The following is a 50696-nucleotide window of genomic DNA, read 5'->3' on the forward strand; positions in this document are numbered from 1 at the left end:
ACCGTATCGCTCCGGGAGCTTATCAGGCTGCGAAGAAAGCCGGACGTGAAAAAGAAATGATTTTTGTTGGCATTGATGCACTGCCCGGCAAAGGAAATGGGCTTGAATTGGTGCTTGACAATGTGCTGGATGCAACTTTTATTTATCCGACTAATGGGGACAAAGTGATGCAACTGGCTATGAATATTCTTGAGAAGAAGCCTTATCCTCGCGAAACGGTCATGAATACTGCCGTTGTAGACCGCACGAACGCGCACGTTATGCAACTTCAGACTACCCATATCTCGGAACTGGATCAGAAGATTGAAACATTGAACGGACGTATCGGTGGGTATCTGTCGCGTGTAGCTACGCAGCAGGTCGTGATGTATGGCGGCTTGGTTATTCTTTTATTAGTAGCGGGATTGTTATTGGTAGTTTATAAATCCCTCCGTTCCAAGAATCGCCTGAATAAAGAGTTGTCCGAACAGAAGAAACAAGTAGAGCAACAACGCGATAAACTCGAAGAGCAACGGGATATTCTTGAAGAACAGCGGGACAAACTTGAGGAACAGCGGGATCAGCTTATCCAGCTTTCTCACCAACTGGAAGAAGCGACTCATGCCAAGCTGGTTTTCTTCACAAATATATCTCACGATTTTCGTACTCCACTGACATTAGTTGCCGACCCGGTAGAGCATTTACTGACTGATTCGTCTTTGAATGAAGACCAGCGACGAATGTTATTGTTAGTTCAGCGAAACGTGAATATCCTCTTGCGTCTTGTCAATCAGATTCTGGATTTTCGTAAGTATGAGAATGGAAAAATGGAATATACTCCTATTTCGTTAGACATTCTTTCTTCTTTTGAGGGATGGAACGAATCTTTCATGGCTGCAGCCCGGAAGAAACATATTCATTTCTCATTCGATTATATGCCGGATACGGATTACCGCACGTTGGCAGATGCAGAGAAGTTGGAACGCATCTATTTCAACCTCCTTTCCAACGCTTTCAAATTTACTCCGGAAAACGGAAAAGTAACTGTACGCTTATCTTCCCTGACTAAAGACGATCATTGCTGGATTCGCTTTACCGTTGCCAATACCGGTTCAATGATTTCTGCGGAGCATATCCGGAATATTTTCGACCGTTTTTATAAGATAGATATGCACCATGCAGGTTCGGGTATTGGACTGGCATTGGTAAAGGCTTTTGTGGAATTGCATAAAGGTACCATCACGGTGGAAAGTGATGAAAAGCAAGGAACTATCTTTACCGTTGATTTGCCTGTACAGACTTGCGAGACTGTTATTTCTGAAAACTTTCCGGCATTCTCTGTGCCTGCTACTTCTGTAACCTCCACCGATGCTGCAACCTCTGTCGTTGCTGGGGCTCCCGTAACTCCTGCAACTTCCGGTTATTCCGGTTCTTCGAGCTTGAATGATGCTTTAACTTACGAAGAAGAGGAATTGGAAAAAAGCTACGACTCTTCCAAACCTTGCGTTCTGATTATTGATGATAACGCTGATATTCGCTTATATGTGTACGGATTGCTCCATACCGATTATACTGTTATAGAAGCTGCAGACGGCTCGGAAGGTATTCGTAAAGCTATGAAATATGTCCCGGACTTGATTATCTCCGACGTAATGATGCCCGGAATAGATGGAATTGAATGTTGTCGTCGCTTGAAAAGCGAATTGCAAACGTGTCATATCCCTGTCATTCTGTTGACAGCCTGTTCTCTGGACGAACAACGGATTCAAGGATATGATGGTGGAGCAGACTCCTATATATCCAAACCTTTCAGTTCGCAATTACTGGTGGCACGTGTCCGCAACCTGATAGACTCACATCGTCGTCTGAAACAATTCTTTGGTGACGGGCAGACATTGGCCAAAGAAGATGTCTGCGATATGGACAAAGACTTTGTGGAGAAATTCAAGGCTTTGATTGAGGCTAAGATGGGAGACTCTAATCTGAATGTGGAAGACTTGGGCAAAGATATGGGATTAAGCCGTGTGCAACTCTATCGCAAAATCAAATCCCTGACTAATTATTCTCCGAATGAATTGCTTCGCATCGCCCGTTTGAAAAAAGCAGCTTCTTTGCTTGCTTCCTCGGATATGACAGTGGCGGAGATTGGTTATGAGGTTGGTTTCAGTTCTCCCTCTTATTTTACCAAATGTTATCGGGAACAGTTTGGAGAAAGCCCGACGGATCTGTTGAAGCGGAAAGGATAGCATTTATTTCTTTGATTGAGGTATAGTAAAAGTGTATGTACTATGTTTTAGGCGTGAATTGCGCAAACCTGACGTACATACATATAGAAGAAACGGCTAAGGTTGGGGTGTTTATGACTGTAGAGGCGATATTATTTGCAGATTCTTTTCTTTTTTATTTAGTTTTGGGAGTGAATAAGTAAAGTTCAGGTGATGAAAGATTATAAAGTAGACAAGGCGAGCCTTTCCGCATCCTTTTGTCGAGAGGTGTATCAGGTTGTCCGGGAAATTCCGGTAGGTAAGGTTTCTACCTATGGAGGAATCGCAGCATTATTGGGAATGCCTCAATGTTCCCGTATGGTGGGGCGTGCTTTGAAGCAGATTCCGGATGATTTATCTGCACCCTGTCACCGGGTTGTCAATGTGTCGGGACGCCTTGTACCCGGTTGGACAGAGCAAAAGCGGCTCTTGCTGGAAGAGGGGATTTCTTTCAAGCAAAATGGATGTGTAGACCTGAAAAAGCATCTTTGGAATTACTCCACTTCTGAATAAAATTTGCATGTTTAATCTATTTTCCTTACCTTTGTGCCAACAATATGCAAGAACAGACTGTTATTTATTTATGAAAATACTGTTTTTTACTGTTCATTGAGAGGATAATCTTATCAAATTCTATTCCTTTTAAACTACTCAGTCTGTTTTTTTATCATTAAGAAACTCATCGGATTGTCATGTTGCCATGTGACAGGATTGAACCATGCGGATATTCAACTTGTTTATCGTAAGTGAGAATAATGGACGCAGCAGTTGAGAACAAAACAAATATTATAATCTAAACCAATATATTATATGAGTAAAATAGAAATAAAGGATTTGTACCTTATCTTTGGTCACGAGAAGCAGAAAGCACTCAAGATGCTGAAAAAAGATAAGAGTAAGGCGGAAATACTGAAAGATACCGGTTGTACGGTAGGAGTGAAAGACGCCAATCTTTCAATAAATGAAGGAGAGTTTTTTGTGATAATGGGGCTCTCGGGAAGTGGAAAATCGACATTACTGCGTTGTATCAATCGTCTGATACGTCCTACAGCCGGACAAGTGCTTGTAAATGGAGTAGATATATCTAAAATATCCGAAAAGGAATTGTTGCAGGTTCGCCGGAAAGAGCTGGCGATGGTTTTCCAGAATTTCGGTTTGTTGCCTCACCGTTCTGTATTGAGTAATATTGCGTTCGGCCTTGAACTTCAGGGAGTGAAGAAAGAAGAGCGTGAAAAGAAAGCCATGGAAAGTATGAAGCTAGTCGGGCTGAAAGGATATGAGAATCAGATGGTAGGTGAACTTTCCGGTGGTATGCAACAGCGTGTCGGACTGGCACGTGCCCTGGCCAATAATCCCGAAGTACTTTTAATGGATGAGGCTTTCTCTGCGCTCGATCCTCTGATTCGCGTGCAGATGCAGGATGAACTACTGGCCTTGCAGTCAAAGATGAAAAAGACGATTGTCTTTATTACCCACGACTTGAGTGAAGCGATTAAACTAGGTGACCGTATTGCAATTATGAAAGACGGAGAAGTGGTGCAGGTAGGTACTTCGGAGGAAATCCTGACTGAACCGGCTAACGATTATGTAGCCCGTTTTGTTGAAAACGTGGACAGGAGCAAAATTATTACCGCCTCTTCTTTAATGATTGACAAACCGTTGGTAGCCCGTCTGAAGAAAGAAGGTCCCGAAGTTTTGATTCGTAAGATGCGTGCGAAGAATATAACTGTATTACCAGTAATAGATGCCGACGATAAACTGGTCGGAGAAGTACATTTGAACGATTTGCTTAAGCTGCGTAGCAAACAGGAAAAATCCATTGAAGCGGTTGTGCGTAAAGAAGTACATTCAGTGTTGTGTGATACAGTGCTCGAGGATATACTTCCTCTAATGACAAAGAGCAATTCACCGGTATGGGTGATAGATGAAACACACGAGTTTTTGGGAACAATCCCACTTTCATCCTTAATCATAGAAGTGACAGGGAAAGATAAAGAAGAAATAAATGAAATAATTCAAAACGCAATAGACTTATGATAAATATAGGACAATATATAGAAATTGCCATCAATTGGATGATGGTACATTTTTCCACATTCTTTGATGCCGTGAATACAGGCATCGGTAGTTTCATTACAGGTTTCCAACACATTCTTTTCGGAATTCCATTTTATCTGACGATTTTGGTACTTGCCGCAATTGCATGGGTAAAGGCAGGACGGGGTATTTCCATTTTTACCGTATTAGGATTATTATTGATTTATGGAATGGGGTTTTGGGAGGCAACCATGCAAACTCTGGCTCTCGTTTTATCATCTACCTGCCTGGCTCTGATTTTTGGAGTACCTTTAGGAATATGGACAGCAAACAGTCCGCGTGCGGATAAAATACTTCGCCCTATTCTCGATTTGATGCAGACAATGCCTGCCTTTGTCTATCTGATTCCTGCTGTTTTGTTCTTCGGATTGGGAACAGTGCCCGGAGTTTTTGCGACAATCATATTTGCCATGCCTCCTGTGGTCCGTCTTACCGGGTTGGGAATCCGGCAGGTTCCTAAAAATGTAGTGGAAGCTTCCCGTTCGTTCGGAGCTACCCGTTGGCAGCTGTTATATAAAGTACAGCTTCCTTTGGCGCTGCCCACCATCCTGACTGGTGTAAACCAGACAATAATGATGTCACTTTCTATGGTCGTAATCGCTGCAATGATTGCTGCCGGTGGTTTAGGAGAAATCGTATTGAAAGGTATTACCCAAATGAAAATCGGACTTGGGTTTGAAGGTGGTATAGCAGTTGTTATTTTGGCTATCATTCTGGACCGTATCACACAAGGAATGGCAGGAAGAAAAAATAAACAGGATTAAAATGGAAAGAACTAAACCCAAAAGGACTAAAAACAGAAAGGAAGAAAAATGAGAATATATAAATTAGTAGGAATAGTACTGTCCGCGCTGCTTTTGCTAGCTTCCTGCACGAATTCCGACCCAAATAAGAAAAAAGTAAAAATAGCTTATGCCAATTGGCTGGAAGGCATTGCCATGAGTCATTTGGCTAAGGTGGTATTGGAGGAACATGGATATGAGGTTGAACTGCAAAATGCGGATCTTGCCCCTGTTTTTGTATCCATGTCTCGGAAAAAGTCAGATGTCTTTCTGGATGCCTGGCTACCGATAACGATGAAAGATTATATGGACCAATATGGTGATAGCATCGAATTCTTGGGTGAGGTATATGAAGAAGCTCGCATCGGGCTGGTTGTACCTGAATATGTCACGATTCAATCTATTAGTGAACTGGCAGATTATAAAGACCGTTTCTCTTCTGAAATAGTGGGAATTGATGCCGGGGCAGGAATTATGAAGACTACGGATAAGGCCATTGCTGCTTATGGACTTGACGGATATGCTCTTATGACTTCAAGTAGTTCAACCATGTTGGCATCTTTGAAAAAAGCGATGGATAAGGGAGAATGGATTGTCATTACAGGTTGGACACCACATTGGATGTTCGATCAGTTTGACTTGAAATTCCTGGATGATCCGAAGAAAGTATATGGAGATTTGGAAGAAATACATGCCATTGCCTGGAAAGGTTTCAGTGAAAAAGACCCGTTTGCCGCTGAATTTTTCGGTAATATCAAATTAACGACAGAAGAACTTAGCTCTTTTATGACAGCTATGAAGGATGCCCGGATGGATGAAGAAGAAATAGCCCGTAAATGGAGGGATGAACACCGGGAACTGGTTGATAGCTGGATACCGAAATCAAAGGAATAAATAGATGAATAGACTGATTAAATAATGCGAATCTGTAGTTGAATAAGAGTAAAAACGGTCTAAAATTGATTCAAAACCGGCCTAGATATGAAATTGGCTTAGACATAAAAAAGGGAGTCTGCTCAATGCATGACTCCCTTTTTATATTTATCTGAGTGTGATTAATTATTCAGCACCCCAGTTTTCTCTAGCCAAACGTTTGTAACTGTTATAACGCCATTTTGCGTTTTCTTCAGCAGCCTTGAACAGTTCTTCAGCTTCAGTAGGATATTGTTTCATTACAGAAGCGTAACGAACTTCACCCTTCAAGAAACCTTGGAATTCTTCCCAGTTCGGTTCTTTGCTATCCAACTGGAATGGGTTCTTGCCTTCTTCTTCCAAAGCAGGGTTGTAACGCCACAAGTGCCAGTAACCGCACTTAACGGCCTTTTCTTCTTCTTCCTGACTCTTACCCATACCTGCTTTCAGACCGTGGTTGATACACGGAGCGTAAGCGATAATCAAAGATGGTCCAGGATATGCTTCAGCTTCACGGATAGCTTTCAGAGTTTGAGCTTGGTCAGCACCCATAGCGATCTGTGCAACATATACATAACCATAAGTAGTAGCCATCAGACCGAGGTCTTTCTTACGTACGCGCTTACCAGCAGCAGCGAACTTAGCGATAGCACCTACCGGAGTAGCCTTAGAAGACTGACCACCTGTGTTAGAGTAAACTTCAGTATCCAGAACGAGGATGTTAACGTCCTTACCGGAAGCGATTACATGGTCAAGACCACCGTAGCCGATATCATAAGAAGCACCGTCACCACCAATGATCCACTGGCTGCGTTTAACAAGATATTGTTGCAGTTCAGCGATTTGTTTGCAGTGGTTGCATTTATCTTTGTTAGCTTCAACAATAGGAATGATCTTAGCAGCCAATTCCTTAGTCTTGTCTGCATCCAGCATATTGTTGATCCATTCAGCGAATAGTTCTTTCACTTCAGCAGGAGTACAGTCAGCAGCAATAGCTTCGTTCATCACTTTCACGATACGGGCACGCATCTTTTCGTTAGCCAATTCCATACCCAGACCGAATTCACAGAAGTCTTCGAACAGTGAGTTAGCCCAAGCAGGACCGTGTCCGTTTTCGTTTGTAGTATACGGAGTAGAAGGAACTGAACCAGAGTAGATAGAAGAACATCCGGTAGCGTTAGCAACCATTTCACGGTCACCGAACAATTGAGAAATCAATTTCACGTACGGGGTTTCACCACAACCAGAGCAAGCACCAGAGAACTCGAACAACGGAGTAGCGAACTGTGAGTTCTTCACGTTAGACTTGATATCAACAAGATGTTGTTTAGTCTTCACGTTTTCAGCACAGTAAGTCCAGTTGTCAGCTTCAGCCAATTGGCTTTCGAGGTGTTTCATTGTCAATGCTTTGCCACCTTTCTTCGGATTACCCGGACAGATGTCAGCACAGTTACCACAACCCAGACAGTCGAGAACGTCAACCTGAATACGGAATGTCATACCATCGAATACTTTACCTACCGCTTTCAGTTGTTCGAACTTGGCACCCTTCTGCTCTTCAGCATCGAGTACGAACGGACGGATAGAAGCGTGAGGACAAACGTATGCACACTTGTTACATTGGATACAGTTTTCAGGATTCCATTCGGGAACGAATGCGGCTACACCACGTTTTTCGTATTTAGAAGTACCTTGATACCAAGTACCGTCTTCGATACCCTTGAATGCAGATACTGGCAACAAGTCACCGTCTTGTGCATTGATCGGACGAACTACTTCGTTGATGAATGCAGGATCATTGTTTTCAGCTTTAGCGTCATCCGGCAGGTTAGCCCAAGCAGGATCAACAGCCAAAGTCTTGTATTCACCACCACGGTCAACGGCAGCATAGTTCTTGTTGACAACGTCTTCACCCTTCTTACCGTAAGACTTAACGATGAATTTCTTCATCTGCTCAACAGCTTGTTCTACAGGAATAACGCCTGTGATACGGAAGAAGGCAGATTGAAGGATAGTATTGGTACGGTTACCCAAACCAATTTCCAGTGCAATCTGTGTTGCGTTGATATAGTATACAGAAATGTTGTTCTGTGCGAAATATTTCTTAACCTTGTTAGGCAGGTTCTTAGCCAGTTCTTCACCTTCCCAGATTGTGTTCAGCAAGAAAGAACCGTTCTTACGCAAACCACGAGTTACATCGTACATGTGCAGGTAAGCCTGAACGTGGCAAGCTACGAAGTTTGGAGTATTAACCAAATAAGTGGAACGGATCGGAGTGTCACCGAAACGCAGGTGAGAACAAGTGAAACCACCAGATTTCTTAGAGTCGTAAGAGAAGTAAGCCTGGCAGTGTTTGTCGGTGTTGTCACCGATAATCTTCACAGAGTTCTTGTTAGCACCTACTGTACCGTCAGCACCCAAACCGTAGAATTTAGCTTCGAACATACCTTCGCCGCCTAAAGCGATTTCTTCTTTTTGAGGAAGAGAAGTGAAAGTAACGTCGTCTACGATACCGATAGTGAAGTGGTTCTTTGGCATTGGCATAGCCAAGTTTTCGAATACTGAAAGGATTTGAGCAGGAGTAGTATCTTTTGAACCCAAACCGTAGCGACCGCCAACGATAACCGGAGCATTTTCTGCACCGTAGAAGCAGTCTTTAACGTCAAGATAAAGAGGCTCACCGTTAGCACCCGGTTCTTTAGTACGGTCAAGAACTGCGATAGTTTTGGCAGTCTTAGGTACAGCGGCCAGGAAGTGCTTAGCAGAGAACGGACGATACAAGTGTACGGCAACCATACCCACTTTTTCGCCGTTTGCTACCAAGTGGTCGATAGCTTCGCGGGCAGCTTCTGTTACAGAACCCATAGCGATAATTACGCGTTCTGCATCTTCTGCACCATAGTAATCGAACAAACCGTATTTACGACCTGTAATCTTAGAAATTTCATTCATGTATTCTTCTACGATAGCAGGAACTGCTTCATAGTAGTTGTTGCATGATTCACGATGTTGGAAGAAATGGTCAGGATTTTCAGCCATACCACGAGCTACCGGTTTCATCGGATTCAGTGCGCGGGCACGGAATTCTGCCAAAGCTTCCTGGTCGATCAGCGGAGCAAGATCATCATTTTCCAACATTTCAATCTTTTGGATTTCGTGAGATGTACGGAAACCATCGAAGAAGTTCATAAACGGAACGCGGGATTTGATGGTAGCCAAGTGAGCAACACCAGCCAAATCCATAACTTCCTGTACAGAGCCTTCAGCCAACATCGCAAAGCCAGTCTGACGAGCTGACATTACGTCTTGGTGGTCACCGAAGATACACAATGCGTGAGAAGCCAATGTACGAGCAGATACATGGAATACGCAAGGCAAGAACTCACCGGCAATTTTGTACATGTTAGGGATCATCAGGAGAAGACCCTGAGAAGCAGTGTAAGTAGTAGTCAACGCACCAGCCTGAAGAGAACCGTGAACTGCACCGGCAGCACCACCTTCAGATTGCATTTCCTGTACCAATACTGTTTCGCCGAAGATGTTCTTACGTCCTGCGGCAGCCCATTCGTCTACGTACTCAGCCATAGTCGAAGAAGGAGTGATGGGGTAGATAGCCGCTACTTCAGAGAACATATACGAGATATGTGCTGCAGCCTGGTTACCATCACAAGTGATGAATTTCTTCTGTTTAGTCATAACTAAATTAAATATTTAAGTAAATAAATCTTTTAATATAAAAAGCCGAACATCCAGAGAGGTATCTGGTTGCCCCGACCTATTTCAGCCTTATGCAACGCGTACGTCACATTCGGATTGTTCTTGATCTTTGCGCCTTCCTGGCAAATTTTGAACGGCATTACTTCGTCCACCATAAAAGAGACGTTTTTATCTCCTTTATGTACCTTATGGTCTTTCCATAAAGAATTTGCAAAGAATGTGTCGAGCACATCCTGCTCCTCCACTTTCACCGGATAGATGGAGTACATCAGGTTGGAGTTGTGCATCATTATCTTCGACGGTTTTTTAGGGAATTCTTCCCCTTTCGGATAAACCAGATTAATGAGTCGCGCATCTGCCAGATACTTGATATAGTTCATCACCGTGGCGCGAGATGTCTGTATGTCGCTTGCCAGTTGGCTCACATTCGGAGCCTTCGGTCCGTCGACAGCGAGCAAATATAGCAATTTTTTTATCTTTGAAAGATATTTCAGTTCAATTTGTTTGATGAGCAGGATATCTACTTCTACCATCATGTTCATTGTTTTCAGCAGATTCTCCGAAAAGTTACGCTTTTCGAGGAAGAATGGATAGAACCCATGATGCAGGTAATCCTGGAAGTAATCCAGCGGACGAACTTTGGAGAGTACTCCTTTGGCAATCTGTTCGTGAGTGCTAAGAATTTCTTCGAGGCTGTATGCCCTGAATTTCATGCCTGTCTGCAAGTTCAGGAATTCACGGAAAGAGAATCCGCGCAGGTTATAGCTCTTTGCAATATCACGCAGTTCAAGATTTTCCTCTTTCAGTCGCATTACGGATGAGCCGGTAAAGACAATCTTCAAATTAGGAAAACGGTCGTAACACATGCGCAACTCTCTGCTCCATTCCGGGTGTTTGAACACTTGGTCGATCAACAATACTTTTCCACCACGTTTCTGGAATTCGTTAGCAAAATCTACAATGCTGTGGCCAGAGAAGTAGAAGTTGTTCATGTTGATGAACAGGCAGGAGCGGTCGTTCCCGAATTTTTCTTTGGCGTATTGGAGAAGGAAAGTGGTTTTTCCTACGCCACGTGTCCCTTTGATACCAATCAGGCGGTCGCTCCAGTCGATCTCGTCCATAAGATCGCGGCGAACGGGGGCATTGGTGTGCTCAACGAGGTAGGCGTGTGTGCGATAGAATGATTCCATTTCAGTTCTTTGTTTTTCGGGTGGCAAATATACTGCTTTTTTTAGGATTTGCAAAGTAGAGATGGCAAAATTGTGCTTTTAATTCCAACTTTCTGTTTATTGTAGCTATTCCTGATTATTTCCTGTATATATTTGCAGAATAAAGTTTTGAATTCGTTTAAAATGACAAAAAAGGCTCTTTATATATTCAATCCGGAACATGATTTGGCGTTAGCCAGCGGTGAAACAAACTATATGGCACCGGCTTCCGCCCGGCAAATGGCATCTGAATTGGCTTTGTTGCCGATGTGGTATGCGGAAGAGGGAAGTGTTGTTTTGGCTCCTTCCGCTTATAATCTCGACTATGTGAAGAAGATACAGGAATTATTAGGACTTTCGGTTGATTTGATGACAGAACCTGAACTTGCTTCCGAGCGGAATTTGGATATTCATCCTTGGGGCTGGGATATAGCAGTAAGAAAACGACTGTTGGATTTAGGAGTGGAAGAAAGCGAACTTCCTTCTATTGAGCAATTGGATAAACTGCGTTCTTGTTCCCATCGTTCCTGCGCTGTGGAACTATTACCACAGTTACAACTGGGAGCTTGTTTTTGTGGAGAGTCTTTTTACCTGACGATTCCCGAAGAATGGAAGTCATTTGTAGAATCACATGATACTTGTTTACTGAAAGCTCCTTTATCCGGTAGTGGAAAAGGATTGAACTGGTGCAAAGGTGTATATACTCCTTCCATTTCCGGTTGGTGCTCACGCATTGGCAATCAGCAAGGAGGTGTTATTGGTGAACCTTTATATAATAAGATGGAAGATTTCGCTATGGAATTTCGTTCTTCGGGTAACGGTAGATTTGACTTTGCCGGATATTCTCAATTCCGTACGGGTGGGAGTGGGGCATATGAGGGTAATTTGCTGATTTCGGATGCTGCCATCGAACGGAACCTTTCGGAATATATCCCTGTTGAAGAAATTTATAAGCTGCGTAACCGTCTTGAACAAGAGTTGCTTCTTCGCTTCGGAACTATTTATAATGGTTATTTGGGAGTGGATATGATGATCTGCCGTTTCCCGGATTCCCCTGTTTATCGTATTCATCCCTGCGTGGAAATCAACTTGCGGATGAATATGGGAGTGGTGGCGCGTCATATATATGACCGTTATATATATCCTGTTTCGACAGGAGCTTTTCAGATAAGCTATTACCCTTCGGAAGGAGCAGCCTGGAGCGCACATAAAGAAATGGAGGAGACTTATCCTTTGGAGATAGAACAAGGAAGAATAAAATCAGGCTATTTGCCATTGGTGCCGGTTCATAAAAAAAGTAGTTATCGGGCGTGGGTTCTTATCTCAAAAAGCGTACATTTATAACTTTATGCATGGCATACATACATGCATCCATCCAGTGGTATAAAGTCTGATTATTCTACTTCTTTCACCAGCCATTTTTCTATATTCCGGGTCTTTGAGCTGAAATTAACCCCAACCTTTACAATCTTACGATTATCTTTTGCAAAGGGTAGTATATATCTTTTTTCTTCAATTTGCTGAAGAGCTTCTTCCGCACTTCCGTCAAATTTGAATTCCATTACATAAATGTATTTATCAGTTTGTACAGTAAGATCAATGCGTCCGTCAGAGGTGTGATACTCTGCCTGTACATAGAACCCCAGTAATTTGCTGACGATAAATAATACATTCTGATAATGTAATTCCAAATCGCGTATCAGTTCGTAAGGAGTGTCGGCAAAGAGACTCTGCAAACGTATGAAGAAGTCCTCATAATTACCTTCTTCTACATCATGGACGAATTCTGTAATGTAGAAAGCGGTCTTTCCTTCGTCGATTGAAGTATAAAAAGGGACTAGGTATTTAATGAATCCCTCTTCTACTTCCCGGTTGGGGAATCCTAAATAGTAGATACCGAAACGTTTATCATAATCTTTGATGGTAAGATAACCACCCTGATAAATTACGGGCACAGGATTCTTGGAAGAAGAATCAATACTATTCAGCGTATCGGAAGTCGCTTTATCATTGGCCAATTGGTGTAAGTCATAATTATCCCGTTTCAGAAGTTTGACGAGATAGGAAGGAGTACCGGTTTCAAACCAGTAATTACCGAATGACATAGAGTCGAATGTATTCAGTAAACTGAAAGGGTTATATATACCTGCCGAATCGAAAGTAAAGTGGTATCCGTCATAGCACTCTTTCAATTCTTGGCACGTCTCTTCATAGCTCATGCCTTGCGTATCTGCAAGGATATGTAAATCCGTCTCTAAATAATGGTGGATTTCTTCGTTTGTGATACCGCAAAGTTCGGTATACCGTTTATCCATAGAAATATCTTTAAGATTATTCAAATCGCTGAATACACTCACTTTCCCGAACTTTGTCACTCCTGTGAGAAAAGCGAATTGAATATACTTATCCATCGTTTTGAGTACTGAATAGAACGCTTTTAAAGTATCACGATAACTATCCTGCAATTCTTCATTCCCAATGGCCTGCAACATCGGCTTGTCATATTCATCAATGAGAATCACTACCCGCCGACCACTCTGTTCAGCGGCACGGCGAACAATGCCGAGAAAACGGAGAGGTGCACCTATTTCCACCGGATTGGATCCATATAGCGATTCCCATTCATCCAGCTTCATGTTAAGTATATTATCCAAACTTTCGGGGCTGTCATACTTCTGCGTATTTAAGTCGAGATGCAGAATGGGGTATTGAATCCAGTCTTTCTCCATTTTTTCAACAGCAAGACCTTGAAATAGCTCCTTTTTGCCTTGGAAGTAAGCTTCGAAAGTGGATAGAAGAAGGCTTTTCCCAAAACGCCGGGGACGGCTAAGAAAGTAGTAGGAACCGGATTTTACCAGTTCATACACGAATGAAGTTTTGTCTATATAAAGATAATTTTCTTTACGCAATTTTTCAAAACTCTGTATTCCGATGGGATAAAGCTTCTTCATAATATTCTTGCTTTTGTTTATTCAAGTAACAAAGATAATAATTCTTCTGTTTATCTATGCCGCTAATGATCATTTTATATGTTTCATTGGTTATCATTCTTTCTGTCAACTTCCGCTTCCCTGCAAAAGATTTTTCATTTTCATTTCTCATATTCTCATAATGTTCGCATAAAGCAGAGATTATCAGATAGATAGTCTATGAGAAATGATTTCTAAATAGGCATTTCTCATACTACTATGGCAAAATATCGCAGGATTCAGGTCATTTCTCATACTCGTTAGAGGTATTTCTCATCGTATTCTGTCGCATTTCTCATTCACAGAAGGGATGGCTTTCTCTGTGTACTGTTCTCTTATTCCTACGCAATAGCATCTTGCAAACAGTTCATTGTTTATTTGTATGAAATGTACTATTTAATCATTTGTGAATCACTAAGTTATACTGTTTTTTATAAGGAGGATCTCATTCGTTCCACTCTAGTGAACAGATCGTTGCACTCCAGTGGAAAGAACCGTTCACTCCAGTGCAAAGATCTATTCACTGGAGTGGAACGAACCGGATAGCGGTAAGATAAAACGGTAATGGTGAAGGAAAAACAGATAAGTATACGGTGAATGATACACAGAAAAGCAATAAACAATAGAGAGTTGCTAAGGAAACTGAAGAAGGAAAGGAGTATGAAAATAAGATGAGAAATGACTCGGAACCTATGAGAAATGCACCGTTTTTAGCTAAAAATAGTGAAAATACTATGAGAAATGCCATTTTACGTTTTATTTCTCATAGTGTCATATAAGTGATTTACAGTAGATTAGCTTTGTTTTATGAGAATATGAGAAATGAAAATGAAAAATCTTTTGCAGGAGAAGTGAAAGTCGATAAAGAATCAGGGCAAACGCTCAATAATTTATACAGACCTCTTGTAGAGGGCGTAGAGTGTGTTTCTACATTATTGTATCATGATATTGCGAAAATGCATGGTATATGTCTCTACTGTATGGCCTTGAGAGGCTTATAAGGGCGTCAATATTATTGAGCGTTCGCCCTGATAAAGAATCGGTCTTTGTATATCATATCTGCGTCGCTGCACTTTCATTTCCGTAACGGTCTACGGCTGTAACGGCAAAATGTTTCTTACTATTCCAAGGGAGGATGGGAGCATAGATATAACTTGTATCCCGAATACCCTGTGCAACAATATTTTCCGGTCGGCTGATGTCTACCGGATATTCATTTGATGCGTAAATAACATACATCGGCTGATTACGCGAATCATTGTCAGTAGCAGCCTGCCACTTTAATTCCGTATATCCATTGTCGATATTCGTTGTTTTCAGTTCGGATGGAGCCGTAGGCGGAACATTGTCCAGCCACGGCATAGGTGGCTGTAAAGCTGGATATGCATAGAAGTTCTCGGCCAATTCGTCATAAATACCTTGTGTGTTTTCCATTAGATATTTCACTCGGTAGTGTGCTTCACCCGCCAGTTTATGAGTGCGAATGAAATTCATCTGACGGTCAATCTCGTCACGCGTCCATTTTCCTTCGTCGGGATGAAGGAAGTAGATGCCGAGTCCCGGAATGACCTGCCGTCCGTTACTCTGCTCCTGCCAGTCGAGGGCAAAAGGATAGAAACTGTTTCCTTGAAAATACATCATTGGATATATTTGATCCATGATACCTTCGCCAAGCCATCCTTGCGGGTCTTGATAAACGGTAAAGAAGGCATTCCATCCACGGGAAGGGTAACGCGAAGTGTCCTTGTATTTTCCTACCGGACTGGCACTTAGTTTCACCCATGGCTTCATGGCCTTTACACCTTTATGTATATAGCGTACGATTTCCGAAATATTATCCCGCCGCCACTGTTCCACTGTGCGGCCTTTGCCATATCGGCGGAAGTCGTACTTGTCGGGGAAGAAAGGAGCATTCTCCGGATAGCGCAGATAATCGAAATGCACTCCGTCGATGTCATAGCGACTGACGACTTCCCGCACCAGCTTCATCAGATATTCTTTAGTCCCCGGGTGTCCCGGATTCAGGAAATATTCATTTTTATACGGTACGCAAATATCTTTCATTCGTTTGGTAACAGACCGGCTACCGAGAGAAGCAACATGCTTTCTGTTTCCCAACGGGATAGTCACCATCCAGGCATGACACTCCATGCCTCGCTTATGACACTCTTCAATGGCAAAAGCGAGCGGGTCATAACCGGGATTCCCATCGGATTTCCCTGTCAGGATAGAATTGAAAGGTTCGATGGACGAAGGATATAATACATCCCCGCGTGTACGCGTCTGAAACAGGACAGTGTTGAAGTTGGCAGCTTTCAGTTTATCGAGAATATCTACCAGTTCTTCCTTCTGCTTACGGATACTTTGCGGACTTACAGCACGTGTACGAGGCCAGTCGAGACCATACAAAGCCGTAAGCCAGGCCGCACGGACTTCATACTTGGGCTGCGCAGCCATCGGGAGTAAAGGAAACAAAAGTGAAAGAATGAAAATAGTCAGGCGCATATTCTTTATTTTTTGTTTTAAATCCCTGCAAAGTTAGTAAAAGTGTCGGTATTGTTGGGCTGTTTCGTGAGATTATGTTACATTTGCCAAGCTAAAAAACGACACACTATGATTACATTTACTCTATGCCTGCTTGCGTTGATAGTAGGCTATTTTACGTATGGACGCCTGATGGAGCGCGTCTTTGGTCCTGATGATCGTAAAACGCCGGCACTGACCAAGGCTGATGGAGTGGACTATATCCCTTTGCCAACCTGGAAGATTTTCATGATTCAGTTCCTTAATATTGCGGGATTAGGTCCGATTTTCGGGGCGATTATGGGAGCGAAGTTCGGTACTTCTTCTTATTTATGGATTGTACTGGGAAGTATTTTTGCAGGTGCGGTGCACGATTATTTTGCCGGGATGCTTTCTTTACGTAATGGTGGTGAAAGTTTGCCCGAAATTATCGGTCGCTATTTGGGACTTACGACGAAGCAGATAATGAGAGGATTTACCGTTATCTTGATGATTCTGGTAGGTTCTGTATTTGTTGCCGGTCCTGCCGGACTGCTGGCGAAGCTCACACCGGAAAACTTGGATGCTACGTTTTGGATTGTCGTTGTGTTTGCTTATTATATTTTGGCAACTTTATTGCCTGTAGATAAAATTATTGGTAAAATCTATCCGCTGTTTGCGGTGGCGCTGCTGTTTATGGCAGTAGGTATCCTGGTGATGCTTTACGTCAATCATCCTGCCTTGCCGGAACTGTGGGATGGTTTGCAGAATACGAATCCCGAAGCGAGCGAGCTTCCTATTTTCCCGATTATGTTTGTGAGTATTGCTTGCGGGGCAATTTCCGGTTTCCATGCTACGCAAAGCCCTTTGATGGCACGTTGTATGACTTCAGAGCGTCACGGACGTCCGGTGTTCTACGGTGCGATGATTACCGAAGGTATTGTTGCCCTTATTTGGGCTGCCGCCGCTACTTACTTCTTCCATGAGAACGGAATGGGAGAGAGTAATGCTTCCGTTATAGTAGATGCCATCACAAAAGAATGGCTGGGGGCAATCGGCGGAGTGCTCGCTATTTTGGGAGTGATTGCAGCCCCGATAACTTCGGGAGATACGGCTTTCCGTTCCGCCCGTCTGATTGTAGCGGACTTTCTGGGACTGGAACAAAGAAGTATGCGTCGCCGTTTATACATTTGTATTCCGATGTTTGTGGTAGCTATCGGTCTGCTTTTGTACAGTCTGCGCGATGCAAATGGATTTAATATGATATGGCGTTATTTTGCTTGGGCTAATCAGACATTGGCGGTGTTTACCTTATGGGCCATAACAGTATTTCTGGCAGTATCCAAGAAACCTTATATCATTACTTTGATACCGGCACTGTTCATGACGAGTGTGTGCTCTACTTATATATGTATTGCCCCCGAAGGATTGGGACTTTCGCACGTGATTTCTTACAGCGTTGGTATAGCGTGTGTAGTGATCGCTGCTGTCTGGTTCTACGTTTGGCTGGGCAAGCAGAAAACAAGAAAATTATCAGAATGAAGAAAATAAAAAAATCAACAGGAGTGGCAATTGCATTCCTTATTTATGTATCCGTAACAGCGGCTTATTTGTTGCCTCGTAATACGGAAGTCAGCTTAACGGAGAAAATAATTACGGTGGCAGTTTCTTATGTCATCGTCTTTCTTCTTTGGCTAGTGCTTCGGAAAAAGGAGCAAATGCGTGAACGCCGCAAAAAAGACGAACAATCTATTCACTTAAAAAAGTAAGTTTATGAAAAAATTAGCTTTGGCACTTTGCTTATTGGCAGTCTCTTTCACTGCACAGGCGCAATTTGAGAAAGGAACTACGATTATTAATCCTTCATTATCGGGATTGGACTTTTCGTATAGTAAAAATGATAAAGCAAAGTTTGGTGTTGGTGCACAAGTCGGTACATTCTTTGCCGAGGGTATTGCCTTGATGGTAAATGCCGGAGCCGATTGGTCGAAACCGATAGACGAGTATACATTAGGTACGGGAGTACGTTTCTATTTCAATAAAACCGGTATCTATTTAGGTGGAGGACTCGACTGGAATCGTTTCCGCTGGAGTGGTGGCAAGCATCAGACTGACTGGGGACTGGGTATCGAAGGCGGATATGCTTTCTTCCTTTCGCGCACGGTAACGATTGAGCCTGCTGTTTATTATAAATGGCGTTTCAATGATGGCGATATGTCACGTTTCGGTGTCAAGATAGGATTCGGTTTCTACTTATAATAGTTGGATTTAATATATTATCCCTCTTGGTAAGCGAAAATTTGCCAAGAGGGATTGATGTATCTTAATCTTATAAGTTTATTCTTTTTGTTTTAAGATGTAGAAGCAACTTGTGCTAGCGAAATTCCTCAGGTAAGGTATTTCGGAAATCATTTTATTCAATTTATGTGGGGATAGCCCGAATTTTATTTTATAATGCGGGTTGATGAACCATAGTTGCCTGTTTAGTATTTTTAGATTTTTCTTTTTAATTAATCTTTCGAATAATTCTACCGTTACACCTGTCTTTTTAATGGAAAGTAATTCATTTATACAGTCAGCATCCGCTCTAAAAGCTTTCAGAAGTAATCGGTATATGGAAGTGGGGAATAAATGAATAAAAGGCAAACAGGACAAAATTTGGTTTCTACATATTTGTTGATGACCTCCGAACGGCATTTGCCATGCAGGAAATGCCATAAAGACAATACCTTGTGGTTTCAGGTATTTGCTCAAATTAGATAAGAATAGTTCTTTTTCTGTGATGTGTTCAAATACATCATGGCAGATAATAATATCAAAATTCTGCTCCAATTCCTTTAGCTTAAATATATCTGCTGCTATAAATTCACCTTCTGCATGAGATTCATTAAAAAAAGTTTTTGCATCTTTAATACGACTTTGGGCTATGTCAACTCCAACGGTATTACATCCAATTTCCGAAAAAGGAAGTAAGTTACCTCCATCACCACAACCAATTTCTAATACATTCATTTTTGCTTCTATTGTATGCCAATACTGGATATATGGGATAAAATAGTTCCTACTTGTTATAGACAGTTCTTTGAAATAGATATTTCTGTTTTGATGACGCTCTTGCATAATAATAGTTCATGTGTAATGATTGATACAATTAGAATAACTTTCTATAATCATGATAAATTATTCCTTGAAAGACTGCATGATGATCGTTCTTTTTTTACCAGGATAGGCGAATACCTATAGGTAATGTCACATCGAATGGCTTTGTAGTCCTAATTGTATTTAGTGTACTTCCATTATTAAAGTAGTAGCGTAAATTAGGTTCTGCATAGATTCCGATAGAAGATGTTATATGATACTGGATTCCTATACCCAAATCTGCCGACCACTGTAAACGTGGATATAGATTACTCATCTTTTGATATATAATTTGCCCATTATCTGATGTGAGTTCTTCTAATGTTGCTCTTACAGGTATATCCAAAGTTATTCCTGCGGAAGTATATATGGAGAATCTTTTTTGTTTCCATATATTGAAAGAACCTTTGAATGGGATTCCTATATAACTGATTTTCTGTACTTTTTCTAAATAGGAATCGTTGATGATAGTGAAATCAGAACGTAAGTATGTATACCGTACTCCGGTTTCTATGCCCCAATGTTCATTTATATTCTTACGCACCGAAAGTGATAGCGTAATGGGAATATGATGATATGATTTTTCTACTACCTCTTTGGAATCTCCGGATGAAATATCACCGGGGATTCTTGAGCGTTGAGTGTTGGTTTGTTTTTCTCCTCCTGAATAAGATAAAGCTAATGACCAATTCTTTTTATCGTTGGAAAGTTGTTTGATTGTATAAGCGGAATAATGTTCTTGCTGCTTTGGGGTATCTTGCTTTTCTGTTATTTGATGATAAAAAGAGTTTATGCTGTCTTTCTCTTCTGTAGCACTGTCTTGCAAAATAACCTTTTGTGTGGATAAATTTCTTATAGGTTCGGAATGTACATACTTGGGAGGAGCAGACACATAATCTTGGCTCAAAACAGTTTTTATGGAATCTTTTAATAATATATTTGCAATTTCGTGTTCTTTCTCTTTCTGTGTAATTGCTATATTTTGTTTTGTAATGATAGTATTCTTAGATATATATAGCCATATTTGTATAGAAATAATAGATGATAATATAAATAATCCTATGACAATGCGGTATTGGGAGATGAGCTTGCGTAGCATATCCTTTGCTCTTGACAATTGCGATGAGGAAGAATGAGGGGCTATGTTTAATAATAAACTAATCTCTTTGTGAGACAATCCTTCTAATATGGCTAATTTGAAAACTGTGCTATATCCCTCCGGGAGTGATTCTATCATTCTGAGCATCGTTTTGTAAGGTGGAAAATCATTGGATGGGAATGTATCCACAGGGTCTTCTTCCTCACTTATTTCTTCTAAAGAGATTGTAGTCATCGAATTGCGCTGTTTTAAATATCTTAAAGATATATTTTTCATTATCGTCCCCATCCAATGCTCTAATTTTTCAGGAGAATGTAAGGAATCTATAGATGTGTAGATGATAATAAAACCGTCATGTAAGAGGTCTTGTGCTATTTGTTTGTCAGAGACATAATGAAAGCAAATTTTTATCATCTTATCGGCATAGGTTTGGTAAAGCCAGCTTAAAGTTCGCTCATCTCCTTTTTTACACAATTCTACAAGTTCCTTTTTGTTCATATGTTTTATTATCTGTACAACACTCTATAATAAATATGATACACAAAAATTAAAAAGACTGCATGTCTTTTGCTATTTTAACATTTATATTCTTTGCTTTTAGTGGTGAGGGGAAGATGCAGTACGTCAGGATATGGACGGTCTGAGAATTGTTTATAGCCTTGCTTACCTGAGTGTTGATAGACTTGTTTGTGTTAAGAAGTAAAGATGCAATTGGGGTAAAAAATGAGAGCAAGATTTTGTACATATCTACCAAAAGTAGATAGTACAAAGATCTTGTATATGTAGGGAGAAATACAACGAAATAATAATGCTTATCCCAGTTTTTCTTTCAGGAACTGTCCTGTATAGCTTGCTCCGCAAGCGGCAACTTCTTCCGGAGTGCCCACTGCTACAATGTTTCCGCCCTTATCTCCACCTTCCGGTCCGAGATCGATTACATAATCGGCACATTTGATGACATCCATATTATGTTCGATGATAACGATGCTGTGTCCCCGGCGAATCAGTGCGTCGAAAGCATCCAGAAGTTTGCGAATATCATGGAAGTGTAGTCCTGTAGTCGGCTCGTCAAAGATAAACATCGTGGGGTCGGCTTTCTCCTGGCTCAAATAGAATGCCAGTTTGACACGTTGGTTCTCACCACCGGAAAGAGTCGAAGATGACTGCCCTAATTTAATATATCCCAATCCTACATCCTGCAAAGGAAGCAGCTTCTTTACGATTTTCTTTTGTCCATGTTCATTGAAGAATTCAATGGCTTGATTCACGGTCATTTCCAATACATCATAGATGCTTTTATCGTGGAATTTCACTTCCAGCGTATCAGACTTGAACCGTTTTCCATGACAAGATTCACACTCCAGTACCAAGTCTGCCATAAATTGCATCTCTACAGTAATGGTTCCTTCCCCTTTACACTCTTCGCAACGCCCGCCTTCACTGTTGAAGCTGAAGAATCCGGGAGTATACCCCATTTGTTTAGCTAGTGGTTGTTCAGACCATAGTTTACGGATTTCGTCGTAAGCCTTGATGTAGGTCACCGGATTAGAACGTGATGATTTACCAATAGGATTCTGGTCTACAAATTCTACATTTCGCAGGTCGCGCAAACTTCCTCCGATTGAAGAGAATTCTCCCGGTCGGTCACTGCATTCATCCAATTCGCGTTTCAATGCCCGGAAGAAAATGTCTCTCACCAATGTACTCTTTCCGGAACCGGAAACACCGGTAACGACTGTCATTACATTAAGTGGGATGCGTACGTTTACTCCTTTCAGGTTATTCTCACGTGCACCTTTCAATTCTATATAATTATTCCACGGCCGGCGATGCTCCGGAACGGGAATTTCGTCTTCTCCCAAAAGATAACGTACCGTATAGCTGTTGCTTCCCTTCTTCAAATCCTTCATATCGCCTTGGTAAACAACCTCTCCACCCAGACGTCCTGCATTAGGACCTATATCAATAATGTAATCTGCGGCACGGATAATCTCTTCATCGTGCTCTACCACCACTACTGTATTGCCTAATTGTTGTAGTTGACGCAACACATGGAGCAGACGGTCCGTATCACGGCTATGCAGTCCGATACTTGGCTCGTCGAGAATATAAAGGCTACCAACAAGGCTACTTCCCAGTGAAGTTGCCAGATTGATACGCTGACTTTCTCCACCCGATAAAGAATTACTAAGCCGGTTCAAAGTCAGATAGCCCAAACCTACATCAATTAGAAAACGAATCCGGCTATTTATTTCAACCAGGATACGTCGGGATACATTGCTGTCGTGCTCGTCCAATTCCAGATGATCGAAAAATTGCTTCAGCTCTGTGATAGGCAAATCCACCAGTTCGGAAATGTTTTTTCCACCTACTCGAACATATCCGGCTTCCGGTTTCAGGCGAGTGCCGTGGCATTTCGGGCAAAGTGTCTTTCCGCGGTAACGTGCCAGCATTACCCGATATTGTATCTTATATTGATTCTCTTCCAGCATCTTGAAGAAATCATTGATGCCATGGAAATATTGATTGCCTTCCCAAAGCAAACGGCGTTGCGCATCTGTCAACTCATAATAAGGAGTGAAAATAGGGAAGTCGAATTTATCCGCATTGTGAATCAGTTCTTCTTTCCATTCACCCATCTTTTCACCTCGCCAGCACACGATAGCACCTTCATATACGGATAAGGAACGATCCGGAACAACTAAATGCTCATCAATACCGATCACTTTACCGAATCCTTCACATACGGGACAAGCACCGATAGGAGAGTTGAATGAAAACATCTGGTCATTAGGCTCTTCAAAGGTGATACCGTCTGCTTCGAATTTAGTGCTGAAAGTATGTAACTTCGTAGTTCCGTCTGATAGATAAAAACGCAGCATACAGGTTCCGTCACCTTCATACATGGCTGTTTCGGCAGAATCGGTCAGTCGACTGATGGCGTCCTTGCTGTTGGCAACAGCCATACGGTCTACCAGTAGATATACTTCATCACCTGTCACAGGCGTATATTCATCGATACGCTTCATCTCCCCGTTCACTTCGATACGGTTGAACCCTTGTTTCAGGTCTATCTCCAGTTGCTGTTGCAAGGTGCGGTCTTCACGCAGGCGGATAGGTGTCAGTACCGTATATCTTGTACCTTCCGGGTATGAGAGCATGCAGTTGACAATGTCTTCTGTAGAGTGTTTCTTCACTTCTTGTCCGCTGATGGGACTATATGTTTTCCCTACCCGTGAATATAACAGGCGTAGATATTCGTAAATTTCAGTCGAGGTGCCCACGGTAGAACGGGGATTACGGCTGTTCACTTTCTGTTCGATAGCAATGGCGGGAGGAATTCCTTTGATAAAGTCACATTCCGGCTTGCTCATTCGCCCCAGGAACTGACGCGCATAACTGCTTAGACTCTCCACGTAGCGGCGTTGTCCTTCTGCATAGAGAGTATCAAAAGCGAGAGATGATTTTCCCGAACCCGATAATCCGGTGATGACAACAAGCTTGTTGCGGGGAATATCTACATCGATGTTTTTTAGGTTGTTGACGCGTGCGCCTTTGATCGAAATATAGTTGTTTTCTGACATAAAATACTCCTTTTTTATGGTAGTCGGCAAAGTTAGCGAATTTATCGGGAGTTTGTATTATCTTTGCGTCACATTATTACGATTTAAGAATATTATGAAGCTGAAAAACTATCTTTTACTTTTAGCTCTTCTTCTGGTGGTAGGAGTGAGGGCGCAGGTGCCGTCAGGCAATAAATATCCTAAACGTGAATTCCGTGGAGCATGGATACAAGCTGTTAACGGTCAGTTTCGTGGCATTCCCACAGAGAGATTGAAACAAATATTGATTAGTCAATTGAACTCTCTTCAGGAAGCCGGCATTAACGCAATCATCTTTCAGGTACGCCCTGAAGCAGATGCATTATACGCTTCCCAGCATGAGCCGTGGAGCCGTTTCCTGACAGGAACGCAAGGTCAGACACCTTCCCCTATGTGGGATCCGATGCAGTTTATGATTGAAGAATGTCAGAAACGGAATATGGAATTTCATGCCTGGATCAATCCTTACCGCGTGAAGACCTCATTAAAGAACAAGTTGGCACCGGAACATATTTATCACCAGCATCCGGAATGGTTTGTTACTTATGGCGATCAGCTATATTTCGATCCGGCACTTCCCGAAAGTCGTGAACATATCTGCAAAATTGTGACCGATATTGTGTCTCGTTATGATGTAGATGCTATTCACATGGATGATTATTTCTATCCTTATCCGGTTAATGGGTTGGATTTTCCGGATGATGCAAGTTTCGCCCGTTACGGTGGAGGTTTCACCAATAAGGCAGATTGGCGTCGTAGTAATGTGAATGTGTTGATAAAGAAGCTTCATGAAACGATTCGTGGCATCAAGCCATGGGTGAAGTTCGGTATTAGTCCGTTCGGTATTTATCGTAATCAGAAAAGCGATCCGTTGGGAAGTAACACCAATGGTTTGCAGAACTATGATGATCTTTATGCCGATGTGCTTCTTTGGGCACGTGAAGGATGGATTGATTATAATATTCCGCAAATTTATTGGGAGATTGGTCACAAGGCTGCCGACTATGAGACATTGGTGAAATGGTGGGCTACTCATTCGGAAAACCGGCCGTTATTTATCGGCCAGTCAGTGCCAAAGACTGTTCAGTTTGCCGATCCGCAGAATCCTTCTATCAATCAGCTTCCCCGTAAGATGGCTTTGCAACGTGCTTACCAAACAATCGGAGGAAGCTGTCAATGGTATGCAGCAGCTGTTGTTGAGAATCAGGGTAGATATCGTGATGCTTTAATCAGTGAATATCATAAATATCCTGCTTTGATTCCAGTCTTTGATTTTATGGATGATAAAGCTCCGGGCAAGGTACGTAAGATGAAAAAAGTATGGACAGAAGATGGTTATATCCTTTTCTGGACAGCTCCGAAAGCTGATACAGAGATGGATAAGGCAGTTCAATATGTAGTCTATCGTTTTGACAGTAAAGAAAAGGTGAATTTGGACGATCCTTCCCATATTGTAGCTATCACGCGTAATCCATTCTACAAACTTCCTTATGAAACAGGAAAAACGAAATGCCGTTATGTAGTGACAGCTTTAGACCGCTTGCATAATGAATCCAAATCTGTAAGTAAGAAGTTGAAACTTTGATTATTTGATAGTTGATAGTTGATAATTGAAAGTGACTATGCAGCATAGCGCAGCTAACTATCAATTATCACCTATCAACTAATAAAGTAGTAGCCCTGCAATGCCGCAGCCGATAATCATTAATATCGGATTGGCTTTGTATTTTCTTGTTCCGATGAAAGCGATCAGGAATATAATGATACTGATGACGAACGAATAAGTATCTTTCGTAGGCGAACCGAAATTCTCCACATTCATTAATACTAGCGCAGCGGAAGCGAGTAGTCCTACTACTGCCGGGCGCAGCCCGTCGAAGATAGATTCCACCACAGGATGTTTCTGATACCTTAAAAAGAACTTGCTAATGGTCAGCATCAAGATAAAAGAGGGGAGGACCACTGCAAAAGTTGCAATGATGGAACCCCAAACACTTCCGGTAGAAGTAAACCCTACATAGGTCGCTGCATTAATGCCGATAGGTCCCGGAGTCATCTGACTGATTGCTACAATATCAGTAAACTCCTGTGAACTCACCCATCCGTAACGGGTAACCACTTCACCTTGAATCATGGAAAGCATGGCGTACCCACCTCCGAAACCAAAGAGGCCAATTTTGAAAAATGTATAGAATAACTGTAGGTAAATCATGTGATTAATAATTTATTATATAATAATTTTAGGCACGGATTACACGGATTTCGCGGTTTTTGGAATTATGAATCTGTAAAATAACAGCGTTAATCCGTGTAATCCGTGCCTTCTCAACTCTCCTTTCTTAGCTCTTGACTTTTCTAAGTTTTCCCCACAGGAACCCTCCTACACCGGCAGCAATGATAATCCAGATAGGGGAGAAGCCCAACAGCCAGATTAATAATGCCGAGACAACAGGAATCCACAGATTGTAGCGGTTGATTTTAGCGGATCGTCCCATGGTAAATGTCGGTGCCGCGATGAGTGCCACCACTGCCGGGCGGATTCCTTTAAAAATACGTTCCACTATCGGATTGTCTTGGAAACTATGAAAGAACAGGGCGATAGCTAATATAATAATGAAAGACGGCAAAATAGTACCCAATGCTGTGATAATACTTCCCCGGATGCCACGCAGCTTATATCCTATGAAGATAGAAATATTGACTGCCAGAATTCCCGGAGCGGATTGGGAGATAGCCAACAGGTCTATAAAATCTTCCTGCGCAATCCATTTTCGCTTGGTGACAATTTCATTTTCAATCAGTGGCACCATTGCATACCCTCCTCCAATGGTAAAGGCGCCTATTTTAAAAAAGATTCCAAATGCTTCGAGATAAATGTTCATTCTTTCTTTTCTCCTCCTTCCTTACTAGCTGTTTTTTTCTCTTTGCCATACTGGCTGGGACTTACATTAAAATGCTTCTTAAATACTTCGCGGAAGTACTTGGCATCACTGAATCCCGTCATTTCTGCAATTTCTGTTATGCTATGTGTGTCTTCTTTTAGTAATTGTACGGCACGTTTCAGACGAATCAATCGGATATAATCTCCCGGTGCCTGATCGGTTAGCGCCCTTAATTTGTTGTAGAAGCTTGTGCGACTCATTCCCATCAGGCTGCATAACACATCTACTGTGAGAGCCGGATTGTCGATGTTGTCTTCCACATTCTTTTTAACGTTTGCAATAAACTTCCAGTCAATATCCTGTGAACAGTTGATGCAGTCTTCGTCATTTTCCTCATCATTCAGATCCAGATTTGCGTATTTGCTGCGCAAGAGTGCACGATTAGCCAATAGATTGGCCACATTTGCTTTCAGTATACCAATGTTGAATGGCTTCACAACGTATTCATCCGCACCAATTTGAAGTCCCGAGAGAATATCTTTTTCATTATTCAAAGCAGTCAGCAGGATAACGGGGATGTGGGAAGTCTCGATATTGTTCTTGATAGCCTGGCATAATTCATCACCCCGCATTTCCGGCATCATAATGTCTGAAATAACCAGCTCCGGCTTGTACTCGGGAATAATCGTCAGTGCTTCTTTTCCATTGGAACAAACCTGTACGACATATTCTTCGGATAACGTTTGCGACAGATAGTTGCGCAACTCATCATTATCTTCCACAATTAAGATACGACGATGATTTATGTTCTCTTTCTTCTGTGCGTTTTCGTAGATTTCAGGCGATGAAGACGGAACGTTTTCGATTTCTATACGCTGTTTGCTCGGAGTTGCCAGATGTGCTTTCCGGAAACGCTTGCTGTCTTTGGGGAACGTTATTTTGATAACTGATCCCTGGTTTTCGATACTTGACAGATTAATCTTTCCTTTGTGCAAACGGACTAACTTCCATACAAGCATCAGACCGATACCACTTCCTGTTACTTTGGAGTTAATGGCATTGCTGCCGCGGAAATGGAGCTTGAACAGCTTCTTTTGTTCGTTAGCCGGAATTCCGATTCCTGTGTCTCTGACTTCCACACTCCATGAATCTGTTGTTTCAGAAACGAAAACCTGTACATTTCCATTTTCGGGAGTATATTTCAATGCATTCGAAATGATGTTCTTAAAAATAGACTCCATTTTCTCTTTATCAAACCATACATTCATATACCTGAAATTACTTTCATAAGTGAAGTTGATATGTTTGATGTTGGCGTACTGCTGAAATGCATTGAATATTTCATTCATAAACGTGTTTAGTTCATGCTCTGAAATATATAGCTCGGAAGAATATACGTCCGCTCTCTCAAAGTTGATAAGATTGGTCGTCAGGCGTAGCAGGGCATTTACGTTTCGTAATGCCGTATTCATGTTCGAAATCCCTTCTTTGCTCAACTCCTCTTTCTCGCGTAGCTCTTCCAAAGGTGCTTTGATAAGGGTCAATGGGGTACGGATATCATGCGCTGTATTGATAAAGAAATGTATTTTCTCATCGGAGACTTTGCGTTGCTTCCTCAAAATCAGTATACGCAATAGGACGATGGCAATGAGACAAAGGATAGCTGTATAAACCAGCATGGCCCAGAATGTCAGCCAGAAAGGTTGGGCTATGATAATATCCATACTTCTTTCTTCAAGCATGATGCGTTTGTCTTCATTGGAGATGGCACGTACCCTTAGCGTATATTTGCCCGGGGCAAGATTGGTGTAACGAATCGTGTTCTCTGTTCCGGGTTTGCTCCATTTATCATAGAAACCTTCTAGCCTCCAAGAGTAAAGAATATTGGAAGGATAGTCATAGTTGATGGAAGAAACCTGCAAAGAGAATATGTTTTGATTGTATTTTAACTTTAGTACCTTTGTATCATTGATGCTTGCTTTCAACGGAGAATCCTCATCACCCGGATAGATTGTTTGATAAAAAAGCTTGAAATCGCTGAAAATCATTTTAGAAGAATAACTTCTGGGCAATTTCATATCCTTGTCAAATTCCACTGCTCCGTCAGAACTGCCTAAAATGAATTTATTGTTTTTCCGTAACGTACCTGATAGCGCATTGAAATGGGTGGTCATCAATCCCATATCTTTGGTCCAGTTATAGAATTTTTTCTCATTGGGATAAAAACTTGTCAATCCGCTTTCTGTACTCATGATTATATCTTTGTCCGCATCCGATAATATGGTATAGATATTATTGGATATCAAAGCACAGTTTTCCGTGTGGTAATGAGTGAACAGTTTTTTATTAATATCGTAAATCAATAGTCCCGACCCGCTGGTACCTATATACAATGAACCGTTTTTTGCTTGGTACAGGGAATAGATATAGCTCGACTCTACCGGAAGTTTTATGCGCTCGAATTTTCCGGATTCTTTATCTAAAAGACATAGGCCGGTGGCACTACCGATCCACATACTTTTTTCATCTTTCTCAACGATGGCGGTAATGGAATTTAATCCATCATAAAACCGTACTTCCTGCGTCTTCAGATTAATACGCTTGAGGTTGTAGAATCCTCCCGACCAGATATAACCCTGCATATCTGTACGAATATCACGTATATATTTATCCGGTCGCTTGTTTGTATGAGTGTACAAAGGCGGCATGAAATAGCTGACACTGAACGTTTTCTTATCTATCTGGTAAGCACCGGAAGAGTACCCGCCTGCCCAGATAATTCCGGGAGCCACTTCGCATATAGTAAGAAAGATATGGCTTTTATTACCTTGCGACTCTTCAAAAGCACTAAGCACCGATCGCCATTGTCCGGTCTTTGAATTAAAAAAACTGATGCCATTGTTCGTTGCAAACCATAAATCTCCCTCTCTGTCTTCAATAATGGCATTTACTTGATCGTTGATTAAAGACTGTTTGTTACCGATGGAGTGCTTAATCCATTTGTAGCTCGTATAACGGTTGTTTTGTATCGTGATTCCGATGGGATAATTAGCCAGCCATATCCGTTCTTCATCATCCACAAAAATGTCATTGATACTGTTACCGTTCATGCCACAATTACTGTTATAATCAGCCACAATTTCGGGTACTATTTGATAAGTATCCATATTTATTTTGTGTACTCCTCCGCCATCGGTAGCTATTAATAACTCTTTGTCATTTAGCGGCTTGAACCGTGTGATACTGATATCTTTCAGGTTATAATCCGGTCGTATGACGGATTTGGTATTCATATCATAAACCATAATTCCCCGCAAGAAAGTGCCGATGAATAGTTTCCGAATCTTTTTGTCGAAGTGTAAATCGCTTACTTGGGCTTTCACGCTCTCCAACTTATCGCAATTGATAAGTTTCAATGCGTTGTTTTCTAATTGGGCATAATGAATCCCCATTTCCGTACCGATGAAGAAATGCGATTCGTCTATTTGTTCAATATCAGTGATTTCTTCACTTATATCATTCTTTATATGGGTGACTTGTTTGGTGTCCGTATTATAGAGAAAGATAGTATCTTTATTGCATAGCCAGATGTGTTTGTTCTGGTCGAGCCAGGCATAAGTGACCGGGTCCGGCTGTTCGCTGAAACTTTCCATCGGTAATTTATATACAAGACTGAAGCAGTCGTGAATCTGGTCATACCGGAATACTTTTCCTTTTTTCCCGATTTCCCATAAGACTCCTTCCTGATCAATATAAAGCCAGTTTAGATTTAACAGAGAGTTCACTTCTGCGTCACCATCCATTAACTTATATCGTTTAAACTCTTTTCCATTGTATCGATCAATACCTTCGTGCGTGAGGAACCACATGTATCCGGTTTTATCTTTTTGAATGCAGTAAACCCGCCGGTTACTTAACCCATCCTCCACTCCGAGATATCGATACGTCTGCGCGACACAAATTAGAGGAAACAATAAGATTAGAAAAAGCCATTTTTTCATACAAATAGGACTTTTAAGGGTTATTGAATCTTTTATGAGGGGGAAAGTTTGACAAAATTAAGAAGATTTTTTGATATTACAAAATTTTGATGAAAGATAACAGCGCTCCAAAAATGAAGAAAATAGACTATTTTATAACTATTTGTATATACTGTTTGTTTTCGGTATTTTGGTATCTATCAGAAGTCTTCCGGTAGAATGGAAAGTTCCGTAAAATAAGAGGCTGGCACTATTTAAAGTACCAGCCTCTGTAAAATATGGAAATGATTTATTTCATTTTCGCTTCCACCCACTTGCGGGCATTGACAAACGCTTCTATCCATGGAGTAACCTGATCGCTGTTCTTGCGGTCGGCCGGATAGCAACCGTTCTGCCATGGGAAGATGGAACGTTCCAAGTGAGGCATGATAGCCAAGTGGCGTCCGTCTGCGCTGGCCAGTGCTGCGATAGAATAATCGGAACCGTTCGGATTGCCCGGATATTCATCATAGCTATACTTCGCTACTACATTATATTTATCTTCGTCATATGGCAAAGAGAATTTTCCTTCTCCGTGAGCTACCCAGATACCCAGTTTGCTTCCACTTAAAGAGCCGAACATCACACTGCGGTTAGTCGGGATAGTAAGACCAAGGAAGCGTGATTCGAATTTGTGTGAATTGTTATGTAGCATTTTTCCTTTCTTCTTCAGTTCCGGGTTGATAAGATTGAGTTCCATCATCAGCTGGCAACCGTTGCAGACACCCAATGACAATGTATCTTCGCGTGCATAAAATTTATCCAATGCTTCTTTAGCTTTCGGGTTGAACAGGAATGCGCCTGCCCATCCTTTAGCAGAACCCAATACGTCGGAGTTAGAGAAACCGCCACAATAGACGATCATGTTTACATCTTCCAATGTTTCGCGTCCGCTGATGAGGTCGGTCATCGTCACGTCTTTCACGTCGAAACCTGCCAGGTAGAGTGAGTAAGCCATTTCGCGTTCGCCATTCGTACCTTTCTCACGGATGATAGCTGCACGGATACCGCTTGGAGTGCGACGGTCCGGAGTGATACCATATTGAGAAAGCTTGCCTTTGAATTCCGGCATGAAAGCGAATTCAACGGGCTGCATCTTGTAGTTCTCGAAACGTGCTTTAGCACAACCGTTCATAGATTGTTTGCGGTCGAGCAGGTAAGAAGAAGAATACCACACATCACGCATATAGTCGATACCGAATTGGTAAGTAGCTCCGTCTTTAGATACCAGGATGTGACGTTCATCAGTCGGTTTACCCAACTTCATATAGCCTACGCCGGCATCTTCCAGAATCTTCTTCACTTCATCCTTATGCTTGTCGCTGATCTGGATAACGATACCCGGATTTTCAGCAAACAGAATCTTAACGATATCCTGTTCTTTCATCTTGTCGAGGCTGATTTCCATACCGCCTTCTACATTAGAGAAGCACATTTCGAGCAATGTAGTGATCAAACCACCGGCAGAGATATCGTGTCCTGCAAGAATCAATCCTTTGTTGACAAGTTCCTGTACGGCAAGGAAAGCATCACGGAAATATTCGGCATCTTGTACGCAAGGTACTTCGTCACCAACTTTACCCAGAGATTGTGCAAAAGCCGAACCACCCAGTTTCAGTTCATCGAAGCTGAAGTCAATATGATAAAGCGTAGTCTTTTCATTGTTAACCAATACCGGAGATACCACTTTCTTCACGTCGGAAACTTCACCACCGGCAGAAACAATCACAGTTCCCGGAGAAATCACTTTCTCGCCGTTCGGATACTTCTGTGTCATAGACAGAGAGTCTTTTCCGGTAGGAACATTGATCTGCAGCGCGCAACAGAAATCGCTTAAAGCTTTTACAGCTGTGTAAAGACGGGCATCTTCACCTTCTTGAGAGCGGCAAGGCCACATCCAGTTGGCAGACAGTGAAATGCTATCCATACCTTCCGCCATTGGAGCCCAAACAAGATTGGTCAGCGCTTCGGATACAGAAAGAATAGAGCCGGCAGCCGGATCAGCCAATGCTGCTTGCGGAGCATGTCCGATAGAGGTAGCGATACCTTTCTCGCCACGGTAGTCGAGTGCTACGACACCGCAGTCGCTCAACGGCAACTGAAGTTCACCCTGACATTGCTGACGAGCCACTTTGCCTGTAACCGAACGGTCTACCTTGTTTGTCAACCAGTCTTTGCAGGCTACAGCTTCAAGCTGCAATACATTCGTCAGATATTCATGTAGTTTAGACAATTCGTATTTCGGCATTTCATAATGACGTTCTACGGTCTTGTCTACCATATAGGTTTTGGGAGAAGAACCGAACATCTGTTCTACGGCAAGGTCGAACGGACGTACACCGTCAGCCTGTTGGAAAGCGAAACGATGATCGCCGGTTGTTTCACCGACTACGTACATTGGAGCGCGTTCGCGTTCGGCAATCTTACGTACATGTTCAATAGCCTCTTCTTTAATCAGCAGACCCATACGTTCCTGACTTTCGTTAGCGATGATTTCTTTGGCAGACAAAGTCTTGTCGCCGATAGGCAACTTGCTCATATCGATCAAACCACCACATTCTTCCACGAGTTCGGACAGACAGTTTACGTGTCCGGCAGATCCGTGGTCATGGATAGAAACCACCGGATTCACCTCTTCTTCACAAAGAGCGCGTACTACGTTATTGGCACGTTTTTGCATTTCTGCGTTGGCACGTTGCACGGCATTCAACTCGATGCCACTGCTGTAACGACCGGTATCAACAGAAGATACGGAACCGCCACCCAGTCCGATACGGTAGTTGTCACCACCGATAACCACTACTTTGTTTCCAGCTTCCGGTGTGCCTTTCAGGCAGTCACGTTGTGTACCGTAACCAACACCACCGGCAAGCATGATTACTTTGTCGTAACCATAAACTTCTTTGTTTTCTGTATGTTCGAAAGTCAGTACCGAACCGCAGATCAGCGGTTGGCCGAACTTGTTACCGAAGTCGGAAGCACCATTGGATGCTTTGATTAGAATCTGTTCCGGAGTCTGGTATAGCCATTTGCGTACCGGAAGAATCTCTTCCCATTCGCGTCCTTCTTCTGTGCGTGGATAAGAAGTCATGTAGACAGCCGTACCTGCAATCGGCCATGAACCTTTACCACCACCCATACGGTCGCGGATTTCGCCGCCGGTACCGGTAGAAGCACCATTGAATGGCTCAACAGTAGTAGGGAAGTTATGAGTTTCCGCTTTCAGTGAGATAACACTCTTGATGTCCTTTACTTGGAAGAAATCAGGTTTTGAATGATCTGCCGGAGCAAACTGTTCCACAACCGGACCTTCAGCGAAGGCTACGTTATCTTTATAAGCAGAGATTATTTTATTCGGATTTTCCTGTGTAGTCTTTTTAATCATCTGGAACAGGGAAGATTCCTGCTCTACGCCGTCGATGATAAACGTTCCGCCGAAAATTTTGTGGCGGCAGTGTTCGGAGTTGATTTGTGCGAAACCGAATACTTCAGAGTCGGTCAGCTTCCGTCCGAGGTCCTTTTCTACTTTCTTCAGGTAGTCCATTTCTTCTTTGGAAAGAGCCAAACCTTCTTTTTCGTTGTACACTTCGAGATCTTCAATGTAGATGATCGGTTCCGGCTGACGGTTTGTCGTGAATACGTTTTGGTCGAGTCCTTTGTACATGCGTTGGAGCATCGGGTCGTAATCGGCATTTTCGTCCTTAACAGGGAAGTACTCCTCGATGCGGCTTATGCCTTCGAGCCCCATGTTTTGGGTGATTTCTACTGCGTTTGTACTCCAGGGAGTGATCATTTCGCGGCGTGGGCCAACGAAACAGCCTTTCAGGTTTTCTTCACTTTCCATCACGGCTTCGCCAAAAAGCCAGCAGAGTTTATTACTTTCGTCAGGGGTGAGCTGATGGTTGCTCTCTACGGCAATCACGCTCTTGGAAGGGGTTCTGAAAAAAAGAATCATGTTGTATATTTACGATTTTACGATTTACGATTTTACGATTGAAGTTCCTGCAGGAGAAACTCTTCTCTTTTTCTGTGGCGCAAAGATAATCAATTTCGTTGGTGGTAGGAAAAAAATAGAGAATAAATTCCTATACCTTATTTAATATGTTTATTTTCGATGTACGTTTTACTTATTATCGCTATATATAGTGATTCTTGTGTGGAAAAAACGTTAATATACTATCCCCATATCACAAAAAAGTGCGATATTTGCGACATGATTCAGATAGAGACAATATTCGATATATTAGTGAAAGGCTTTATTATTGGCGTTGTTGTGTCCGCACCCCTCGGTCCGGTGGGCGTATTATGCATCCAGAGGACTTTGAATAAGGGGCGTTGGTATGGATTTGTAACAGGTCTGGGAGCCTCTTTGAGCGATATAGCATACGCTTTGCTCACCGGCTACGGGATGAGCTTTGTGTTCGATTATATTAATAAGAATATTTTCTATCTGCAATTATTGGGGAGCATCATGCTACTCCTTTTTGGTATATATACCTTTCGTAGCAACCCGGTGCAGTCCATTCGTCCGGCTTCCTCCAGCAAAGGTTCTTATTTCCATAACTTTATTACCGCATTTTTCGTCACTCTCTCCAATCCCTTGATAATCTTTCTGTTTATCGGACTTTTCGCCCGTTTTGCCTTTGTGCAGCCGGGGGTTCTGGTGTTCGAAGAGATTACAGGATATGTTGCTATTGCTATAGGGGCATTGACCTGGTGGTTGGGGATTACTTACTTTGTGAACAAAGTGCGCACTAAATTCAACTTGCGTGGTATCTGGATACTGAATCGTGTTGTAGGAAGTATTGTAATGCTGGTATCCCTTGCCGGACTGATTTTTACTTTGTTGGGAGAATCACTTTATTAAGAGATAACTTATGAATCAGATAGCACAACAACTGAAAGAGAAGAATATTGCCGAGTACCTTATATATATGTGGCAAGAGGAAGACTTGATCCGCGCCAATCATTGTGAACCGGAAGAGATGGAGGTAAATATAATTGCCCGTTATCCGGCAGATCAGCAGCCTGCCATGAGAGAATGGTATACCAACCTGATTACGATGATGAGTGAGGAAGGAGTACGGGAAAAAGGCCATTTGCAGATTAATAAGAATGTGATTATCAATCTGACAGAATTGCATAACGCATTGGCTTCTTCTCCTAAATTTCCTTTTTACAGTGCCGCCTATTTCAAGGCATTGCCGTTTATAGTAGAATTACGGAATAAAAACGGCAAGAAAGACGAGCCCGAATTGGAGACCTGTTTTGAGGCGTTGTATGGAGTGCTCCTGCTTCGTCTTCAAAAAAAGCCTATCAGTGAAGGTACTGCTAAGGCAGTGGAAGCTATCACTAGTTTCCTTTCTATGTTGGCAAACTATTATGATAAAGACCGTAAAGGTGAATTAAAACTGGATGAATAAATGAGAATTTTGGTAACGGGTGCCAACGGTCAGCTTGGCAATGAGATGCAGGTGCTTGCAAAAGAGAACCCGCAACATACGTATTATTTCACGGATGTAGAGGAGCTTAACATCTGTGACAAGCAAGCCGTTTGGGCTTATATCGCAGAGAAGCGGATTGAGCTTGTCGTGAACTGTGCCGCATATACGGCCGTAGATAAAGCGGAAGATAATTCGGAACTAGCCTATCAATTGAATTGCGAAGCACCGAAACAATTGGCAAGTGCGGCACAATTCAACGGAGCCGCCATGATACAGGTATCTACCGATTATGTCTTTGACGGTACTGCACACACTCCGTATACGGAGGATTGCGACCCTTGTCCGGACTCCGTATACGGCACCACCAAACTGGAAGGAGAATATGACGTGATGAATTATTGCGAGAAGGCAGTCGTAATCCGTACTGCATGGCTTTATTCCACTTTCGGCAATAATTTTGTGAAGACAATGATCCGTCTTGGAAAAGAGCGTGACAGTCTGGGAGTTGTTTTCGACCAGATCGGAACCCCGACTTATGCTAATGACCTGGCACGTGCCATCTATACCATTATAAATAAAGGTATAGTCCGCGGCATCTACCATTTCAGCAATGAAGGCGTTTGTTCCTGGTATGATTTCACAGTGGCTATTCATCGCTTGGCAGGAATAACCTCCTGCAAAGTGAAACCTCTGCATACAGCCGAATATCCTGCAAAGGCCAACCGTCCGGCATACTCCGTACTTGATAAAACAAAAATAAAAACAACATTTGGCATCGAAATCCCCCATTGGGAGGAAAGTCTCCAACGATGCCTGGAGAAATTGGAAATTAAAAATTGAGAGTTGAGAAATAAAAAAGAAACCACTTTGAGTATCATTTTTTAATTTCCAATTTTCAATTCTCAATTTAATAACTATGGCAGATAATACAGAAATTTTGAGACGGCGAACGTTCGCCATTATTGCGCATCCGGATGCCGGTAAGACATCATTGACGGAAAAGCTATTGCTTTTCGGTGGTCAGATACAGGTAGCAGGTGCTGTAAAGAGTAATAAGATAAAAAAGACGGCTACGTCCGACTGGATGGAAATCGAGAAACAACGTGGTATTTCGGTAACGACTTCCGTGATGGAGTTCGACTATCGGGATTATAAAATCAACATTCTCGATACTCCGGGTCACCAGGACTTTGCCGAAGACACGTACCGTACACTGACTGCTGTGGACAGCGTTATCATCGTTGTAGACGGTGCGAAAGGTGTGGAAACGCAGACGCGTAAACTGATGGAGGTATGCCGCATGAGAAAGACTCCGGTAATAATCTTCGTCAACAAAATGGACCGTGAAGGAAAAGATCCGTTCGACTTGCTCGATGAACTCGAAGAAGAACTGATGATTCAGGTTCGTCCCTTGTCCTGGCCGATAGAGCAGGGAGCACGTTTCAAAGGAGTATACAACATCTACGAACAGAAACTGGACTTGTACCAGCCATCCAAACAGATGGTAACGGAAAAAGTGGCAGTCGATATTCATACGGAAGAACTGGATCAGCAGATTGGCAAGCCATTGGCAGACAAGCTGCGTGGTGATCTGGAACTGATCGAAGGTGTTTATCCCGAATTTGATTCGGAATCCTATCTCGCAGGAGACTGTGCACCTGTATTCTTCGGATCAGCGTTGAACAACTTCGGTGTGCAAGAGCTGCTGAACTGTTTCGTGGAGATAGCTCCCAGTCCTCGTCCCGTACAGGCAGAAGAGCGTGAAGTGAATCCCGACGAACCGAAATTCACCGGATTCATCTTTAAGATCACAGCCAATATTGATCCCAATCACCGTTCTTGTGTGGCATTCTGTAAGATTTGCTCCGGCAAGTTTGTCCGCAATGCTCCCTATGTGCACGTTCGTCATGGAAAGACCATGCGTTTTTCATCGCCCACCCAATTTATGGCACAGCGTAAAACAACGATTGACGAAGCCTATGCAGGAGATATTATCGGTCTGCCGGATAATGGTACCTTTAAGATTGGCGATACGCTGACAGAAGGTGAAATGCTTCATTTCCGCGGATTGCCGAGCTTCTCGCCGGAGATGTTCAAGTATATTGAAAATGCCGATCCGATGAAGCAGAAACAGTTGGCGAAAGGTATCGATCAGTTGATGGATGAAGGTGTGGCACAGTTGTTTGTCAATCAGTTCAATGGCCGTAAGATTATCGGTACGGTGGGACAGTTGCAGTTTGAGGTCATTCAGTACCGTTTGTTGAATGAATACAATGCGTCCTGTCGCTGGGAACCGGTAAGTCTTTATAAAGCCTGTTGGGTAGAAAGCGATGATCCCGCAGAACTGGAAGCCTTCAAGAAACGTAAATACCAGTATATGGCAAAGGATAGAGAAGGGCGCGATGTGTTCCTGGCAGACTCCGGTTATGTACTTCAGATGGCTCAGATGGACTTTAAACACATCAAATTCCACTTTACAAGTGAGTTTTAAAACATATTCCGTTGATTTTAACTAAAAAATCAGGTAAAAAAAGGAAAAACATATCTCATATAAATGAGTGAATAGAAATGAAGACACTATCCTGGGATAAAATTCAGCAAGGGGATGAAGAGGCATTCCGGCAGCTTTATGAGCAATATGCAGATTTACTGTATGGATATGGCATGAAGATAGCCGGTGATGAGACTCTGGTAACCGAGGCGATACAGTCGTTGTTTGTTTACATCTTTGAGAAAAGAGAAACTTGCGCGGCTCCTCAATCCATACCCGCTTACTTATGTGTTTCGTTGAGACACATGATAGTGAACGAACTGAAAAAGGAGAATAGTGGCTCATTAAAATCACTGGATGAAGTAGGCACAAATGAATATCAGTTTGATCTGGAGATTGATATTGAAACTGCTATTATCCGTTCAGAGTTAGAAAAAGAACAGCTAGAAGTTTTGCAGAAAGAGCTGAACAATTTGACAAAGCAACAGCGGGAGGTATTGTATCTTAAGTACTATAAGAAGATGAGTCCGGAAGAAATAGCCCAGGTGATGGGACTCACTTCACGTACGGTTTACAATACTACTCATATGGCTATCTCCAGTTTGCGGGAGCGTATGAGCAAATCTTTCTTGTTGTTGGTAGCAGCTAATTTGTGGATTTTTAATTGAGGTGTGAGATATGGAAAAGTGGACAGAATCTTTAGATAAATACTTAGAAGAAGGAAAACTTCCTCTGGTTGGCGAAATCTTTTCTCGTAAAAAAGAAATAGGTGATAAGCTGAAGTTGCAACGTGAGGAGAGCCATAAGATCGCCTTAAGCCGGAGAAGAAAGCAAGGTACGGGAAGAAGTTTCTCTTTTTCATGGGGAGCGGCAGCGGCAGTTGTCCTTCTTTTGGGGATAGGCGGTTACTTCCTGGCAGAAGAAAAGGTGGTGACTGATAATACGGCTATGAACTATGAATTTCCAGATGGCAGCACTGTGCAGGTGATGGAAAATTCCCGCCTGACTTACAATCATATCACATGGCTTTGGGAGCGCAAATTGCAACTGTTGGGTAAAGCCTCTTTTAATGTAACCAAAGGCAAGACATTCACCGTCCGTACAGAAGCCGGCGACGTGACCGTACTGGGAACGAAATTCCTCATCGATCAGCAGGGAAAGAAGATGACCGTCAACTGTGAGGAAGGAAGCGTGAAAGTCGAGACTGCTGTAGGTAAGCGTACATTGCTTGCCGGAGAAAGCGTGCATTGCGATGAGAACAAGATTGTGCCGGTAGAGAAAAAGGCAGAAGAATCGGAGTTCCCCGAGGTGTTGGGGTATGAAGACGATCCGCTGATAAATGTAGTGGCAGATATTGAACACATATTTAAGGTAACAGTCGTCGGGCACGAGAAGTGCGAGGGATTGACCTACAACGGGACGGTTTTGACGAAAGACCTGAACGCCACACTGGAAAAAGTCTTCGGCTCGTGTGGAGTCAGTTATCAAATTCGAGGGAAAGAAATTATTTTGCAATAAAAAAAGCCTCTTCTGGATAGTCAGGAGAGGCTTTCTTGTTTTTCTTCAAATTTTCTTCATTTTTTCTTGGTAAAAAACAAACGGATGCTTCTCTTTCTAATATAAGAGCTATTTAATGATGTTTGAAAAAAACGGTAGAATTAATTAGAAGATTAAATGTTGTAGAAGGAATTATCCGGCCATCTTCCTTATTAGGAATAAAGGCCGGAGCTCAAAACAAACAATATTTCGAAAAGAATACAAACTAGGGCTCAAAGCAAACAATAGACAGTGGGCAGATGAAAAATTCCTGCCGGAGACGTAGGTCAGAAATGGTTCCCTCACCAGGGTTATATGAGCTTTAGAAGGCTTGTTTTTCCCGATCAAACAAGTTGGCTTAAAAGGGTTTTTCAACTAGACTGCTACGCTAATTAAAAGAATGAAAGCCGTGATGGTGCATGAGAGGTTTAACAAGACCGGTTTTATCTGGTAATTTAATAGGTTAAGAAGAGGGTATGAAACCAGATGAGGGCTAAACCGGTTTATCATTGAGTATTTTTATTTAATAATTGTTTTATCAGAGTGTGAGAGAAAGTTGAGGGGCTTTCTCTCACATTTTTTGTAATAAGTTTCTGCTCATAAATACCCTGATTATCAATCAGAGAAATGACAGTTTTATACATTATATTCCTTTCTTAATTTATTTTATAATAAAAATTTGGTATTTTCGAACGCTTTTTAGACGAACAACTTAAATTACTAATAGTTTATTATATGGAAAATATCGAAACAGCGATCCTGCTGATGGTGGTCGGAATGGCTACCGTGTTTGTTATTCTGCTGATTGTGATTTATTTAGGTAAGTTGTTGATTACATTGGTCAACAAGTACGCCCCCGAAGAAGTGGTTCCTGTGAAGCGGGAAGCACCGCGAGGTCCTACACCTGTTCCGGGAAATATTTTAGCAGCCATTACTGCTGCTGTGAATGTAGTGACACAGGGTAAAGGAAAAATCACTAAAGTAGAAAAATTATAAATCTATAAAGAATATCACTGAAAGACATGAAAAGAGAAGTAAAGTTTAGCTTGGTTTTCCGAGATATGTGGCAATCAGCCGGAAAATACGTACCTCGTGTAGACCAACTCGTAAAGGTAGCTCCGGCCATCATTGAAATGGGTTGTTTCGCCCGTGTAGAAACAAACGGCGGAGGTTTTGAACAGGTAAATTTATTATTTGGTGAAAACCCGAATACAGCCGTGCGCGAATGGACAAAACCGTTCCATGAAGCCGGTATTCAAACCCATATGCTCGACCGCGCACTGAACGGACTCCGTATGAGCCCCGTTCCGGCAGACGTCCGCAAATTATTCTACAAAGTAAAGAAAGCACAAGGAACAGACATTACCCGTACGTTCTGCGGATTGAACGATGTGCGTAATATCGCTCCTTCCATCACATACGCAAAGGAAGCAGGCATGATTTCACAATGCTCGCTTTGTATCACTCATTCGCCTATTCATACGGTAGAGTACTATACCAATATGGCACTGGAACTCATCAAACTGGGTGCAGACGAAATCTGTATCAAAGATATGGCAGGTATCGGCCGTCCCGTATCATTAGGTAAGATTGTAGCCAATATCAAGGCAGCACATCCTGAAATCCCTGTTCAGTATCATAGCCATGCAGGTCCCGGATTCAATATGGCAAGCATCCTCGAAGTATGCGAAGCAGGTTGCGACTACATCGATGTGGGTATGGAACCACTCTCATGGGGAACTGGTCATGCTGATTTACTTAGTGTACAAGCCATGCTGAAAGATGCCGGATATCAAGTGCCTGAAATTAATATGGAAGCCTACATGAAAGTGCGTGGCATGATTCAGGAATTTATGGACGACTTTCTCGGCCTGTATATCAGCCCGAAAAACCGCCTGATGAACTCCTTGCTGATTGCTCCCGGACTTCCCGGCGGTATGATGGGTAGTCTGATGGCCGACCTCGAATCCAATCTGGAATCTATCAATAAATATAAGGCAAAACACAATCTGCCGTTTATGACACAAGATCAGCTTCTCATCAAGCTGTTTGACGAAGTGGCTTACGTATGGCCTCGTGTCGGTTATCCTCCATTGGTGACTCCGTTCAGTCAATATGTGAAGAACCTTGCCATGATGAACGTGATGGCGATGGAAAAAGGGAAAGACCGTTGGGGAATGATTGCCGATGACATTTGGGACATGATTCTGGGTAAAGCCGGACGTTTGCCGGGCAAACTTGCTCCGGAAATCATTGAAAAGGCGGAACGTGAAGGCCGCAAGTTCTTCGAAGGCGATCCACAGAACAACTATCCGGATGCTCTTGATAAATATCGCAAACTGATGAAAGAGAACAAATGGGAAGCCGGACAGGACGACGAAGAACTCTTCGAATATGCGATGCACCCGGCTCAATACGAAGCCTACAAGAGTGGCAAAGCTAAAGAAGACTTCCTCGAAGACGTGGCAAAACGCCGTGCCGAAAAAGATAAATCACCGGAAGAAGATGTCAAACCGAAGACACTGACCGTACAGGTAGACGGACAGGCTTATCGTGTCACTGTAGCTTATGGTGATACCGAGCTTCCTGCTACTCCTGCGAGTGCTGCCGCTGCTCCGGCAGGCGAAGGCAAAGAGGTGGTTTCTCCGTTGGAAGGCAAGTTCTTCTTGGTGAAAAATGCACAAGAAACTGCTTTGCAAGTAGGCGACACGGTGAAAGAAGGAGACGTAATCTGCTATGTAGAAGCGATGAAAACCTACAATGCGATTCGCGCTGAATTTGGCGGCACAGTGACTGCTATCTGTGCCAACCCGGGAGATGCTGTTTCAGAAGATGATGTATTAATGAGGATAGGATAATGAACGAAATATTTGAGAACTTATATGACATGACTGCGTTCAGCAATATCATTGCCGAACCGCAGTTCCTGATAATGTATGCCATCGCGTTCATCCTGCTCTATCTCGGAATTAAGAAACAGTATGAACCGTTGTTGCTTGTGCCTATCGCTTTCGGTGTGTTGCTTGCCAACTTCCCCGGAGGAGATATGGGTGTGATTCAGGCTGATGAGAATGGTATGATTATGGTGAACGGAGTGATGAAGAACATCTGGGAAATGCCTCTGCATGACATTGCCCACGAACTCGGCATCATGAACTTTATTTACTATATGCTGATTAAGACAGGTTTCCTGCCTCCGATCATCTTCATGGGTGTCGGTGCGTTGACGGACTTCGGACCGATGTTGCGTAACCTGCGTCTTTCTATTTTCGGTGCAGCCGCACAGTTGGGTATCTTTACCGTGCTGTTGGTGGCTATCCTGATGGGATTCACTCCGAAAGAAGCTGCCTCTCTGGGAATTATCGGTGGTGCGGATGGGCCGACGGCTATCTTTACCACCATCAAACTTGCTCCGCATTTGCTGGGTCCTATTGCCATTGCAGCTTACTCATACATGGCACTCGTTCCGGTGATTATTCCGCTGGTAGTGAAACTGTTCTGTACGAAGAAAGAGTTGAGTATCAACATGAAAGAGCAAGAAAAGATGTATCCCTCAAAGACGGAAATCAAGAATCTGCGTGTATTGAAGATTATCTTCCCGATTGTGGTAACTACCGTTGTGGCCCTCTTCGTGCCAAGTGCTGTGCCATTGATCGGAATGCTGATGTTCGGTAACCTGGTGAAAGAGATCGGAACCAATACATTCCGTTTGTTCGATGCTGCTTCCAATAGCATCATGAATGCAGCTACTATCTTCCTCGGATTGTCTGTAGGGGCAACAATGACTGCCGAAGCATTCCTCAACTGGACAACAATCGGTATCGTGATCGGTGGATTCCTTGCATTTGCACTTTCTATAACCGGTGGTATTTTCTTTGTGAAACTAGTGAATCTTTTCTCGAAGAAGAAAATCAATCCGCTTATCGGTGCAACCGGTTTGAGTGCTGTTCCGATGGCAAGCCGCGTAGCCAATGAAATAGCTTTGAAGTACGATCCGAAGAATCACGTATTGCAATACTGCATGGCAAGCAACATCTCCGGCGTAATCGGTTCTGCCGTAGCTGCGGGTGTGTTAATTTCCTTCCTTGCGTAGTCAATATAGCTGACCTTATATACAAGAATCCGGAGATATGGGTATTGCCCATTCTCCGGATTATTTATTATATACTGCTTTATGAATGCAGATTTCAGATTCTTCTTTTATTCACTAATCACTTTTCTGTATTCCGCTACCGCCATCTTTTCCGACAGATACGCATTAATCAGATTCGTGTGTGCTTGTGTCCATGATAGTTGTGCCGACAACACATCTACCATATTCGCTTTTCCCTCATTGTAAGAGAACGAAACCAGGTCGAGATTTTCATTGGCCAGATTCATAGTCTCGGTGGCAGTTTTCACTTGATATTCCGTTTCCGTCAGTTTGGTTAGTGCGGCAGAAAGTTCCTCGTTGATATTGTCCGTCACATAACTCTGTTGCAGTTTCTGTATTCCGATGTACGCTTTTTGCTGGCGGTTCGTTTTGAACCGGGCTCCCCACCGGAAAATCGGGATATTGATATTAATGCCGACGATGGGATTGAAAGATACATCATATCCGAGATTAGGCGTAGCCGTAGCCCATCCGCCACTGAAATACATATTCAGTTGCGGGTTGAACTGACTAAGAGCCGCTTTGCGCTGTGCCTCACTCTTCATGATGTTCACTTCCGTACTTTCAAAATCCGCACGGCGTTGCAACACATTCTCTAAAGAAAGTATCTGTACCGGGGCAGAAGCCTTGTCAATCGTATAAAGACTGTCTACAGGACTATTGGGCTCTTCTCCCATTAAGATATTCAGCTTTTGCAGGGCCAGCGTATAGTTCTGACGAGCCTTGATATATTGCAGCTCCGCTTCTTTTAACCGGGTGGAAATCATTAATAAATCCGTGCGGCTAATCATCCCGTCGCTGAAACGATCCTGTATGATGTCATACTGCTGTTTCACGATGCTTTGATACTTATCCGCTGCTTGCAACATAGCTTGTGAGGCAGAAGCATTCCAGTAAATCGCATCACTTTGGTAATGAATCTGGTCGATGGTAAGCTCCTCGTTCAGCTGATTCAGCTTTTCATCCGCTTTGGCAATCTTGTGCTGGGCGTTGAGTGCTCCTCCTGTGTACAATGGTTGCGAAACGATAAATACTCCTTGATAAGTATGATTGCGGTATTCGCCCAATGGCTCGTTCCATGCACTAAGGTCGCTCATGTTAAGCGTACCGTCCGCATTGACATCGATTTTAGGTAAGAAACCGGTATGAGCAATTTTCCGTGCTTCCGTACTTGCCATTGTCTTTAGTTTCTGTTGCTTCAGTATTTGGCTGTAAGCTTCCACCTTATCCCGGTAGGCTTCCCGGCTAAGATAAGGCTGTTGTGCCCCGGCCGTGAGGCCGAGGAACAATAGAGACAGAGTTATAAGTTGAGTTTTCATTTTATTCAATCTAAATAATAAATTCAAGTTTCATATAAGAATAGGCAATTAGCCTTTGATTCTCTGAATGGCACAATAAGCTACCGGAAGAACAAACAATGTCAGCGCCGAAGCCACCAACAAACCTCCCATAATCGTAGCCGCCATACCGCCAAACATTGCATCGAACAACAATGGTAACATACCCAGAATAGTAGTACCGGACGCCATTGCTACAGGAATAATACGGCTGGTCGTGGCACTGACAACAGCATCCAACGGTTTTTTGCCCGTCTTTGCCTCCAGGTCAATCTGCTCTACAAGCACAATCGCGTTTTTGATATTCATACCAATCAGTCCGAGCAACCCCAAAATAGAGAAGAAGTCGAACGACTTGCCGAGTAACACCAATCCCAACACGATACCGATAAAGATAAGCGGCAGCATCAACAGGATCACTGTCGGTTTACGGTACGTCCTGAACAAGAACAACAGAGTGACAAACATCAGGAAGAACGTCAACGGCAAGTTCTTGGCCAGCGCCTCATTAGATTCCACCTGACTTTCCTGCTCCCCGAAATATTTCATTGTATATCCCTCCGGCACTTTTATTTCTTTCTGTACCAGCGGCCAAACCTCATTGAAAGCAGCAATCGCATTTACCCCGCGACGCGGATCGCACTGTGCCATCATCACCATTTGCCGGTTGTAATCTTTCACGTTCGAGAAACGGTACTGGAAATCAAATTCCGATACCACCTGTTCCAGGCTGGTTGTCTCATTCCCTGTGCCAAACACAGGCAACGTGCGCAAGTCATTGATGCGGAATGAATCCACCGTGTTGTCCTTCAATAAGATAGGCAACACCTGATCCCCCTGCCGGTATTCTCCGAGCGTCATACCCGTAGTTCCGATCTGGATACTCTGTGCCATGCCCTGACGGGACACCCCTAATGGCTGTGCCCGTTCGGGACTATATATCGGTTTCCACACAGGAATCTTGTTTCCCCACGAATTGCGTATGTTGATTAAATCCGGATTCCGGTGCATAATCTCCAATGCCTGATTGGTGAGTGCCACAAGTGTGTCTACATCCGGTCCTATAAACCCGATTTCGATAGCGGCATCCACCGCGGGCGACAGCTTGAACAGACTTGTACGCGTAATCGCATTCGGATAATTCGCCTTCATATATGCGTCGAAATCTTCCTCATACTCTTTTGTATATTTACTGTCTGTTAATTCAATCAACACATTGGCAAAATTCGGTTTCGGTCCTACGGAAGTGGAAGCGAGGTAATACCTTAACGGCGTGCTGCCGAAGGTGATCGACACTTTTTTCACTTCCGGCTGCTTTGCCAGATGCTCTTCCACCGATTTCATCTCTTTCACCACATCGTTGATGCTATATCCGTCGGGATAGAACACGTCTGCCCGGAAATAGGGCTTGTCCAAAGAAGGGAAGAAGTTTTGCGGCATCGTCCCCATGATAATCAGTGAAGCAACGAAAAGCACTACCATCGAACCCAGTGTCAACGTTTTCCTACGAATCAGTGTACGGAGGATAGAAGCGAATTTGTGATAAAACGGTTTATCATACGGGTCTTTGGCACCATCTTTTGCTTTCGCTTTCAGGATGAAATTACCAAAAACGGTGGTCTGCGTCAGTGCAAGTACCCAGCTCAATCCCAACGAGATGGCAAGTACCACAAAAAGCGGTTTCACAATTTCCGCTACGGCAGAAGGAGCAAGGTAGAGCGGAAGGAACGAACAGATAGCGATAAAAGTAGCCCCGAGCAATCCCCATTGCGGACCCGTTGCACCATCTATTAGTGCTTTCCGCCGATCTACTCCACGGGCAATGGCAATCTGTGCGTTATCCGTCACCACAATGGCGTTGTCCACCAGCATACCCATGGCGATGATAAATCCCGCCAACGAAGTACGGTTCAGCCCGACACCGAAGAAAGACATGATAAGCAATGTACCTCCAATGGAGAAAATAAGTGACGAACCGATCAGCATACCTGCACGCAAGCCCATCACCAACATGATAATCACAATCACAATCAGAATAGATTCGATCAGATTGATGATAAATCCGTTGTTGGCTTCATTGGCTATTTCGTTTTCCAGATATAGACTTTGTAGCTCCAATCCCACAGGCATCAGTGGCAGCAATTCGTCCAGCTTGGCTTTCACATTCTTACCCGTTTGCACCACATCCCGTTGCGGGTCGGTGGAGACACCGATGCCGATGGCACGTTTGCCGTTCACGTGCATAATGTTGGATGGGGGATCTATGTATCCTTTTTCGATAACGGCGATATCACCGAGTTTCACCTGTCCGGCCTTTGTGGTAATTACTTGGTTGCGAATATCGTCTACAGTGGTGTACATGCCGTTGGCAGTCACCCGGAGTTGTTGCTCGCCGGCACGGATTTCTCCGGTATTGATAATCTGATTCTGCGATTGCAGCAGACTGGCAAGCTGTTTCGGGTCGATGCCCATACCTACGAGCTTATTAGTAGAAATGAAAATATTAACCACTTCTGTCTGCGTTCCGAACAAAGCCACTTTCATCACTCCGTCTGCCGTCACTACCTGTGTCTTGATCCGTTCCGCCCAGTTGCGCATCTCTTCGTATGTGTAACCGTCGTCCGCCGTCAGACCGTAATAGATGCCGAACACGTCACCGAAATCATCGGAAACAGTTGGTGCGGAAGCACCGCTTGGCAACTGTGGCTGTATGTTGAGCACCTTCCGTCGTAACTCGTCCCACTTCTGTGGAATGGAGCTTGCTGACAAGGAAGGTTGTAATTCGAATGTGATTTTTGAAAGCCCGTACATAGATTCTGATTTAATCTTGTACACACCGCTCATACTTTGAATCTCGCGGGAGATGGGCTCGGTAATCAACCGCTCCACTTCAGCCGGTTCGGCACCCGGATAACGGGTCATGATAACCGCCGACTTTATCACGAAAGGAGCATCCTCTTTCTTGCCTAGCTTGCCAAAGGAAGTGATTCCCCCAATCAGCAGCACGGCAAGAAAGAAATAGATGATTTTCGTATTATCTAATGAATATCTAGCTAAACTCATAATAAATGATAGTTGATAGTTGATAAATGATAGTTGGGATTAAATGATAGTTGACAATTGATAAATGATAGTTGGTAAGTGATCGGTAAAGAAAATGATTACTAGCCGATTCCAATTAGCAGTACCCTATGGCACAGCCCACTATCATTTATCACCTATCACCTATTATAGATTCTCCTTCCACTAGTTGGTGTACGCCTGCAATGACGATTTTTTCACCGGGTTTCAAACCTTCCGAGATGAGCGCCTGTGCTTCTCCGGTCGGGGCGTTGACGGTCACTTCCCGTTTGTGGACTTTGTTGTCTTCTACCACCCAGACATACATTTTATTCCCTTCACTTTCACCGAATACGGCACTAAGTGGTACAATCGTCCAGCTATCCTGCACCAACGGACCTACATCTGCTGTGAAACGGATGCCACACGTGAAACCGGGTTTCACTGCATAAAGATCACGGTCGAATGACGGGTCGTCAATCGTGATACTGACCGGGATACCTGTGCCATCGGTCGAAATATCCAGATATTCTTCCAGTTTCGCTTGAAACACGTGTCCTTTGAAGGTATCAAACTCAACAAGGAAACGCGGATCTTTGGCGCGCAACAAATAAAGATAAGCATCCGGAATGGTGAATTTGATACGCAGATTGTGCGTGTTGACAAGCTGAACGATACCTTCACCGGAGTTGACACGCTGATAGTTTTCTACCAGTCGTTTTTCGATAGAACCGTCGAAAGGAGCTGTCAGCTTGGTGTCGCGCATATTGTTGGCAGACAGTTCGTATTCAGACTTCGCCTTTTGGAAGTTGGCGAGGCTGATTTCATATTCCTGTACGGAGATCGCTTGTCGGGAGAGGAGCCGTTTGTTACGTTCCACTTGTGCCGAAGCCGTTTCGTATGCTGATTTTGTAGCAGCATATTGCAACGCGATGTCTCTGGGGTCGATAGCTGCTATGAGTTGTCCCTTTTTCACTTTCTGTCCTTCGATGACAGGAAGCTGGATGATTTGTCCGTTGACCCGGAAAGCCAGCTTCACATATTCCACCGCTTCCACGATTCCCGAGAAATCTTTTCTGATAATCGATCTTGACTCGACAATCGTAGTCTTTACGGGACGGGCAGTTGTCGTTGTCGTTTCTTTTTTCTGTCCGCAGCCAGCAAGCAAGATTGCAGCCGCAGCCGCCAGGACGAATCCAATTTTCTTTTTCATATACCACGTTGATGTTTAGAGGTTTTGCGTTGATAAATAGCGAATAATATACTAAAACAACTCCCGTTTATTTATGTTCAACATTCCTATCTTTTCATATTCTGCCTCTTAACCATTATATGGAACACAAAAAAACGGGAACTTTACCGTTTCTAAGGTAAAATTCTCATCCAACTCTTTTGAAGGTTATTGCATTATTCATAACGAAACCGTACGAATTTGAATTAAATGAACTATTTCACCACAGAGGACACGGAGGACACAGAGATTATTATAACCTCTGTGTCCTCCG

The 50696-nt window shown here is 43.0% G+C and carries 34 protein-coding genes (1 of these 34 only partly in view); 20 read left to right on the forward strand and 14 right to left on the reverse strand.

All coding sequences use genetic code 11. The annotated features are described in order from the left end of the window. From AAHJ11_RS19615 to AAHJ11_RS19635, 5 genes are all read left to right on the forward strand, one after another. Window positions 1-2225: the 3' portion of a substrate-binding domain-containing protein gene (locus AAHJ11_RS19615; RefSeq protein WP_320974969.1), read on the forward strand. The gene continues 646 nt to the left of window position 1, outside the view; 2225 of the gene's 2871 nt are visible here — the last part of the coding sequence; its start codon lies beyond the left edge, outside the window; its stop codon occupies window positions 2223-2225. Window positions 2226-2417: 192 nt separating this feature from the next. Then, a complete protein-coding gene (locus AAHJ11_RS19620) occupies window positions 2418-2756 on the forward strand; it encodes an MGMT family protein (RefSeq protein WP_008651876.1) in 339 nt (112 codons plus the stop codon). 297 nt (window positions 2757-3053) lie between these two features. Next, entirely contained in the window at window positions 3054-4280 is a 1227-nt protein-coding gene (locus AAHJ11_RS19625) for a quaternary amine ABC transporter ATP-binding protein (protein WP_008651874.1), read from the forward strand. After that, a complete protein-coding gene (locus AAHJ11_RS19630) occupies window positions 4277-5104 on the forward strand; it encodes an ABC transporter permease (RefSeq protein ID WP_008651872.1) in 828 nt (275 codons plus the stop codon). Before AAHJ11_RS19625 ends, AAHJ11_RS19630 begins: the two co-directional genes overlap by 4 nt. Before the next feature lie 48 nt (window positions 5105-5152). Then, window positions 5153-6016: a glycine betaine ABC transporter substrate-binding protein gene (locus AAHJ11_RS19635; protein ID WP_008651869.1), complete on the forward strand. Its 864-nt coding sequence runs from the start codon at window positions 5153-5155 to the stop codon at window positions 6014-6016. A gap of 165 nt (window positions 6017-6181) precedes the next feature. Here AAHJ11_RS19635 and nifJ read toward each other — a convergent pair whose 3' ends face one another. Continuing rightward, window positions 6182-9730 carry a pyruvate:ferredoxin (flavodoxin) oxidoreductase gene (nifJ, locus tag AAHJ11_RS19640; RefSeq protein WP_008651866.1) on the reverse strand — a complete coding sequence of 1183 codons (3549 nt, stop codon included), beginning with the start codon at window positions 9728-9730 and terminating at the stop codon, window positions 6182-6184. A gap of 32 nt (window positions 9731-9762) precedes the next feature. Then, window positions 9763-10941 (reverse strand): ATP-binding protein, encoded by a 1179-nt coding sequence (locus AAHJ11_RS19645; protein ID WP_008651863.1) that lies wholly within the window; start codon window positions 10939-10941, stop codon window positions 9763-9765. A 162-nt stretch (window positions 10942-11103) separates the two neighbouring features. On the opposite strand from AAHJ11_RS19645, the gene AAHJ11_RS19650 reads away from it, so the two are divergent. Next, window positions 11104-12303: a hypothetical protein gene (locus AAHJ11_RS19650; RefSeq protein WP_195649702.1), complete on the forward strand. Its 1200-nt coding sequence runs from the start codon at window positions 11104-11106 to the stop codon at window positions 12301-12303. Window positions 12304-12353: 50 nt separating this feature from the next. Here AAHJ11_RS19650 and AAHJ11_RS19655 read toward each other — a convergent pair whose 3' ends face one another. Beyond that, window positions 12354-13910 carry an ATP-binding protein gene (locus tag AAHJ11_RS19655; protein WP_320974932.1) on the reverse strand — a complete coding sequence of 519 codons (1557 nt, stop codon included), beginning with the start codon at window positions 13908-13910 and terminating at the stop codon, window positions 12354-12356. A gap of 833 nt (window positions 13911-14743) precedes the next feature. Here AAHJ11_RS19655 and AAHJ11_RS19660 point away from each other — a divergent pair. Next, a complete protein-coding gene (locus AAHJ11_RS19660) occupies window positions 14744-14929 on the forward strand; it encodes a hypothetical protein (protein WP_234132736.1) in 186 nt (61 codons plus the stop codon). Window positions 14930-14981: 52 nt separating this feature from the next. On the opposite strand, the gene AAHJ11_RS19665 is transcribed toward AAHJ11_RS19660, so the two are convergent. After that, a complete protein-coding gene (locus tag AAHJ11_RS19665) occupies window positions 14982-16433 on the reverse strand; it encodes a glycoside hydrolase family 10 protein (protein WP_195650600.1) in 1452 nt (483 codons plus the stop codon). A gap of 108 nt (window positions 16434-16541) precedes the next feature. On the opposite strand from AAHJ11_RS19665, the gene AAHJ11_RS19670 reads away from it, so the two are divergent. From AAHJ11_RS19670 to AAHJ11_RS19680, 3 genes are read left to right on the forward strand one after another with little or no spacing between them, the layout of a single operon-like run. Beyond that, the gene (locus AAHJ11_RS19670; protein ID WP_148364664.1) at window positions 16542-17972 is read left to right on the forward strand and encodes a carbon starvation protein A; all 1431 of its coding nucleotides are present in this window, start codon (window positions 16542-16544) and stop codon (window positions 17970-17972) included. Beyond that, window positions 17969-18199, forward strand: a complete 231-nt coding sequence (locus AAHJ11_RS19675; RefSeq protein ID WP_148364665.1) for a hypothetical protein — start codon at window positions 17969-17971, stop codon at window positions 18197-18199. Before AAHJ11_RS19670 ends, AAHJ11_RS19675 begins: the two co-directional genes overlap by 4 nt. Before the next feature lie 4 nt (window positions 18200-18203). Further along, complete coding sequence (locus AAHJ11_RS19680; protein ID WP_008999784.1) at window positions 18204-18689, forward strand: outer membrane beta-barrel protein; 486 nt, start codon at window positions 18204-18206, stop codon at window positions 18687-18689. A 78-nt stretch (window positions 18690-18767) separates the two neighbouring features. On the opposite strand, the gene AAHJ11_RS19685 is transcribed toward AAHJ11_RS19680, so the two are convergent. The 3 genes from AAHJ11_RS19685 to uvrA form a co-directional block, all read right to left on the reverse strand. Continuing rightward, entirely contained in the window at window positions 18768-19550 is a 783-nt protein-coding gene (locus AAHJ11_RS19685) for a class I SAM-dependent methyltransferase (protein ID WP_217721193.1), read from the reverse strand. 97 nt (window positions 19551-19647) lie between these two features. Next, window positions 19648-21165, reverse strand: coding sequence for a sigma-70 family RNA polymerase sigma factor (locus AAHJ11_RS19690; RefSeq protein WP_320974933.1), 1518 nt, complete (start codon window positions 21163-21165; stop codon window positions 19648-19650). Between the two features lie 314 nt (window positions 21166-21479). Further along, window positions 21480-24251, reverse strand: coding sequence for an excinuclease ABC subunit UvrA (gene uvrA, locus AAHJ11_RS19695; RefSeq protein ID WP_298047446.1), 2772 nt, complete (start codon window positions 24249-24251; stop codon window positions 21480-21482). Between the two features lie 16 nt (window positions 24252-24267). Between uvrA and AAHJ11_RS19700 the strand changes: the two genes are divergently transcribed. After that, on the forward strand, window positions 24268-25854 hold the full coding sequence (locus tag AAHJ11_RS19700) for a glycoside hydrolase family 10 protein (protein WP_195650598.1): 1587 nt from the start codon (window positions 24268-24270) through the stop codon (window positions 25852-25854). Between the two features lie 78 nt (window positions 25855-25932). Here the strand turns inward: AAHJ11_RS19700 and AAHJ11_RS19705 are convergent, their stop codons facing one another. The 4 genes from AAHJ11_RS19705 to purL form a co-directional block, all read right to left on the reverse strand. Next, on the reverse strand, window positions 25933-26481 hold the full coding sequence (locus AAHJ11_RS19705; RefSeq protein ID WP_074637856.1) for a chromate transporter: 549 nt from the start codon (window positions 26479-26481) through the stop codon (window positions 25933-25935). Window positions 26482-26608: 127 nt separating this feature from the next. Continuing rightward, window positions 26609-27151 carry a chromate transporter gene (locus tag AAHJ11_RS19710; RefSeq protein WP_074637854.1) on the reverse strand — a complete coding sequence of 181 codons (543 nt, stop codon included), beginning with the start codon at window positions 27149-27151 and terminating at the stop codon, window positions 26609-26611. After that, on the reverse strand, window positions 27148-31152 hold the full coding sequence (locus AAHJ11_RS19715; protein WP_148364670.1) for a response regulator: 4005 nt from the start codon (window positions 31150-31152) through the stop codon (window positions 27148-27150). The genes AAHJ11_RS19710 and AAHJ11_RS19715 overlap by 4 nt, the downstream gene beginning before the upstream one ends. A gap of 268 nt (window positions 31153-31420) precedes the next feature. Continuing rightward, complete coding sequence (gene purL / locus AAHJ11_RS19720) at window positions 31421-35125, reverse strand: phosphoribosylformylglycinamidine synthase (protein ID WP_148364671.1); 3705 nt, start codon at window positions 35123-35125, stop codon at window positions 31421-31423. 258 nt (window positions 35126-35383) lie between these two features. Here purL and AAHJ11_RS19725 point away from each other — a divergent pair, with 258 nt between their 5' ends. From AAHJ11_RS19725 to AAHJ11_RS19765, 9 genes are all read left to right on the forward strand, one after another. Further along, window positions 35384-36037, forward strand: coding sequence for a LysE family translocator (locus tag AAHJ11_RS19725; RefSeq protein ID WP_008774798.1), 654 nt, complete (start codon window positions 35384-35386; stop codon window positions 36035-36037). A gap of 10 nt (window positions 36038-36047) precedes the next feature. Continuing rightward, window positions 36048-36593: a DUF4924 family protein gene (locus tag AAHJ11_RS19730; RefSeq protein ID WP_008774797.1), complete on the forward strand. Its 546-nt coding sequence runs from the start codon at window positions 36048-36050 to the stop codon at window positions 36591-36593. Beyond that, a complete protein-coding gene (gene rfbD, locus AAHJ11_RS19735) occupies window positions 36594-37454 on the forward strand; it encodes a dTDP-4-dehydrorhamnose reductase (RefSeq protein WP_004300950.1) in 861 nt (286 codons plus the stop codon). 76 nt (window positions 37455-37530) lie between these two features. Further along, a complete protein-coding gene (locus AAHJ11_RS19740; protein WP_008025990.1) occupies window positions 37531-39105 on the forward strand; it encodes a peptide chain release factor 3 in 1575 nt (524 codons plus the stop codon). 77 nt (window positions 39106-39182) lie between these two features. Then, window positions 39183-39773, forward strand: a complete 591-nt coding sequence (locus AAHJ11_RS19745; protein ID WP_008999793.1) for an RNA polymerase sigma factor — start codon at window positions 39183-39185, stop codon at window positions 39771-39773. 10 nt (window positions 39774-39783) lie between these two features. Beyond that, complete coding sequence (locus tag AAHJ11_RS19750; RefSeq protein WP_258981419.1) at window positions 39784-40623, forward strand: FecR family protein; 840 nt, start codon at window positions 39784-39786, stop codon at window positions 40621-40623. 753 nt (window positions 40624-41376) lie between these two features. After that, complete coding sequence (locus AAHJ11_RS19755) at window positions 41377-41637, forward strand: OadG family protein (protein ID WP_148364674.1); 261 nt, start codon at window positions 41377-41379, stop codon at window positions 41635-41637. 26 nt (window positions 41638-41663) lie between these two features. Further along, window positions 41664-43499, forward strand: coding sequence for a biotin/lipoyl-containing protein (locus AAHJ11_RS19760; protein ID WP_217721190.1), 1836 nt, complete (start codon window positions 41664-41666; stop codon window positions 43497-43499). Further along, window positions 43499-44734 carry a sodium ion-translocating decarboxylase subunit beta gene (locus AAHJ11_RS19765; RefSeq protein ID WP_148364676.1) on the forward strand — a complete coding sequence of 412 codons (1236 nt, stop codon included), beginning with the start codon at window positions 43499-43501 and terminating at the stop codon, window positions 44732-44734. The genes AAHJ11_RS19760 and AAHJ11_RS19765 overlap by 1 nt, the downstream gene beginning before the upstream one ends. 107 nt (window positions 44735-44841) lie before the next feature. Here AAHJ11_RS19765 and AAHJ11_RS19770 read toward each other — a convergent pair whose 3' ends face one another. The 3 genes from AAHJ11_RS19770 to AAHJ11_RS19780 form a co-directional block, all read right to left on the reverse strand. Next, window positions 44842-46113, reverse strand: coding sequence for a TolC family protein (locus AAHJ11_RS19770; protein ID WP_320974935.1), 1272 nt, complete (start codon window positions 46111-46113; stop codon window positions 44842-44844). Between the two features lie 48 nt (window positions 46114-46161). Further along, entirely contained in the window at window positions 46162-49194 is a 3033-nt protein-coding gene (locus AAHJ11_RS19775; RefSeq protein ID WP_320974936.1) for an efflux RND transporter permease subunit, read from the reverse strand. Between the two features lie 151 nt (window positions 49195-49345). Next, entirely contained in the window at window positions 49346-50404 is a 1059-nt protein-coding gene (locus AAHJ11_RS19780) for an efflux RND transporter periplasmic adaptor subunit (RefSeq protein WP_195650592.1), read from the reverse strand. Window positions 50405-50696: the final 292 nt, after the last annotated feature.

The sequence above is a fragment of the Bacteroides sp. 90-K9/2 genome, assembly GCF_047310725.1.
Lineage (GTDB): Bacteria > Bacteroidota > Bacteroidia > Bacteroidales > Bacteroidaceae > Bacteroides > Bacteroides vicugnae.

Excerpts from the sequence above, each read along its gene's own strand:
- AAHJ11_RS19620 (WP_008651876.1), top strand. The coding sequence starts at position 2,418 with ATGAAAGATTATAAAGTAGACAAGGCGAGCCTTTCCGCATCCTTTTGT.
- AAHJ11_RS19625 (WP_008651874.1), top strand. The coding sequence starts at position 3,054 with ATGAGTAAAATAGAAATAAAGGATTTGTACCTTATCTTTGGTCACGAG.
- AAHJ11_RS19630 (WP_008651872.1), top strand. The coding sequence starts at position 4,277 with ATGATAAATATAGGACAATATATAGAAATTGCCATCAATTGGATGATG.
- AAHJ11_RS19635 (WP_008651869.1), top strand. The coding sequence starts at position 5,153 with ATGAGAATATATAAATTAGTAGGAATAGTACTGTCCGCGCTGCTTTTG.
- nifJ (WP_008651866.1), bottom strand. The coding sequence starts at position 9,730 with ATGACTAAACAGAAGAAATTCATCACTTGTGATGGTAACCAGGCTGCA.
- AAHJ11_RS19645 (WP_008651863.1), bottom strand. The coding sequence starts at position 10,941 with ATGGAATCATTCTATCGCACACACGCCTACCTCGTTGAGCACACCAAT.
- AAHJ11_RS19650 (WP_195649702.1), top strand. The coding sequence starts at position 11,104 with ATGACAAAAAAGGCTCTTTATATATTCAATCCGGAACATGATTTGGCG.
- AAHJ11_RS19655 (WP_320974932.1), bottom strand. The coding sequence starts at position 13,910 with ATGAAGAAGCTTTATCCCATCGGAATACAGAGTTTTGAAAAATTGCGT.
- AAHJ11_RS19660 (WP_234132736.1), top strand. The coding sequence starts at position 14,744 with ATGAGAAATGAAAATGAAAAATCTTTTGCAGGAGAAGTGAAAGTCGAT.
- AAHJ11_RS19665 (WP_195650600.1), bottom strand. The coding sequence starts at position 16,433 with ATGCGCCTGACTATTTTCATTCTTTCACTTTTGTTTCCTTTACTCCCG.
- AAHJ11_RS19670 (WP_148364664.1), top strand. The coding sequence starts at position 16,542 with ATGATTACATTTACTCTATGCCTGCTTGCGTTGATAGTAGGCTATTTT.
- AAHJ11_RS19675 (WP_148364665.1), top strand. The coding sequence starts at position 17,969 with ATGAAGAAAATAAAAAAATCAACAGGAGTGGCAATTGCATTCCTTATT.
- AAHJ11_RS19680 (WP_008999784.1), top strand. The coding sequence starts at position 18,204 with ATGAAAAAATTAGCTTTGGCACTTTGCTTATTGGCAGTCTCTTTCACT.
- AAHJ11_RS19685 (WP_217721193.1), bottom strand. The coding sequence starts at position 19,550 with ATGCAAGAGCGTCATCAAAACAGAAATATCTATTTCAAAGAACTGTCT.
- AAHJ11_RS19690 (WP_320974933.1), bottom strand. The coding sequence starts at position 21,165 with ATGAACAAAAAGGAACTTGTAGAATTGTGTAAAAAAGGAGATGAGCGA.
- uvrA (WP_298047446.1), bottom strand. The coding sequence starts at position 24,251 with ATGTCAGAAAACAACTATATTTCGATCAAAGGCGCACGCGTCAACAAC.
- AAHJ11_RS19700 (WP_195650598.1), top strand. The coding sequence starts at position 24,268 with ATGGTAGTCGGCAAAGTTAGCGAATTTATCGGGAGTTTGTATTATCTT.
- AAHJ11_RS19705 (WP_074637856.1), bottom strand. The coding sequence starts at position 26,481 with ATGATTTACCTACAGTTATTCTATACATTTTTCAAAATTGGCCTCTTT.
- AAHJ11_RS19710 (WP_074637854.1), bottom strand. The coding sequence starts at position 27,151 with ATGAACATTTATCTCGAAGCATTTGGAATCTTTTTTAAAATAGGCGCC.
- AAHJ11_RS19715 (WP_148364670.1), bottom strand. The coding sequence starts at position 31,152 with ATGAAAAAATGGCTTTTTCTAATCTTATTGTTTCCTCTAATTTGTGTC.
- purL (WP_148364671.1), bottom strand. The coding sequence starts at position 35,125 with ATGATTCTTTTTTTCAGAACCCCTTCCAAGAGCGTGATTGCCGTAGAG.
- AAHJ11_RS19725 (WP_008774798.1), top strand. The coding sequence starts at position 35,384 with ATGATTCAGATAGAGACAATATTCGATATATTAGTGAAAGGCTTTATT.
- AAHJ11_RS19730 (WP_008774797.1), top strand. The coding sequence starts at position 36,048 with ATGAATCAGATAGCACAACAACTGAAAGAGAAGAATATTGCCGAGTAC.
- rfbD (WP_004300950.1), top strand. The coding sequence starts at position 36,594 with ATGAGAATTTTGGTAACGGGTGCCAACGGTCAGCTTGGCAATGAGATG.
- AAHJ11_RS19740 (WP_008025990.1), top strand. The coding sequence starts at position 37,531 with ATGGCAGATAATACAGAAATTTTGAGACGGCGAACGTTCGCCATTATT.
- AAHJ11_RS19745 (WP_008999793.1), top strand. The coding sequence starts at position 39,183 with ATGAAGACACTATCCTGGGATAAAATTCAGCAAGGGGATGAAGAGGCA.
- AAHJ11_RS19750 (WP_258981419.1), top strand. The coding sequence starts at position 39,784 with ATGGAAAAGTGGACAGAATCTTTAGATAAATACTTAGAAGAAGGAAAA.
- AAHJ11_RS19755 (WP_148364674.1), top strand. The coding sequence starts at position 41,377 with ATGGAAAATATCGAAACAGCGATCCTGCTGATGGTGGTCGGAATGGCT.
- AAHJ11_RS19760 (WP_217721190.1), top strand. The coding sequence starts at position 41,664 with ATGAAAAGAGAAGTAAAGTTTAGCTTGGTTTTCCGAGATATGTGGCAA.
- AAHJ11_RS19765 (WP_148364676.1), top strand. The coding sequence starts at position 43,499 with ATGAACGAAATATTTGAGAACTTATATGACATGACTGCGTTCAGCAAT.
- AAHJ11_RS19770 (WP_320974935.1), bottom strand. The coding sequence starts at position 46,113 with ATGAAAACTCAACTTATAACTCTGTCTCTATTGTTCCTCGGCCTCACG.
- AAHJ11_RS19775 (WP_320974936.1), bottom strand. The coding sequence starts at position 49,194 with ATGAGTTTAGCTAGATATTCATTAGATAATACGAAAATCATCTATTTC.
- AAHJ11_RS19780 (WP_195650592.1), bottom strand. The coding sequence starts at position 50,404 with ATGAAAAAGAAAATTGGATTCGTCCTGGCGGCTGCGGCTGCAATCTTG.